The following is a 57,671-nucleotide window of genomic DNA, read 5'->3' as shown; positions in this document are numbered from 1 at the left end:
CCAATGTTTATCTACACGGGCAAACTGTCTAATAAATGGCAGCAGGGCATAATCGGCTAGACTTTTTTCATCGCCCATTAAGTATTTATGCGTGGTTAGTTTTTCTTCAAATTGCTTAATAAATTCTTCGCAGGCTTTTTGGTAATAAATTTGTGCCATGTCTTTTGTGCGAGCATAAAACTTATACTTTTCAAGCACTGGTTTAAATTTCGTGTCGTTTAGCTTAATTAACTCAAGCATGCGCTCAAGTGCTAATGGGTCTTGAGTATGCAGTAAATTATGCGGATCGTTTTGCTTTAAAGCCCAGAGCATAATATCGAGGCTTTCATCTATAACTTGATTATTCGGCAACAATAAAACTGGCACCGTGCCTTTTGGCGATATTTGCAAAAGATGCTGCGGCTTATTTTTAGTTTTTATAGCGCGTAGAAGCACTTGTTGCTCTGCCATTAAAATACCCATTCGTGCGCGCATTGCATATGGGCAGTGTTGTAATGAATATAATAATGGCAGTGTCATTTTAATACTTACCTTAACTGTTTAAGCCTTCAACATATTGCTGACGTGTTTTTACTTTTACCATATGATTTAACTGATCAGCAGCGTGTGTTTGCCCGCTAATTAAATCTTGAAAATGCGCAAGTAACACGGCTTTATCTAGTTTTTCTTTATCGCCTGAGCCAATGTCAGTTAAATCAATCATGAACTCGTCAAACTTATCGGCGTAATCGGTCACAATATCCATATTTAAAAATTGCTCATGATTATAAATGCTCGGATAGCCGCCTTTTTGTTTATCAATGGCAAAGCTAATGCCTTTAACATTGGTAACGGTTGTTTCCTTTTTACAGCTCAGCATACAGCTGGCATCAATACGTGGTTTTTTACAGCCAACGGTTTGCTGGAAAAAACACTGACGGCTGGTCATCATTAGTATTGGATGATAAATGCTGTACATCATTTTAAAGTTGTTAGGGCGTTTAATACTGCGCATTTGCTGTTTGTTAATCTCGTTTGAAATAAACGCGCCTTTAGCATTTAAATCCTCTTGTAGCGTTAATAATGCATAAGAGTTTGTGGTGTTTAATAACGGGCCTGCAATCCAGTCAATACCCATTTGCACTGCTTTGTATGCTACGCCTGTGTTATTACTAATAATAAGTTTAGGTTTCGCCACTTCTAGTAAACGTACGGCTTCGTCAAAGTCTTTACCAATTAACACGGCTGGAAACCACGGAATTAACTGTGGGTGCTCTAAAAATACATTTATGTATTTATCGTTATCGGTTCTAAAGCTTTCAGGCAATTTAAAGTAAACGTCGCCGTTTGTTAAATTACATAAGTTAGCGTCTTTTATGTCCGATATTAAAACAGAGAGCGTCGTTTTATTTTCGGCTTTTTCGTGATTCACTAGTTTAGGTAATTCAACAGGGGCGAGTACGTCTTTGCCTTCGTTTAATAAAAATGCTACCTGCTTTTTAATACGCGCTAGCTCTTTAAACGGAATGCTTAAGTTGTCGCCGAGGTTTGAGTAATCCATATTTTTAATTTCAAAATTGGCATTACTAAACGTTTTAAAGCGCTTATCAATGGCAGCAATATCAACAACCGATTTATCGGCGGTTTGCATAGGCATTTGCGATTGAACTTCAAAGCGTAGAGGCTCTTTTTCGTTTTTATTCGAAAGCGTAATATCGTTTTTATCTTCAATAATTATGTTTACAGTGAATGGCTGATTTAATTGCCCTGAAAATTCTAATGTAAGCTCGCGCTTTGAAATATCTAAAAATTCAATTTTCTTTTTAACTAACGAATCAATTTCACTTTTTTGAGTAGAAAGCTCTTGCTGTGCATCGTAAATTTGCACGACCGAAATTGCGTTGTTTTTTTCATTTGCGTGATCAAAGCTATGGTCGCGCGGGTTATCGGTAAACATGTTTTTGGTCATGTCGCCGGTTAAAAACTTATTAGTAAAGTTACGGTTAAATACTTTGTATAAGCTTGAATCGTCTTCAATTAGGTTACCGGTTTGCACAAACGTGTCTATTTGTTTGCGCCAGCTATCAATAACCGTATGTACGTAGTTAGCGCCTTTAATACGACCTTCTACCTTTAACGAATCAACACCTGCGGCTACTAGCTCTGGCAGGTCGAAATAAGCTGAGTTATCTTTTAAGTTTAACGGATGCTTGTTACCCATCGCAGTTGGCTCGTATTCATCACGACACGCTTGCGAGCAGCGACCACGATTACCCGAGTTACCCACACTTACTGAGCTTGAATAACATTGCCCTGAAAACGCAATACATAATGCGCCGTGCACAAATACTTCGGTTAATACGTCGCATTTATGCGCTACGTCGGTCAGTATTTTAATTTCAGTTAAGTTAAGCTCGCGCGATAAATTTACACGTGTAGCGCCAATGCGCGCTAAAAACTCAACCTGTGATTCGTTATGCGTGGTTAACTGAGTTGATGCGTGAATATGCAACGTAGGAAAGTGCTTTTTAACTATATTGAACAACCCTAAATCTTGCACAATAATGCCATCGAGCGTGGTATTTACTAGCTGATTTAATAGCTTAAATAGCGCACCCATTTCGTGCTCTAATATAACTACATTTAGCGTTAAAAAAATCTCACAGCCGTATTCATGGGCTAGGCGAAGTGCGCCGTTAAGCTCATCAAACGAAAGATTAGACGCTCGGTTACGTGCATTAAAGGTATCTAACCCACAATAAACCGCATTAGCACCGGCTACAATGGCGGCTTTTACCGCGTTTACATCACCGCCTGGGGCTAATAGTTCAATCTTTCTACTCATGACAACTTCACTTTGCTCATATTTAATTGCCGCGAATTTTATCTGGTTAAGCACGTTAATGCTATTTATTGAGGGATATAATAAAGACTAAAATAAAAGAGTGTATAAAATTACAATTAAGCTGGCTGATTTATTACGTAAACATGTAATAAAATGATAGTTTATAAGCAAGCTAGTCTTTCAACTTTACTTAGGCGATACCCATCAGTAATCAAAATATTAAACAGTTAAATACAGATTTAAACGCTCAAGAAGCTGTAATTACCAACACTCACCTAAAAATAGCCACATTTAATCTGTTTAACTATCTTGAGCCACCCAATGCATACTATGAGTTTGAGAAAATTTATACCGCGCAGCAGTGGGCTAAAAAGCAGCGTTGGATTGTTGATTACTTAACAGAACATGCGCCTGATGTGATTGGTTTTCAGGAAGTGTTTAGCATTGATTCGTTAAAAGAGTTAATGAGTGAGCAAGGTTATAATTACTTTGCAGTAGTTGATGAGCCTGAGGTGATTGACGACTTTATTTATAAACGCCCCGTAGTGGCAATCGCCTCTAAATACCCGATAGTTGAAGTGGCGTCGGTTGAGCACGATAGCGAGCTTGCAAGTGCACTTGGCCTTAATAGTGAGTTTACTTTTAGTCGCAAGGTATTAAGAGCGACCGTTACTTTGCCGCACATAGGCAATACTGATTGCTATGTGGTGCATTTTAAATCTAAGCGCCCAATGATTAATGTTGATGAGCACAATAAAGAGCTTACAGCCGAGCAAAACATAATTGAGATTTTAAAAGCGAATGTAGCGGGCGGTTGGGGCTCAACTATTCAGCGTGGTAGTGAAGCTACATTGCTAATGATACAAATGATTACTCGCCGCGAAGCTACGCAGCAACCCATGATGCTAATGGGCGATTTTAATAACGACCTAGCTGATGGTGTGCTCAGTCATTTACTTACTAATACGCTACGTTTTGCCCCTGCGTTTGACGCTAAAACCTACTTAGCTAAATATTGTCTAAATGATTCATGGGATTTGTTTGTTAAGTCGCAGCTAAGTAATGATGAGGTTTTTAGCGATGAAGCAATAACAAACGATGAACAAAGTGATTGTGATCGCAATAACAGCGAGATTGTTGATTCAGCGGATAAAAGCCAAGTAAAAAATATAAATATAACAAAGACAGCACCGTTAAGGCCGCCAACACATTATTATGGCGCGAGCAGCTCTGTGCTTGATTACATTTTATTGTCGTGTGAGTTTGACGCTAGTTACGATGACAGCTTTTTTGAAGTAAGCGCGTATAACACTTACGACAGGCACTTAATAAACCCCGAGTATGAGCGTGATGATTTAACTACCGACCACGGTGTTGTATTGGTTACCCTTAAACTAAGAAGCTAGGTTTTCTCATTTAATAACTTACAGCGTACGATTAAGCTAAAAAAGAATTAAGCTGCAATATGCATAATTATGCTAAAATCATAAATTAACAATTACCCATATTGCAGCGAAACTTGACCTGCAGTCTTTATGTGTATATTTTATCGCCAGAATTTTTGCATTAAATTAATAACAAATCACTAAAATGGTAAATATGGAATTTTACACTTACTCGTATCACACGCGAAAGATGGAGTTAACTTCGCAAGTACACACTTTCTTCGTAAATCGAATTTATAATTCTAAATTGTTAGTGAAAGCTTTGCTTTTTGCTTTGTTTATTAGTTTAAGTAGCGCTTACGCGCAAGAAACCACCTCATACAGTTTAATCAATGAATCTAATACAGGGCTGCTAAAAAGAGCCGAATTACTTATGGATACTGACGTTATAACAAGTATCGAACTAAGTAAGGCGTTGTTGTTACAAGCGCAAAGTGCTGATGACACGTTACTCAGCGCAAAATTACATAACTTATTAGGTAAAGCGAATAAAAAAAATAACAATATTAATGAATCGCTTCATCACTTTTCACAATCCTCGGCTTATTACAGTAAATTAAATGATTCACGCAACCAAATAAAGGCGTCTATTAATTATATAAAAATATTATTAGATGAAAAACGTTATGACGAACTTGCTAACCGCATTGAAACTTTATTACCAACAACGCTTGTGTATGGCGATGAGTTTTTTATAGCACAAGTACTCCTAACAAAGGGGGATTCGTTTTATGAACAAAAAAAATACAATGACGCGATAACGCAATATTCATCTGCTTTAAAATACCTTGTAAATAAAGACGAACAAATACAAAAACAGTTAGGTGAAACGTATAAAAAATTAGCTCAGTCGTATAAGCGCCTTGAAAATAGAGAGCAAACGGCTCATTTTTATACCAAAGCTTTAGAGATATATACTAATTTAGATGATTTAAAGTTGATGGCGCGTACATTAAATACACTAGCAGAAGCGCAGCGCTATTTAGACAACTTAGTTTTAGCCCTTGATTACTCCACTCGTGCATTAGAAATACATAAAGAAATTGACGATCCTGTTGGCTTGGCTAAAGCATTATTAGGTGCTGGTATTATTTATCGACATATCAACCTTTATGAAAAATCACTTAAGCATATAAATGAGGCATATTTATATTATAAAAAAGTAAATAACGTGCTTGGGATTGCTAAAACATCCAATCAAATGGGGCTGCTATACACACGATTAAAGCAGTTTGATCAGGCCGAGATTTTCTATCAAATAACCATTGATTTACCAAAAGGTGTGGTCGAGGAAAAAACGCTCGCGTCGGCCTTAAGAGAAATGGCTGTTATTAACTATGAGTCTGGCGACTTAGAATCAGCGATGAGATTTGCTCAGAAAGCTTACGTAACTTATAAAACCAAAAATCTTACATCCTACATTTCTATAACGGCGCGTATTATTGCTAATATTTATCGTGCCCAAGGAAATAAAAACAAGGCTATAGAGTATTACAAAGAGTCGTTGTCGTTCGCCAGAGAAACGGGCAGTAAGCTTTATGAGATAAAGTCGCTAACAGCGCTTGCGGCGATTTTAATTGGTATTGATACAAATGAGGCGATTTCTTTACTAAAAAGGTCACTCGCTTTATCAACCGAAATAGATGATAAGTTACATATGCTATACGCTTATCGTGAAATTCGAATAGCAGAAAAACAGCGTGGACGAATAAATGAATCACTACGTTACGCAGAAGAAGAAATTGCCCTGACCGGAATCATTCAATACGAAAGAGACGAAAGTAAGCTTGCTCTTGAAAAAGCACATTTGCATTCTCACAAAATGGAAATAGAGCTGGAAACGTTAAGAGAAAAAGAAAAACTCCATCAACTTGAGCTTGAAAAGAAAAACAATGAAATTGAAATATCAGGCCAAGCTAGGGTTATATCAGAGCTAGAGCTTGCAAAAAACAAATACGCGAGTATTGCGCTCGCATTTTTATTAGCCGCTTGTTTAGCTATTGTTTTATTGGTTTATCGAAGCTTTATTGCCTCTAAAAAACGTAATGAAGAGTTAGACTATTTGGCCGCGAGAGACCCTTTAACCAATTGTTATAACCGCCGCATTTTATTTGAGATTATGAATCGCGACTTTTTGGATTTACCTCAGATTGAAGAATATTGTATTTTAATGGTCGATATTGACCATTTTAAAAGTGTTAACGATACTTATGGGCACAGCATTGGCGACACCGTACTTTGTGGCGTTGCCAGTCTTTTACAAGCCAATATACGTACGAGCGATAGCGTTGCCCGTTTTGGTGGCGAGGAATTTTGTATTATTTTACCCAACACGACTCAAGAGCAAGCAATACGTATTGCTGAAGCTATTCGTATTAAAGTAGAAAAAGCGATATTTGATGATATTCCTGTTACGTGTAGTTTTGGGGTTACGTCTATTAAATTTAAAGCCAGAACACCTTCTGAGTTAATTGAACAGGCCGATTTAGCACTTTATGAGGCTAAGTCTTTGGGTCGTAATCAAGTTGTGTTGTGGGATTGTGCGTTTGAAGAGTTTAAGCTTTTTAGATCGGAGTAAATCCAGCAGTATACAGCTCAGTTTTGATGTTATTTTTAAAATCATAACAAGTAAATTTTATACAACGCCGTGAGTTACTTACATATGTAATTAGGCTTATTAAATTAACCCTTTAAATATCAGTGTATTAACTTAGGCCTTAAAATTGCACTCTAAACTAAGTTAAAAAACAAAATAAAGGATTTAGTAATGACTGAAGTTGCACTTTCGGCCTATTTGGCATTTTACCTCTATTTAATTATGTTGCTTGTACAGTGGGCTGTGGCTACGTTTAGCAAAGCTAAAGAGCCAAATGCTGTACCAGGTAAAATTGACGAGGATTTATCGCACGATAGCTTTATATTTAGAGCGCATCGTACGTTTCATAATACGCTTGAAAACAGCGCATTATTTATAGGTACGGTGTTATTTGCGTTTGTAATTAATTATCAAAGCCCGATTTTTGCTATGTGTATTTGGGTGTACTTAATTGCGCGCTTAATTCACATGGCGCTGTACTACGCTATAGCAACGGAGAACAACCCAAGTCCACGTAGTTACTTCTTTTTAATTGGTGTGCTTGCTAATGTGGTTATGCTGATAATGATAGGGTTAAGACTAATCTCTTAATTTATAAAAAAGTTATAAGCTCTATTTATAACTTTAAACAAAAAAGCGAAGAGCCTTTAAGGCATCTTCGCTTTTTTGTTTAGGTAGCAGCAGAATATAAACCACGTCTACAGTAAGGTAATATTAATGGCTAATCGACGCCTATAAACCCACCTGTTTGGTGTGTCCACAGGGCTGCGTAAATCCCGCCCTTAGCGATTAGTTCTTCATGAGTGCCTTGCTCAACTACGCCGCCGTCATCAAGTACAATTAATCTGTCCATTTGTGCAATGGTTGAGAGCCTATGCGCTATGGCGATTACTGTTTTGCCTGTCATTAAGTCATCAAGACTTGCCTGAATTGCCGCTTCTACTTCTGAGTCGAGTGCACTGGTGGCTTCGTCGAGTATAAGTATGGGTGCATTTTTAAGTAGCACACGTGCAATAGCAATACGTTGGCGTTGACCGCCTGAAAGAGTAACACCGCGTTCGCCCACTTGTGCATCAAAGCCTTTGTTACCTTTGCTATCTACCAAGTCGTTTATAAACTCAAGTGCCTTAGCTTGTTTGGTCGCGTTGATCATTTCGTCTTGTGTTGCATCAGGGCGACCATACAAAATGTTGTCTTTTACTGAGCGATGAAGCAGGGAAGTGTCTTGCGTAACCATCGCTATGTAGCGGCGTAGACTTTCTTGGCTTACGTCTGTGATGTTTTGCCCATCAATTTTTATTGTTCCTGAGTCAGTATCGTAAAAACGCAGTAACAAGTTAACAAGTGTTGATTTACCTGCACCAGAGCGACCGACTAAGCCAATTTTTTCGCCAGGTTTAATGTTTAAGTTTAAACCATTCATTACTGGGCTGCGATTAGTCTCGTTTGCAGCTTTGCCGTAGTTAAAATGTACGTTGTTAAACTCAATAGCACCTTGGCTTACGTTAAGTGTATCGGCATTTGGTTTATCGGCAACTTCAATAGGGTTAGACAGTGTTTTCATACCATCGGCTACGGTGCCAATGTTTTCGAACAAGCTGCTTATTTCCCACATGATCCATTGCGCCATACCGTTTAATCTAAGCGCTAAACTAACAGCAACTGCAATGGCACCTGCGCTAATTGCACTAAGCGACCATAAATAAAGTGATACTGCGGTAACCGAAAATACTAATAAATAATTTAAGCTTTGAATAACAAAGTTTAGGCTGGTTACCAAGCGCATTTGTTTGTACACAGGCTGCAAAAATACATCCATGCTTTGTTTTGCGTATTGCTCTTCACGCTGGGTATACGAAAACAATTTAATAGTAGAAATATTTGTGTAGCTATCAACAATTCGACCGGTCATTTCTGAGCGCGCATCAGCTTGTGAGCTGGCAATTTTTTTAAGGCGAGGTACAAAATAAAGCTGTACGCAAATGTATAAAACTAACCAAACCAGTAAAGGGATCATTAAGCGCCAATCAGCTTCGGCAACTAAAAATACCATTGAGCCAAAATAAACCACTATGTACATTAATACATCGAGTAGTTTGGTCACTGTTTCGCGAACGGCTAAAGAGGTTTGTAATACTTTGGTGGCTATTCTTCCTGCAAACTCATTTTGATAAAAGCTCACACTTTGGCGCAGTAAATAACGATGCGCTAACCAGCGAATCGACATAGGGTAATTGCCCAGTAATGCTTGGTGCAAAATAGCAGAATGAAAAAATACGACTACGGGCAATACCAGTAAGAGCATGACAGCCATTTTGATAAGTTCTGATTTTTGCTCTACAAACAAGGTTTCGGGTGTGTAGGCCGTTAACCAATCAACAAGCTGCCCCATATAGCTAAATAAAGAAACCTCTAAAATAGCGAGCATGGCGGCGCTGATTGACATTAGCACCAACGACAATTCCATTCCTTTGGTGTAGTGACGACAAAAAGCAAATAAAGTCGAAGGCGGCTGAGTAGGTTGATCCTCAGGAAATGCTTTTGTCATTTTTTCAAATAATCGATACATTTTAAAAACTTAAATGGCAAATAATGGTGGCTATTATACCATTTAAGTATTTTTAAATGCAGGTTTGTAAGGTATTAATTGTGAATATGCTAGAGCGTTATTAATATAAACTTATGTATAAAAGAACACCTAAAAACACTTCACTTACTTTATAGCATTGGGTTATTTAGGTTTGTACCTTTGCTCATGTATAAATCGTCATATCTGAGACCACCATTTCCGTAAGGCTTTTTAATTGGGCCTGTATTACAGTTTGCTAAAAAATATATAAGAGGTTGTTCGCGCTTCATTCTAAATTGTGCATTTTTATACACCAGTGTTTGCTTGCTAAATTCACCACCTTTTACGTAAACATCATATTGCTGACCTTGCTCTGAGGCTGCTGCGTTATTAACAACGTACCATACGTCGTACCAGGTATTTGTTTGCAGTGGCTTGGCCGATTGTTTGGTAGTGTAGTTTTGAATGTTGCTATACCCGCTGTCGGTTTTAACCATTAAAGCGCCATCGTTTACAAACCCGTTTGATTCTGTTTTATCGGTTACGCGAAGTGTAGGCTCAAACGCATCGTACGCATGTTTATTAATTAGCTCTGGCGTAAGGTTGCTTAATCCAAAAGCATGGTTATTAGGAAAAGCAGCTACGTTTATACGCATATAAAATGTGTAGGTTTGACCAACTTCAACCGCTTGTGGAAGTTTTGTATAAGAAAGCGCTTTACGATTTCCTACAATGCCCTCAGCTGCAGGTTTTTTTAGTAAATAATGATTTGTTGATGAGTTTGCTTGTTCTGGTTGTATAACTGTTATTTGTGGGTTTTTAACCTGTGGTTTAGTTTCATTTTGGGTATCGACACTTTGCCACTTGCTAAGTGAATTTTCAAAGTTATCAATAAGTAGCCAATCGCTCGATGTACTTTTTTGAATGGTTGAACATGCTGATAGCGTGCTAAACAAACATAGAATTAAAATGTGTTTGGAAGACATAATTGGCTCTCGTAATATTATTGATATTTGGTTAACCAATTTAAATTTTGGCTATAGTTTTTATTGAGAGTTATGTAACCAATTTAATGTTTTTATGTCAACCATTAAAGCAATAGGTAATGGCGTGGGAACTGCGAAGATACAAAAATTATTATTCCATTCAAAAAATTAACCAGTAAACTTATCCATTAAATCAACTCAGCAAATTTCAGCTGAGTTTAAAATAATTTAATAGTTAGGATGTTATATGTATACGGGTTCGTGTTTGTGCGGTGAGGTAAGGGTTGAAGTGTCGGGTAGTATAACCAGCATTATTCATTGTCATTGTTCACTGTGCAGAAAAAACAGCGGGACTGCATTTGCAACCAATGGCTTTGTAAATACAGATGACTTCACAATAACCAAAGGAAAAGCATTACTTAGTGAATTTAGTTTTAAACCAGGGCGCACTCGTTACTTTTGTAAGTGGTGTGGCTCGCCGGTTTACAGTAGCAATAATGATGACAAAAGCAGAATACGAATTCGTTTAGGAATATTTGATAGCGATATTACTGAGCAGGTTTTATCGCATAATTTTGTTACGTCTAAAGCTAACTGGGAGAAGTTAGAAACAAGCTTACCGTGCTATGAAAAACATGAACCTGGACGGTAACGCGTTTTATTCAATGTGGTAAATGCTGTTAATACTTTTATAAAGGTTTGGTGCAAAATTTATAAACACAGGTGAGTTTTGTATTTCATCAACGTTTATGTGCATTAATGTTTGCTGGCTTAGTATGATCACTATATTTTTGTATTCGTTAAACTCTATTATCCCTAAGCACTTAAAATGTTGCCTTAAAAGTACTAAAAGCATTTGCAGCTCTTGGCCAGTTTGTGGGTTTAAATTAATGATTACTTGCGTATTTTGCTCACTGCAGCTATTTATATTTTGCCAAAAGCTATCGCTGGTTAAAAAAGGCTGGTGATATTCACCACTAAAAATATCGATAGTGATTACGTTAAAGTGATCAGTGCATTGGGTAATATATTGCTCGGCGCATTGTAAATAGGTGCTGTGCTTAATTGGTAACTTAAAGTGCTGGGCAGCAATTAAGGCAATGCTTGGGTTTATTTCTACCGTGTTAAATGTATTGATGGTGTTTATGTAAGGCGTATTACTTTGTAAGTGATACATAATTCGCTCAAACCCTGCAGTGCCCAAGCCTAAATTTAATATATTTAGTGTATCTACCGGTTTAAGTAAAAATAACATCATACACTGGTTTACAGGTACTATTACTTGCTCAGGGTGTATAAGGTTCATAACGCCCTGAATTGTAATGTCTTCATTGGTTTTTTGTGCAAGCGTTAACCACCGGTATTCTTTATTTTGATACACGCATACGGGGCCGTATGCACTTTGCTGCGACTCAATAAGGTTACTTTTAACTGTATCTTCTTTTAGCTGACGCATAACTTAAACTATTAATATATAAACAATGACAGTGTGCCACGAAAAACATATTTTTTAATAGATTATTGTGTAACAAGGTTTGTAATTTAACCTCAAAATATAATATTGTATTAGCAATTAATTAGTTAGACGTTATTCAAGGATTGAAAATGAGAACATTTATTTGCGCTGTTCATTTTGTGTGTGCTCAGTGGATGAAAAAATTAGACTCAAGAAATAAAAATACGGCCATAAATGCTGCAGCATTGTTAGCTATGATATCTACTGTATATAGTTTTCTTTTAGCTATGACGTTTGACATTCACTACTTAGATAAAATAATCAGTACTTTTAAGCAAAACCCTTTACTTATTGGTGCTCTATTTTACGCAATCGTAATTGGAATTGTGTTTTTAATTTTGGGTGATTTTAACGGTTATAGAAGTAGAGTTAGATCTTGTATAAATAAAGGGAGCTTTAAAAAATATATTTTAGGAATAAAGCTGTGGATGTTTGGGTTAATTCCTATGACCGGTATTATGTTGATTGTACGACTCAATTAACTCTCTAAGTATTACTATAACTGCGCTTTAGCGTGCTCCTTTCTACATCTACCTCAAATGTATTGCCATAAAATCTTAGTTAAGTAATGGTTACACCATAATAATTAGGAGCTAATAGATGCTTAAAACACCTTTAAAAATCACAACAACGTTACTCAAATTTACTGCAATTGCAGGCGCTTGCTCACTTGCATTATCAGCACATGGTGAAACGCAATTACAATATACCGACCAACAAAAGTTACACGATATAGCAAGTGAAGTGTCGGCTACCCGTATCGGTAGTGACATTCAAACGCTGGTGGATTTTGGTACTCGCCATACGCTTTCAGAGACTAAATCGGATACGCGAGGTATTGGTGCGGCTAGGCGTTGGATAAAAAAAGAATTTGAAAAAATATCTGTGCAGTGTGGTGGTTGTCTGGAAATTATTGAAGTAAAGGACACTATATCGGGCGAAAAACGCATTCCTAATCCTGTTGAAGTGGTTAACATAGTGGCTATTCAACGTGGGTCGAGCGAGCCGAATCGCATGGTGATGATGTCGGGTGATATAGATTCACGTGTAAGTGATGTTATGGACTTTACGAGTGATTCACCGGGTGCTAACGATAATGCATCGGGCGTGGCAGGAGTAATAGAAGCAGCTCGTGTTTTAAGTAAATACAAATTTAATGGTTCGGTAGTTTACGCGGCGCTTTCGGGCGAAGAGCAAGGTTTGTTTGGCGGTAAAATATTAACGGCTTATGCACAAAAGCATAACTGGCAAGTTCATGGCGTTTTAAACAACGATATGATTGGCAATATTACCGGTATTAATGGGGTAACTAATAACACGACTGCACGTATATTTTCAGAAGGTACCCGTGTTGTAGAAACAAAAGAGCAAGCTAATACTCGGCGCTTTACAGGTGGTGAAGTTGATTCTGCGAGTCGTAATTTAGCTCGCTACATAGATACTATTGCTGACAGATACATTCCTAATTTAGATACAATGCTTGTATATCGATTAGATAGATTTGGTCGTGGTGGGCATCATCGCCCATTTAATGATGCAGGTTTTGCAGCAGTGCGTATTATGGAAACTAACGAGCACTACGATCGTCAGCATCAAGATTTACGCACTGAAAATGGTGTTGAGTATGGTGATACCATTGAAGGTGTTGATTTTGATTATACGGCTAAGTTAACTTCACTTAATGCGGTAACGATGGCGTCTATGGCGTGGGCACCCGCACCGCCAAAAGAAGTTAAAATAAAGGGCGCTGTTACAGCTGATACGTCGTTTTCATGGCAACAAAGCAGTGATGAAAATATTGCTGGCTATAAAATTTATTGGCGTTACACGAGCGAGCCGCAATGGCAGTTTAGTAAATACGTTGGTAAGGTTTCACAGTACACACTTAAAAACGTAGTGATTGATAATTATTACTTTGGTGTAGCCTCTGTTAGTAAAGACGGTATTGAGTCTCCAGTAGTTTTTCCGGGTGATGTAGGTTCGTTTGATCACAATATAAAATAATAGTTTGGCTAAAAACACAGCAAACAGAGCGCTTTAAGGTGCAAACGACCTTTTTATACTTGCACCTTATTTACTAAGCCCTTAGAGTGTTAAAAAAGAAGTAAAAGGTTATTAAAAATGCAACAACAAGAAAAAAAGCCGTTAACAGCAAAAGAGCAAGTTATAACTGATGAGCAAAGAATGCAGTGGCAACGCGAATGTTTTCAAGCAGCGCAAAAACATTTAGCCGAAAAGGGCATTATGCCAAAATCAGTAGTTGATAAAGACAGCCGATTTTTAGCACCACTTTGTGCAATGTGGAAATTTAAAGCCCAAAACGGTAAAACATATTGGGTAGTAACAGGGCGCTTACCTACAGATCATGCTGAAGTAAGTGCAGCTACAGATGCTCGCGATGCAATGCGTTATTTTTCTTTGCAGTGGCAATTAAAAGCGGATCAAATTATGAGTACAGGCGCGCGTGATAAAACGCAGGTAGATTTTGCTAACTTACTTATAAATAGAGCACATGGCTTGTACGAAATGTATGATAATGAACCGCTGTGGGCAAATGAACCAAAGTAACTACAGTTTGGGTTAAGTAACAATGTAGAGGGTGATAGCTTATTTATAGCCCTTTTCTTTATCTAATGGACAAGTGTGAAGGGGGTTGTATTAAACGCCGAAACAGAGCATTGCATACGTTGCCTAGGAATTCCCGCCTCCATAAAAACATTTCCTTGCTGAATAAAGCCATTTCGCTTAAAACGCTCTACCTCATTTAAAATACAATTAATGCTTACTTCTTCTATACCTTGGTTGGAAGCTAATTCAACAATAAAGTTAAGAAGCGATTTATATACTTTGCGATTACGGTGCTCGGGTAATACCGCTATTCTGCCGATTAAGCCATCTGTACACAGCCGACCTGTTGCAATAGGGCAGTTTGCATCGTCTGTAACAAGTACATGTAATGCAATTTTATCTAGGCTATCAAATTCGATGTGCTTGGGGATATGTAACTCGTAAACAAAAACTCGCTCTCGAATTTTTTGTAGCATATCTTTTTTTATATCCCATTCAACCTTATCAACCAGATAGCCCATTGCAAACTCCTATTGATAGCCAATTAAAATGAGTAAGCAATCACAGCAAAATTATTTAAGCCAATATCAGGTGAAAATTAAAATTTTTAACTAACCTGTATACATAATATTTTACGCTGCAAAATGCTCACCATTATTAATAAAATTGGTATTATTACTCTTGGTCTATATTAAACCAAAGCCCCTCATTAACAAGTGTAGTAAAAGTTTGAGTAAAAACTAAACTTGGGTTTGTTAAATTTAATGCTGAACTTTCAAATTCAGTATTATCGGTAAGTAGTTTTACCGCCGCTAAGTCAGTTAATGGCATAGCGTAATTTTCACCGTTTACACTTAATAACACTTCGGTATCGAGCTGCTGATAAATAGCACGCGTGCCACCTAAACGCTCAAACACAGTTTCTTCATCACTTAAATCATCGCTTATTTGCTCAGGTGTAAATGGAGGTTCTACTGGTGCTAAATCCATTTCATGTTTGGGCTGACTAAGCGTTGAGCCTAACCATTGTTTAAATAAATCGTCATTTTCTAAAAGTGCCGCCATCAGTGTTTTAACTTTATCAACTTCAAGGTTTGTAAGTTCACCTTTTGATTTTCTTAGTGTGATGTTGTGATCGGTATAACGTTTTTGTCCGCTTTCGGTATCAATAATATGATCGGCAAAGCTCGACAATAAATCTTGTTGATTTGGCGCTCTAAAACCAACTGAATAATTTAGTGCGTTTTCTACAGCGTAACCTTCGTGAGGGCACCCTGGTGGAATATACAAAATATCGCCAGGTTCTAATATGCAATCAATTACGGCTTCAAAAGGTTCAACTTGCAGTAACTTTTTATTTTGAGCAAACTGTTTAAGTGTTGGATCGGGCAGGCCTACACGCCAATGACGTTTACCTTCGCCTTGAATAATAAATACGTCATATTGGTCTAAATGTGGGCCAACACCACCATTAGGCGTTGAATAGCTGATCATTAAATCATCTATGCGCCAGTTTGGAATAAACCTAAATGGCTCTAGTAGTTGTGCAGCTTCGCTATGCCAGTGATCAACTGCTTGCACGAGCAATGTAGAATGATCGTCTGTTAACTGCTCAAAGTCTTCAAATGGACCTTGGTGCGTTTGCCAGTCATTTTTATGATTGGTGATAATACGTGACTCTATGCTTTCTTCCATTGCTAGGCCGGCAAGTTCATTAGCATCAAGCGGGTCTTGAAAATTAGCAAAACCCTGTTTGATTAAAAGCGGCTTTTTTTGCCAAAAATGGCTTAAAAACTCTTGCTCAGACAAATTATTTATTTTTAATTGATACATACATTATGCCTACTAGTTAGTGCAATGGGGTTAAAACAAAAAAAGCGAAAGGATGATCCTTTCGCTTTTTAAAAGAGCAATTTAGTTTTTAAACTAAATCATCAATAAACTCAACAGCACGACCAATGTAATTAGCAGGTGTTAGTTTTTTCATTTCTACTTTAGCGTGCTCTGGAAGGTCTAAACCATCGATGAAGTCAGCCATTATTTCTTTGTTTACACGTTTACCGCGTGTTAAATCTTTAAGTTTTTCGTATGGCTTTTCAATACCATATTTACGCATAACTGTTTGAATCGGCTCGGCTAGCAATTCCCAGTTTTGATCAAGCTCGTCAGCTAAACGTTGCTCGTTTACTTCAAGCTTGCTTACACCTTTAAGTGTTGATTGGTATGCAATAATTGCATAACCCATACCTACACCTAGGTTACGTAATACCGTTGAATCGGTAAGGTCACGCTGCCAGCGAGAAACGGGTAATTTTTGTGCAAGATGAGCAAAAATAGCATTTGCTAAGCCTAAGTTGCCTTCTGAGTTTTCAAAATCAATTGGGTTAACTTTATGTGGCATTGTTGATGAGCCAATTTCGCCAGCAATTGTTTTTTGCTTAAAGTGATTAAGGGCAATGTAACCCCACATGTCACGGTCGAAATCTAACAATATAGTGTTAAAACGTGCAATTGCGTCAAATAATTCTGCAATATAGTCATGCGGTTCAATTTGTGTAGTAAATGGGTTTAGTGTTAAGCCTAAACTTGATACAAATTTATCTGCATGTGTATGCCAGTCGTAATCTGGGTATGCGCTAAGGTGAGCGTTGTAGTTACCAACAGCACCATTAACTTTACCTAGCATCTCTACTTGTGCAATTTGCCCGCGTTGACGCTTTAAGCGCATATATACGTTAGCAAACTCTTTACCCATAGTTGATGGTGTAGCAGGTTGTCCGTGCGTACGAGTCATCATTGGGATTGTTTTGTATTCAATTGCTTTAGCTTTAATTGCGCTTAAAAGTTCATCGCAATAAGGAAGTAAAACATTTTTACGCGCTTCGCTTAGCATTAAACCATGAGATAGATTGTTAATATCTTCTGAAGTACAAGCAAAGTGAATAAATTCGTTTATTGCATGAAGCTCACTGTTATCGGCGACTTTTTCTTTTAGTAGGTATTCAACCGCTTTAACATCGTGATTTGTAGTGCGTTCTATATCTTTAACGCGTTGTGCATCAGCTTCACTGAAGTTATCTACAATGGCGTTTAGAAGTGCATTAGCTTCTTCGCTAAATGCAGGTACTTCTTTAATATCGCTTGCTGCAGCTAACGCTTGCAACCAACGCACTTCAACAATTACGCGGTATTTGATTAAGCCAAATTCGCTGAAAATACTGCGTAGTTCAGTGGTTTTGCTGCCGTAGCGACCATCCACTGGAGAGATAGCCGTTAACGCTGAAAGCTCCATAATAACTCCTAAATTTTAGTTTGAACGATAGTTAAATTTTTGTTTTAGCAATGGCGAGTATTTTTCTTTTTGCAAAGAAAAAGTGACGGCGTTTGCCGCCCATTTGACGCCATAACACTGCACTTCTAATGCCGGCTAATAATAATGCACGGATTTTATTTTGAGTGAGCTGCTGTTTTAGTAACTCGGGTTTACCATAAACCTGTATTCGGTGCCCAAGGGGGCTCAGCACCGACGAGTATATATCTGCTAAACCGGCGACAACGCTCTCGTCGGTAATAGCAAAATGATCTAAACGACGATGAATATCATCTATTCGTTTACCTAATTCGTTTAAGCTTTTGTCGTTTGCGCTCAGTGCGCGCTCAAGTTGCATTAAACCACCTACGTATTTAACTATTTCAACATCTTTTTGAGCGCCAGCAGTAAGCTGTGCCATTAATGTTTTATAGCCATCACGTAAGTTGTCAGTGCCTTGATAAACATCTTCTGGCGATGCCGGAGATGTTTGGATAATACTCGAAAGTAAGATTTCTAAATCATGTTCGTTATTGTTACCGTATTGGGCAATTTTTTGAACTTGTTTAGCAGCTTGGCACATGGCGGCAAGCGCCATGACTTGGTGTTCATTCATTACTTAATCACCGAATCGATAATACCGCCACCTAAACAGATATCTTCTGCGTAAAATACGGCAGATTGACCAGGCGTCACTGCTTTTTGTGGCTCGTCGAACAATACGCGGGCCATGCCGTCTTCACCTACAAGTAAAGTACAGCTTAAGTCTTCTTGGCGGTAACGTGTTTTTACTGTGCAGCGAGTTGTGCCTTTAGGACCAATTCGGTCTACCCAATGCAGTTGATTAGCGTTAAGACCGTTGCTGTATAGACGAGGGTGATCTTTACCTTGGCCTACAATAAGTACGTTACGTTCTAAGTCTTTATCAACAACATACCATGGCTCACCAGAGCCTTCTTTCATACCGCCAATTAACAAGCCTTTGCGTTGTCCAAGCGTATGGTACATTAAGCCTTCGTGCTCACCTACGTTGTTACCGTCAGTGTCTTCGATAACACCTAGCTGTGCTGGTAAGAACTTTTGTAAAAAGTCTTTAAATTTACGCTCACCGATAAAGCAAATGCCAGTGCTATCTTTTTTATCGTGAGTGATTAGGTCTTGCTCTTCTGCTATGCGGCGTACTTCAGGTTTTTCGATATCACCTACAGGGAATAAAGTTTGGCTGAGGTGCTCGTGGCTTAGCGTATATAAAAAGTAGCTTTGGTCTTTATTGTTATCAAGCCCGCGACACATTACGTATTTGTCATCGCGAAGCTCACGGCGAACATAGTGGCCCGTTGCAATAAAGTCTGCGCCTAGCGCTTGAGCTGCAAATTCTAAAAAAGCTTTAAATTTAATTTCTTTGTTACACATTATATCTGGGTTAGGTGTACGGCCTGCTTTGTACTCTGCTAAAAAGTACTCAAATACGTTGTCCCAGTATTCTGCTGCAAAGTTAACAGTGTGAAGCTCAATGCCTAATTTGTCGCACACTGCTTGCGCATCTTTTAAGTCATCAGCTGCAGCACAGTATTCATCATTGTCATCTTCTTCCCAGTTCTTCATAAACAGGCCTTCTACTTGGTAGCCCTGTTGTTGTAATAAATACGCAGATACAGAAGAATCAACACCGCCGGACATGCCAACAATGACTTTAATGTGACTATTTTCGCTCATGAATAATTTCGCTTATACAGATTGCTGTTAACTTGGAAAGGCCGCGATTATAGCATGTATTTTGTTTGTGCTTAAAGAGACTAAGGGCGCAAAGAGGGGAATTAGTCAGTATTTTATTTATATAACAAATAGCAAACTAGACTTAAGCGCGTTATCAGGCTGTAACTTTAGTAATATTAAAGTGATCTTTACTAATAAATTAAAACTGTAGAATAATTCATGTAGTTATTGAGTTTTATTAATAGTATTTTCTTTTAAAACTACTAGAGTAAATATACACTTAATAAAATAAAAATAGTGGTGAGTATATGAATGTAAACCACTTTAAGTCGCTTGATATATAGTCAATGGAATGAATATATGAATTACGTCTATCAAATAAATAAGATAAATTCTTTAGTTGAACACTACACAAACGAATCTGATTTTGTGGATAGTGAATTACTCTCCAGTAAAACGACAGAGTTTAAAAAGTCAGCCTATCACCTTTTTTATGAGTTAATAAAACTCAAAAACCCTCACATTTTCCAAGAACCAAATCATGTACATGAGTTATTTAGCTTAATTAAGGGCTCAACCGCTAAAAAGAACATTGAGCTAAAGGTGCTTGAGCACGTAGAACACTGGTGGCTTGAATGGTATTTTGCTTTAGAAATGGACGAAAAGCTTAGTATTGAAAAAAGTGATATGCCAATGAGTTACTTACCTCAAAGTACACTCAACCCTATGCGCAAACATGAGATAAGTCATTACGCTAGGTTATTTACCGTTTTGCCAATGCCGGTATGTAATGTGTGTGCCAAAACGGGCGATATTTTAAAAGTTAATCAACGCTTTGTAGATGTTTTTGGTTATACAGTAGAGGATGTACCTAATCTTAAATCGTGGTGGGAAAAAGCGTATCCAGATCCGCAGTACAGAGCACTTGTAAAAGATCTGTGGCAAGACTCGCTTGAAAAGGCGCTGAATAATAATAATGATATACCCGCAAATAACTATCGAGTGTCTTGTCGTGATGGCACACAAGTGATGATGGAAATTTCAGGGATTGATATAGGTGAAGAGTTTTTAGCTGTTTTTAATGATGCTACAGAGCGTTTAGAAGCAGAGGATATACTTAGGGATATGGCCTTTTTGGATGCATTAACCAAAATTGCAAATAGGCGTCGGTTTGATGAAAAACTAACGCATGAGTACGAACGAGCAAAAGAATGCAAAGGCATGCTATCGATGATTATTATCGATATTGACCATTTTAAACAATTTAATGACCGGTATGGGCATGTAGCGGGCGATAGGTGCTTATATGATGTGGCCCAAACAATTGCTTCAACGGTTAGTCGCCCAGAAGATTTTGTTGCTCGCTATGGGGGAGAGGAATTTGTTGTTTTATTACCTCAAACCGATAGGCAAGGGGCATTGTTTATAGCTGAGCAAATACAAAAATCTGTAGAGAACTTAGCTATTGCACACCAGGATAGCTTTACAGGGTTTTTATCTATAAGTATGGGTATTAATACAATAAACGACTATACAACGGACGATAAAGTCAGCTTTGTGAAAGCAGCCGACAGTGCCCTGTATTATGCTAAAAAACAAGGGCGGAATTGCATAGCGTTAAGTTCGGTTTAATTATTTACAGTTATGTTTATCGCATAAATTAAAACAAGCTTTGATAGCGACTAGTTGTAAATAGTTTCAAGGCTCAACATTGGGCGCATTAGACTGTCGTTAATGCATTTTATTACCAGGGGACTTCTAAGCGGTAATGACTTGATTTGCTCAAACGTATACCAATTGGCGCTGATTATATCGGTATCTATTGGCACTGGAGTTTGTATGTTATCGAGCGCTTCAAATAAAAAGCAGAACCGTAAATAGTGTACTCCATTTTCGGCATGCAAATTATACACACCTAAAAAGCCGACTGGCTCAAGCGCTAAGCCTGTTTCTTCAAGTAATTCTCTGCTTGCGGCTTGTGCAAGAGTTTCGTTTTGTTCTAAATGACCAGCAGGTTGATTGTAGCAAACCTGCTGTGTAAATTTATCGCGCTCTTTGACGAGCAAAAACTCATTTTGCTTTTTTACTATTGCCGCAACTGTTACATGCGGTTTATGCATCAACTACGCCCTTAATTACTTTGTATTCACCACAATTAATATCATCCAACGTATAGTTGCCAATGCTATAGCGAATAAGGCGAAGTGTAGGGTGGCCAATATGTGCGGTCATTCGACGAACTTGTCTATTTTTACCTTCGTTAATGGTGATACTTAGCCACGTAGTTGGGATTGCTTTTCGCTCGCGTACAGGGGGATTACGCGCCCAAATTGTAGGCTCATCTATTATTTTAACGTTAGCAGGGAGTGTTAGCCCGTCTTTAAGTTTTACGCCATTGCATAAATCGTTAATTGATTCACTTGTTGGTTCACCTTCAACTTGTGCCCAGTAGGTTTTATTGGTTTTTTTATCAGGTGCAGTTAAGGTGTTTTGTAATTTACCGCAGTTTGTTAAAAGCAATAAACCTTCACTGTCTCTGTCTAATCTTCCTGCTGCGTAAACTTCTTTAATAGGGATAAACTCCGCAAGCGTTTGTCTGTCGGCGTCATCTGTAAATTGGCATAGCACATCAAATGGTTTGTTGAATAATACAATTTTTCTGTCTTTAGATGCTATTTGTGGCTTTATTTCTCTTTTACCAGAAGGTGTTTTGTTAAGTGCACTGCGTGAATAAGTGCGCCCTGTACTTCTTTTTGGCTTGGATTCAGTTACTTGATTATTGCCTGATTTAGATCTCATTATATGCACCTAGCTGGTTTTGGTAATCCGGCGATTTTTGTTGCTTGCTTAGCAGGGCCTTTAGGAAATAATTTATACAAATAAAGGCTGTTTCCTTTGTCTTCACCGAGTGCTTTAGCCATTGCTTTTACAAGCATTCTAATGGCTGGGCTGGTGTTATACTCAATGTAAAAATCACGAACAAAGTTAATGACTTCCCAGTGTTGTTCACTAAGTGTAATGTTTTCTTGGATAGCAATTACAGGTGCAAGCTCCTTTGACCACAAAGTATGATCAAGCAAGTAGCCTTGTTTGTCGGTTTCAATCTGTTGGTTGTTAAATTCAAGCATGAGTTACCACGTAATTGATTGATTAGTTGATAAAGTAAGTGCTACAAAGTCTTCATAGCTAATGGCTTTATCGTTATCTGTTAATTTTATTGCACGTACTTGCGCGTCTTGTTCAAGTATTAACAGTGTATCTGCAAATTGCCTAAATTGTTTTTTTGCAAAGCAGGCATCACCAACAAGTAGCACGTTATCGTCTGATAAAATTAAGTTCTCTAGCTGATTTGCCGAATAATAGTTAAGCGGCTTAGAAAAAATATGTAATGTACTCATAAATTCACCACATGTTGCTGCGCTTTAATTAATGTTTGTTGTTGGCTAAAGTTGAGTGCTTTTGCCTCTATGAGCAAATCATGTTTATTTAAACCATAATCAAGCAATGACTTTTCACACACGTAGATGTTTTCAACATCATAAATTTCGAGTGTTTTAATGTTTTTAAAAAAATCTTTTAATCCAATATTGTTTGGTTGTTGATGCTTTTTTAAAGCCAAAACGGCGGGGCCGCTAAACAACCAACTCACATTTTGGTCAACGGCAGCAAATATCAATGTCATATCAAGTGCATCACGAATATTTAAATCGTCAAATGGACTGCACTGACTCATTACTAATACGTTTATCATTTAAATTGCACCCATTTATCAGCGTCGCTTGCAAGCATTGCAAATTCAGCTAGCCCTGCGACTGCAAATACACCTGTGTTTTTAATATCTAACCCGCGTTTTTCAGCGGCGGTAACACACAGCATTAAATTTAGTTTTTGATCAGCGAGTTGCTGCCAAAGTGCTGAAATTTGTAGTTCGTCTGAGGATAAATCAAAGTGGGTAGATGCATGATAAATACCTTGCTGGTATAAAAAAATAGCATCAATGGTGTGCCCTTGGGCTAAACATGCATTCGCAAACTTAACTAATCTTTGCGTGGTATCGTGATCGGATGGTGGTGTATGTAATGAAAGAACAAAACGTGACAAAACAATTCCAATAAAAAAGCCCCAATTAAGGGGCTATTTTAACAGAACTATTTAATTAGTCATCACTTGCGCCAAGTAGAGCAAGTAAAGACGTAAATAAGTTATATACGCTTAGGTATAAAGACACTGTTGCGCGAATGTAGTTGGTTTCGCCGCCATTAATGATTCGGCTTGTATCGAATAAAATCAAACCAGACATGATCAATACAACTGCCGCATTAAGCACCATAAACATCAGCGAACTGCCAACAAAAATATTAACAATACTAGCTACAATCACAACTATTAAGCCAACCGTTAAAAAGCCACCCATGAATGAGAAGTCTTTTTTAGTGTTCAGTGCATAAGCAGATAAACCAAAAAAGATAAGCGCCGTAGAACCTAACGCTTGCATAATAAGCATTGGGCCATTAGGCATTGCAGCATAATGGTTAAGCAATGGACCTAAGCCTGCCCCCATTAAACCTGTGAAAGCAAACACCCAAAATACACCAGATGCTGTATCTGCTTTTTTATTTACAACAAATAATAAACCGAACGAAACAAGTGTAAATACAATTCCCATAAAGTAAGGCAATTGTAGTGCCATTGAAATACCGGCTGTCACTGCACTGAATGCAAGTGTCATAGCTAGTAAAAAGTAGGTGTTTTTAAGTACCTTGTTTGTTTCAATGGTAGACATTACCGGTTTCGCGGTATTGTACGATTGATTAAACGCCATTGTAGAGCTCCTTTAAGTGAAACGTGTGTGTTTCGATAATTTAACTAAAATTAGATTACCAACTCTTATATGTTTGGGCAAACCTTTGTAGATCAATAGAGTTAAATATTTAAATAAAAGAGTATTGACGGCTAAATTAAAAACACTTTGTTCTAACTTTAGACAAATTAATTGTTTTTTAAGCACTTAAACAATTAATTAAAAAAAAAGCTTCACAAAAGGGATGGGTTTCCCTATTATGCAGGCCGTGCGGAGAGATGGCAGAGTGGTCGAATGCACCGGTCTTGAAAACCGGCATGGGTTTATAGCCCATCTAGGGTTCAAATCCCTATCTCTCCACCACTTATTTAATAAGTGTGTGGTAATTAAAGTATCATTCATTTAAATAGTTAATTAGTACACTCTTACTTTTAACTTAGCAGTATCGGAGAGATGGCAGAGTGGTCGAATGCACCGGTCTTGAAAACCGGCATGGGTTTATAGCCCATCTAGGGTTCAAATCCCTATCTCTCCACCATATAACAAAATAGCCCGCTAATTTAGCGGGCTTTTTTGTGTTTGGAACAAAATCAGTGCACTTATACCAATCCGCAATAATACTTAATCATTTTGCGGGGCTAAACGTGTCGCTCCCTGCGTTAAAAAACTCTCATTTAGAACAACTAAATAGCGAATTTTTTGCCTAGCTATCAACACGTTTTTCCGCCCTCAAAATAGACCACCTAATTAAGCGAATTGGTATTACATGTTTTATCTCTCATTAGTAAAATCTTAAAAGCAGATAGAATTGCTCACACACCACCTTCTGCTGTTAAATAACGTTGATGTTCTCTTCCTTTTTTTGTTTTTAATAAAAATACCATCACAAAAAATTTTAAATGAGTTGGAATGCACATATTAATGTGTGCTATTTTTAAATATTGGTGGATTAAAGGTATGCAAAGTAGGATGTTGTGGCTCAAAGATGATCTAGATTCGAGAAAGTTAGTTGTATATCGTGCCGTCATGTTTTCGTTTATAGCGCTTTTTGTACTTTTTGTATTTCAACCTTTTGGCACTTCAAGCGATACCGAGTCTTACAAGTTTCTGCGGCTTTTTGGCTATGGGTTAGTAACCTTTTGTGCTTTGCTATTGTCAGGTTTCATAGAAATAGTGTTACTTAAGTTTAAGCTAAGTAAATTAAGCCGTTTAATTATTATTCCTATCACATATATTTTAATTACTGCGTTATTCAATCATGGGTATTTTGTGGTTGCTGTACTTGGGTCTTGGCATTGGCAGAATCAATTACTTTTTGTAGGGTATATTTTTTGTATTGGTGTATTTCCTCTTATTTTTTTACTCGTGGTAAATAGGCATGTAATAGATTTAACTAAGCCAAGTACAGTTAGCGTCGATCAAGAGCAGTTGAGAGAAGTTGAATTAAAGACAATTACTCTTAAAGGCGATAATAAAAACGACGAAATTAGCACGGCTCATCACCATATTTTATTTATTAAATCTTCAGACAACTATTGTGAAATAACAATACAGGAAGGAGCTTCAACTTCACGTAAACTATTACGTGTATCTCTTAGCGGTTTATTAAAGCAGCTTCCAGAAAATACAATTATATTACGATGCCACCGTTCTTATGCGGTCAACCTGCAAAACATTCAGCACTACAGTGGTAATGCTGGAGGGTTGCAATTATCGCTGCATACAATTGATATTAAAATACCGGTGTCTCGTTCTTATGTAAAAGTAATAAAAGATGCTTTGTCATTAATCCCAAAAACATGTTAATCCCCCCTAAAACATGGGCTTTATACCTCGTCTTGTAATTGAGACCTAATAAGTCGCTTTGTATTTTTACTATTGCCAAGATTAAGTTGAAATTTACAACTTAACGAGGAAAGTAGATATGAAACACGCTATCAAGGCACTTGTAATAATTTCTATATTTGTATTTTGCCACTATGTAATGAGGCAGTTTTGGGGAGAAGGTTGGTCTAGCTGGTTGTCTGAACTTGATAATCTAACTGGCATTTTATTTACCCCCGCTAAATATACTTTTTTATATGGACCGTTAGTTATTGCGGCTATTATTTTGTTTAAACAAAGTGAGCCTTTTGAATCTATAGGGCTTAATTCTTCTGGTTTTATTAACTATGCACTCGCAGCAATTATTTGTTGTGCTCCTATGGCAATAGGTTATGGATTTTTGAGTGATGAACTTAACCTATCAATACCAGCAATAATCACCGGCTCAGTTTATGCGGGTTTTTTTGAAGAGCTAATTTTTAGGGCTGCATTGTTTGGTGTTTTATTTAAATATTGTAGATGGGGCTTTGTGCCTGCGGCATTAATTAGTTCAGTAATATTTGGCCTGGGTCATATTTATCAAGGTAATGATGCGATTTCTGCATTGATGGCGGTTGCGATCACTACTGTAGCAGGTACATGGTTTGCGTGGCTATATTGTGAATGTGGTTATCGTATTTGGTTTCCTATGTGGATGCATATTTTTATGAATGCAGCTTACGGAATATTTGGTATGTCGGGTGGCGCAGTAGGTGATCTACAAGGTAACTTGTTTAAAGCAACAGCCATTGTGTTAAGTATTGTGTATGTTGAGATGCTAATTCGACGAGGAAAGCAGCGCGAAGTTACATTATCAAAATTATTTCAATGCACTAAAAGTGGCCTTTATACGCAACAAGCTAACTTAAATTGATTGGGAAACGACCATGCTAGAACTATTTATTGTAATAACTATATTTAGCTCACCCTTTGTGATTCTTACTATTACTAAACGTTATTTCACCTATAAAACTACAATAATGGCAGCGCAAGCAAAATTTAAAGGACTGAGTAATAATAAGATAACAAAATTAGAGGAACAAACAGCGATGTTGAACAAAAGATTGGCAGTGCTAGAGGAAATAGTAACATCTCGCCACTTTGAGTTATCAAATAAAATAGCTCAGTTATAAGCACTTTGATAAGTATGAGCCTATTAATTTATTAATAGGCTCATACTGCAATAAGGTTTATTTTTAATCATAAATTACGACCATAGTCTCTATTTCTAAGCTTTAGATCTTGGTGCATGCTTAATACATTAAAATTTATACTCTGTATTAAGGATTATTAGATGAAACATCAACTCGCAAAAAGTGTCGCGCTTTCATTATTGTCCCCGGTAATTATTGGTAGCTTGTTAGGATTGTATTATGCACTAACGCTACAGGGTGATTTCTTATCCGTATTTTTTCAACTATTGATGACTGCTATCTCAAATGCACATATTGTAGGCTTAACGATGGCGGCCTTTGTTGTGCCAGGGTATTTACTAATGTTTAAGTATTCTAAAGTTAATTATTCAGGTGTATTAACGCTTGGTTTGTTAGGTGGCGCTATATTTAGTTACTTATTAAGTGCCTCAACTGGCGAGATATTTTTGATTAATAGTGTTATGTCAGCATTTGCAGCCGGACTGTTTTTATTTGGTCTTCGCAAATCGGTAAAAAAATAATCGTAGCATTATTAACCAAGCACGCTGATAAACGGTGTGATTTCCTTTTTTTTACCTCCAAAAGGTTCCAATTTTTCACGACAAAGAGTACCTTTAGCTACTGTATGTTTAATAAGAAGTAGTTTGGTATGCAAAAGCACGATTTTTACCAGTCATTAGTTAAGCAAACTGAATCGCTGATAGCTGGTGAATCTAATGTAATTGCCAATTTGGCAAACATAAGCGCGCTGTTATTTACCTCTTTAGAAGATGTAAATTGGGCGGGCTTTTACTTTATGGATTCTCCTACTGAATTAGTACTTGGTCCGTTTCAAGGTAATCCTGCATGCATCCGTATTCCCGTTGGGAAAGGGGTATGTGGAACAGCTGCGGCAACCGCTGAAACACAATTAATTGAAGATGTTCACGCTTTTGACGGGCATATAGCCTGCGATGCAGCGTCTAACTCTGAAGTGGTTGTACCTATCATGAAACATGGTAAAGTATTCGCAGTACTAGACATTGATAGTCCAAGTATTGGCCGATTTGATGCTGATGATAAAGCTGGCCTTGAAGCATTAGTGAAATGCTTAGAGGCGAGCCTGTAATGAAAGATTTGCTAAATGTTCAAGACTACCTATTTGCTGTGCAAGATGTTGGCGACTGGGAAGGCGAAGAAGAGCATGTAGCGGAAACGCTCAATGATTTAATTCATATTGCATGGGATCGTCTTCCAGATGATTCAGAATGTGAATTTATTGATGAAACAATTAATGGTATTTGGGAACACCTTCGGGGTGATATGGCTGTAATAGAAGCCGATTTCGAAGAGTTGGTCGACTGGGTAACACACTACGTCGATTCGTCCCTTGATGAAAAGATGTGAAAAATAGGTTCTAAAATGGAAACCACAAACAAGCTAAAAGATATTAATGAAGTGTTGGAATTTTTATATCAAGAATTCCCACAATGTTTTAAACAAAAAGATGGCATCAAGCCGCTTAAAGTAGGTATTTTTAAAGATATTGCTGAGCGTATTGAAGGGTCTGAAAAAGTAAGTAAGACTCAAGTTCGTCAAGCGCTTAGAAAATACACGTCTAATTGGCGTTATTTAGAAGCTGTGACAAAGTCAGAGTTTCGTATTGATCTTGATGGTAATCAAGGTGAAAAAGTTGAGCAAGAGCATATCGACCATGCACAAAAAGCATTGGAAGAAAGCCGTGCTAAAATGGCAAAACGCAAAAAACAACAGCGTCCTCGCCAAGATTCTGATTCTAAATCTTTCAAGAAAAAACCAGCTCATGCTAGCAAAGCAGGCGATAAAAACGCACCTGCAGCTAACAAACCTGCTAAAGCAGCGCCAGTTAAACGTTCAGGAAAAATTGAACCTTTACCAGCAACTGAGGTCAAGGTTAATAATAAGGTTAAGGTTAAACTTGGCCAAGCACTTGTAAATGCAGTAATCACTGAAGTGAACAAAGATGACGTTCATGTTGAATTAGTGACTGGTATGCAAGTTAAAACCAAAGCTGACAGCTTATACATCGTTTAAGTTGTAAATAAATTAAGGAGTTGTGTATGAGTAAAAAGTTTACGCTCATTCCGTTAGTTGCTGCCCTGTTTTCAGGTTCATTATTTGCTGCTGTAGAAGCCGTTACAATTGACGATTTACCCCAGCTTAAGCAAGAGAGTCAACATGGTACTGCTAGCAAACGAGTGGCTAGCTTATTTGCTCGTTCACACTATACACCGGTTCGATTTAACGATGAGCTTTCTAGTAAAGTGTACGATCGTTATATCGAATCCCTTGATTTTAATAAAAGCGTTTTCTTAGCCAGCGATATTGCTTCTTTTGAGCAATATCGTGATGACTTTGATAACGCTATTACTACCGGTAAATTAGACTTTACGTTTGATATTTTTAACTTAAGTCTTAAACGCCGTTTTGAACGTTACGAGTATTCACTTACTTTACTTGAAAAAGAAATGACGTTTGATAAAGAAGATGAATACTTTTTTGACCGTGAAGATTCAGCATGGCCTTTGTCACAAGCTGAGCTTGATGAAATTTGGCGTGAGCGTGTAAAGTACGACGCACTGCGTTTAAAAATGACGGGTAAAGATTGGGAAGGCATTAAAGAAGTGCTGACCAAACGCTATAAAAATGCAGAAAAACGTTTAGTACAATCTAATTCAGAAGATGCTTTTCAAATTGTTATGAATTCGCTAGCACGTAGTATTGAGGCGCATACGTCTTATTTATCGCCACGTCGTGCAGAGCAATTCAAAATGGATATGGACTTAGAGCTTGAGGGCATTGGTGCCGTACTAAGCCCAGATGAAGACTACACTGTTATTCGCAGCTTAGTGCCGGGAGGCCCTGCAGATAAAACAGATCAAATTAAAGCTGATGACCGCATTATTGGTGTTGCCCAAGATGGCGAAGAATTTGTAGACGTAATTGGCTGGCGTTTAGATGACGTAGTTGATTTAATTAAAGGTCCTAAAGGGACTAAAGTACGTCTACAGTATTTAAAAGGTGTTGACGCTCACGGCGCACCTAAAGTTGTTGAAATCACGCGTGATAAAATTCGACTTGAAGATAGAGCGGCTAAATCAGAAGTATTTGAAGCAAAATACTCTGATTTAACAAGTAAAGTTGGCGTGATTGAAATTCCAGGCTTTTACAATAATCTTTCGAAAGATGTAAAAGTTGAGCTGGCTAAGCTTAAAGAAGAAAAAGTTGATGGTATTATTATCGACTTACGCCAAAATGGTGGTGGTTCTTTATATGAAGCAACACAACTGTCTGGTTTGTTTTTTGACCAAGGTCCAGTTGTTCAAATTCATACCTTAAATAACCGTATTGAAGAGCAAAAAGATCGCGATGGTATAACTTATTACGATGGTCCTTTAACTGTTTTAGTTGACCGTTACAGTGCCTCTGCTTCTGAAATATTTGCAGCAGCTATGCAAGATTACGGCCGTGCGGTTATTATTGGCGAGCAGACTTTTGGTAAAGGTACTGTACAGCAGCACAAAGGCTTAGGCCGCGCTTACGATTTATACGATAATGCGCTGGGTAGCGTACAGTATACGATTGCTAAGTTTTATCGTATTAACGGTGGTAGTACGCAACATAAAGGTGTGATCCCTGATATTTCGTTTCCATCAGCAATTGATCCTGCAGAGTGGGGCGAAAGTAAGCAAGATAATGCACTTCCTTGGGACAGCATTGTTAAAGCGAAATACAAAAAATTAGGTAATTTAACACCTATTATTACGTATCTTGAGAAACAACACGAAGTACGAATTAAATCAGAACCAGAATTTGGTTATGTATTTAATGACATTACCTTATACAACGAAGAGAAAGACCGTAAAACTATCTCTTTAGTTGAAGCAGACCGTATTAAAGAAAAAGATGAAGGTGAAGCACGTGCACTTGTACGTACTAACGAGCGTCTTAAGCGTTTAGGTAAAGATCCGGTAGAAAACTTAGACGATTTACCTGAAGTAATTGAAGAGCTTGACCCATTTTTGGAAGAAGCTGCATTAATTACTCAAGATTATATTAATTATGGTCGTATAGCTAAGAAGTAACAACTGGTTTTACCTCTATAAAAAAGGCGCATTAGCGCCTTTTTTACTACCTAAAATTTACTAAATTGTTATAATATTTGATTACATAAAGTTGAGCTAGAACAATCATGCTCAATTAATGCGCTTTACGTGCTAAAAATAATAATTAAACACACAGTAAGTGTGTCTAGGAGTCTCTACTTTGAAGCTATTGGATGACAAACCAATCAAGCCCGCCTCGTTTTTTGATGCATTAATTCCTATCTCTGTATTAATTTGTTTACTTGGTGCTGCCGTTTACTTATTTGGTGATAACTCTTCATCAGGCCCTAACCAAATTGCACTTTTATTTGCTACTTTTGCAGCGGCTTTAATTGGGCTTAAAAACGGTTATACATGGAAAAAATTAGAACAAGCTATGATCGAAGGTATAACGCTTTCACTTGGCGCTATCCTAATTTTACTTATGGTAGGTGCGTTAATTGGCACTTGGCTACTTTCTGGAACTGTACCAACTTTAATTTATTATGGCTTGCAAGTTATAAACCCAAGTTGGTTTTATGCAGCGAGTTGTTTAATTTGTGGCATTGTAGCTATGAGTATAGGTAGTTCTTGGACTACTGCCGCTACGATAGGTGTTGCTTTATTAGGCGTTGCAACGGGTCTTGGACTTGAACAAACAGTTACAGCAGGCGCTGTTATATCTGGCGCGTACTTTGGTGATAAGTTAAGCCCGCTGTCTGAAACAACCAATTTAGCGCCAGCAGTTGTAGGCGCTGATTTATTTGAGCATATTCAACATATGCTGTGGACGACAGTACCAAGTTTTGTAATTGCGCTGATTATATTTATATTCATGGGCTTTAACGCAACTGCTTCAAGCGAAGCGGGGCGCATTGATGAAATAACGGCTATTTTACAGCAAAACTTTAATATTGGTTTTGAAATGCTAATCCCGCTAATTGTACTTTTAGTTTTAGCGATTAAAAAAATGCCAGCCTTTCCTGCTATCTCTATCGGTGCTGTTGTGGGCGCTGTTTGGGCCATGTTGTTTCAATCTGATTTAATTGCTAGTCAAATTGATGTTTCTCAAGGGCAGTTAGTTGGCTATTTTAAGCTTGTTTGGACGACGTTTTTTGATGGTTTTAGCATAAGTACAGGCGATGACAAAATGGACTCCCTACTCAGTGGTGGCGGTATGTCTGGAATGCTTACAACCACATGGCTTATTATGACTGCACTGATGTTTGGTGCCATTATGGAAAAAACAGGCCTTTTGGATATTTTTGTTAAAAGCATACTTAAAATAGCTAAAAGTACGGGATCGTTAATTGCGGCAACAATAGCAACGTGTATTGGTACTAACGTGATAGCGGCCGATCAATATATTGCAATTGTTGTACCTGGTCGTATGTTTAAAGATGAATATGAAAAACGTGGTTTGAAGCCTGTTAACTTATCTCGTACATTGGAAGATGGCGGTACAATTACCAGCCCACTAATTCCATGGAACACGTGTGGCGCATATATGCAAAGCGTTTTACTAATAAATCCTTTTGATTATGCACTCTACGCTTTCTTTAACTTAATTAACCCTGTTTTAGCGGTGGTTTATGCCTACTTGGGCATTAAAATTTTACGTATTAAGCCAAAACAATCCGCCTAATTTTAAACAGCTCCTTTTAACTTAAAAGGAGCTGTTTTGGAGTATCTATGACTGAATCAAGTAAACCTCAAGCACAATATCTTAAAGACTATAAAGCTCCTGATTTTTTAATTGACCACACAGAGCTAACCTTTGACTTACAGCCATTATCAACCAAAGTAAGCTCTTTGCTAACGCTTACGCGTGTTGGTGATAAAAAAGCACCTTTAGTGCTTGATGGTATTGATTTACGCTTACTGTCTTTATCTATTGATACGGTTGATATAACTGATTATGAAATTATTGGCGAGCAGCTAATAATTAATAACCTACCGGATAGTTGTCAATTAAGTATTGTGACCGAGATATCGCCTGAGACGAATACTTCTTTAGAGGGTTTGTATTTATCTGGCGGTGCGTATTGTACACAGTGTGAAGCGCAGGGTTTTAGAAAGATCACCTATTACATGGATCGCCCTGATGTACTTGCCACGTTTGATGTAACTATTATTGCCGATAAAAAGTATCTACAACTTCTTTCTAATGGTAATCAAGTAGACAGTGGTGAAACACAAGATGGTCGTCATTTTGTTAAATGGCAAGACCCATTTAAAAAGCCGAGCTATTTATTTGCACTTGTAGCTGGCGATTTTGATGTTTTAAAAGATACGTACACGACTAAAAGCGGCAAAGATGTAGAATTAGCATTGTTTGTTGATAAAGGTAATTTATCTAAAACACCCCATGCTATTGCCTCACTCAAAAAGGCAATGCAGTGGGATGAAGAACGCTTTAATTTAGAGTATGACCTTGATATTTATATGATTGTAGCCGTCGATTTTTTCAACATGGGCGCGATGGAAAATAAAGGGCTAAACGTTTTTAACAGTAAATGCGTATTAGCTAATCAAGAAACAGCCACAGATAAAGACTACCATACGATTGAATCCATTGTAGGGCATGAGTACTTTCATAACTGGACAGGTAACCGAGTTACTTGTAGAGATTGGTTTCAGTTATCGCTAAAAGAAGGGTTAACTGTATTTAGAGACCAAGAGTTCAGTAGTGATTTAGGCTCTCGTGCACTTAACCGAATTGATGCGGTCAAAGTTATGCGTACGCATCAGTTTAGCGAAGATGCAGGCCCTATGGCTCACCCAATTCGCCCTGAGAAAGTTATTGAAATGAATAACTTTTATACAGTAACTGTATACGATAAAGGTGCTGAAGTTATCCGTATGATGCACACATTACTGGGTGAAACTAATTTTCAAAAAGGGATGACGCTTTACTTTGAGCGCCACGATGGGCAAGCAGTTACATGTGATGACTTTGTAAGTGCGATGAGCGATGCATCAGGTGTTGATTTAGAGCAATTTAAACAATGGTACAGCCAATCAGGTACACCGCGTTTAAATGCAATTCAAGAATTTGATAGCAGCTCAAATACATACACTTTGACAATCGAGCAAACAGCGCCAGCTAATCAGCCAGAGAATAAAAAGCTTCATATACCTTTTGCTATTGAACTACTTGATGCCAATGGACAAAGTATTGCTCTGCAATATAAAGGTAAAAAGCTAGATCATGTACTCGATGTAACTAATGCGACTCAAATATTTAGCTTTGATAATATTTTAGAAAAGCCTGTTGCGGTTTTGCTAGAAGACTTTTCTGCACCTTGTATTTTAAACCAGCAAACAACAGAGCCCGAACTATTGCATATTATGCGTTTTGCGCGCAGTGATTTTTCACGTTGGGATGCACAACAGCAGCTATTCATTAAGGCGATTAAATCTCAAATCACCGATGCAACGAATAGCGTATTAAGCAGCGAAATTATAAATGCGCTACGTGTACTTATAAACACCAAAGAGGGCGATTTAGCTTTAATTGCAGAGCTGTTTAAATTGCCGAGTTTTGACACGTTAGCTGCTGAATTTGATGTAATACCTGTAGATGACATTATTGAAATAACAGAAAAGTTTGAGCAACAAATTGCTGATGAACTTGCTGATGAGCTTCTTAGTTGTTACGAATCTCTTGAAGATGATGGCAGTATAAGTGCAAGCGCTGTTGCGAATCGTGCTTTAAAGCAAATATGTCTGCACTACCTTGCTAAAACACAAAGTCCAGAAGCTGTAACCTTTATTAAAGAAGCTGCAAGCTCGACTAATATGACTAATGTACTTGGTGCCCTTAGCGCTGTGGTAAAAGCTTCACACCCTGTTAGAGATGAGCTTTTGAGTCATTTTGATAGTCAGTGGCGTCATGATGTTTTAGTCATGGATAAGTGGTTTGCACTGCAAGCTATGCAATCAGGCAGTACTGCTATAGATGATATTAAGGCACTTTACGAACACCCGTGTTTTGATTTTTCAAATCCTAACCGTGTACGTGCACTTGTAGGAAGTTTTAGCCACTTTAATACAGCACAATTTCATCGAGCAGATGCTCAAGGCTATGCGTTATTAGGTGATTTATTAATAAAACTTAATGCAATTAATCCACAAAATGCATCGCGTATGCTAACACCGTTTATGTCGTGGAAGCGTTACGATGATGTACGCTCACAAGCAATGAAACTGCAATTACAGCGCTTAGCCAATTTAGATGGCCTAAGTGCTGACTTGTATGAAAAGGTTGAAAAAGCGCTCGCATAAATGATTGAGTATTATTTTACCTTAAGATTGAGCTATAACGAGTGCATGGATTACTACCATGGCCGTTTTAGCTCTTTACAAGTTGTAGAGGATGGCGGTAAAACAATTCGTTTTGCTGCTACGCATTTGAGGCCCTTCATTTCGAGCTTGGGTGTACGTGGCCGTTTTAGACTCTTATTAACCCCCGAAAACAAGTTCATCCGCCTAGAGCGAGTGGCCTGACACTCGGTTTTTATGTTATATATACATAAAAATATTGTATTTTTGTTAATTTCAATTTGTCCTATTGTTAAATTACGTGTATAAATTATCTGGTACGACGTCTTACCAATACGTAAGCGTTAACCAGAATAAGAAGTATATGACAGATTAGAGCGAGTATTTGTAATTTTACTGATTCGCTTCTATCGTTATGATTACACTAAAAACAATAACTTGATCACACAAAATGACCCGCGACAGGGGGGAACCAAAATGATAAGAAGATCGCTTTTTGTTAAAAATAGAATCGCTATAGGTTTAGCAGCCGCTAGTTTAGGTTTATCTGCAGCAAGTACTCAAGCTGTAACATTTGAAGCTGGAGGTTTTGATATTACCTTCGATTCAACCTTTTCATATGGGCAAAGTGTTCGTGCAGAAGACAGAGACTTTAACCTAATTGGCAAAAGTAATAACCCAGCATTTGATTGGACAGGATACAACCCAGCGCTAAGTAATACTATTTACTCATCACAAGATGTATGGGCACAACCGGGCTCTTACTCAAACAATGGTGATGCGGGTAATTTAAATTTTGATAGTGGTGACTCCTTCTCAAAACTATTGAAGGGCACACACGACCTTTCAATAAATAAAGATAACTACGGTTTGTTCACTCGCTTCATGTATTTTTATGACTTTGCGTTGATGGATGGCAATCATGCATATTCAAATCCTACATCAGGGCAGGGTGTTGATCCATGTGACGATAAAGACACCAAAGCACAAAGTTGTGCCGACATACGTTTATTAGACGCGTTTGTATGGGCCGATTTTGATTTAAATGATGGTAATAACCCTTTATCTGTCCGTTTAGGCCAGCAAGTAGTTAACTGGGGTGAAAGTACGCTTATATCTCATGGTATTAACGTAAACCCAGTTGATATAGATCGATTAAAAGCACCTGGCGCTGAGCTAAAAGAAGCATTTATACCAATCGGTATGCTTTGGGCATCGCTCGGAATTACTGAGAATATTACGCTTGAAGGTTTCTACCAATATCAATGGCAAGAAACACGTTTACCAGCAGCAGGTACATACTTTTCTACTAATGACTTTGCAGCAGAAAATGGTTATCAGCAGAATGTTCAATTAGGCTTTACGTCTAATCCTGATATTGATGTTGCTTTTTTAACGGATAGTTTAAATAACCTAACATCTGATTTTGCATTAGCAGCAGCTGCTCAAGGTATTGATCCTTCAAGTGCTGAAGGAAGCGCTTTATTAGCCCAAATGTATCTTGCTTACCCAACTAAGGTTGCTTTAAAAGGCAAAGGGGATAATGGTAAAACAGAACCTGAAGATGGCGGCCAGTACGGTTTACGTTTAGGTATATTTTTACCTGAATTTAATGATACTGAAATTGCGTTATACCACGTGAACTACCACAGTCGTCGTCCGCTTATATCTGGTCGTGTATCAAACTTTTCGCAGGCAGCAATTGCTCAAGATTTAGCGATGATCATGACAACAGAAATTACGTCAGATAATGTTGCTGATTTAACCGCTTTTTCTAAAGCTGAAAACGACTACCCAGAAGATATTAAACTATATGGTTTAAGTTTTAACACAACTATTGGTGAAACAGCCTTTGCGGGTGAGTTTGCGTTTCGTCAAGATGAACCACTGCAAATTGATGACGTAGAGTTACTTTATACAGCTATGCCTGAGCAGTTAGCTCTTGCAGGTCTTCGTCCTGATTTTGCAGGTATTTCGCAAATGAGTTTTGGCGATGATATTAGTTCTGTTGGTGCGGGTGAAGTTGCTCAAGGCTATATTGAACGTGATACATCACAAATTCAATTCACGGCTACTCACTTATTTGGACCTTCATTAGGTGCTGATAGTTGGGCTGTAGTTGGTGAAGTGGGTGCAGTAAAAATTCATAACATGCCAGAATATGACGAAATGCGTTTAAATGTATCCGGTACTGGCCGTAGTGGCACAATTACAGGCCCAGGTACTACTGATTATTCAACATTGCAACTTGGTTTATCAAATGGCGCTGAAGAAAAATCATTCGCCACAGCATCTTCTTGGGGTTACCGCTTAATTGCTAAAGGTGATTATTTTAACCTTTACAAAGGTATTAACTTCTCTCCACGTTTTGTATTTTCTCATGACGTAAATGGTAATACACCAGACCCTATGTTCTTATTTATCGAAGACCGTAAATCTTTGGGTGCAACCATGAACTTTAACTACCAAAATGCGTGGTCACTTGATGTGAGCTATAACTCGTTTTGGGGCGGCGGCGATATTAATACTTTCTCAGATCGCGATTACGTTTCTTTTAACTTAAAATATTCTATTTAGGGGTAACATTATTATGATTAAAAAACCTACCCTCATCGCTACAGCTTTTTGTAGCTTGTTTGCAAGCAGCGCAGCTTTAGCTAAATTAAACGCTGATGAAGTTGCTCAATTAGGTCAAAACTTAACGCCAATGGGCGCAGAAAAAGCAGCTAATGCTGATGGCTCTATTCCAGCATGGAATAATGGCATTACTTCTGCACCAGCAGGTTATGAAGCTGGTATGCATCACCTTGACCCATTTACAGCTGATAAAGTGCTTTTCACTATTGATAAAAGTAATATTGAAAAGTACAAAGCCAATTTAAGTCCGGGTCAAATTGCTTTATTTGAAGCATACCCAGACACATTTAAAATGCCTGTGTATGAAACTCACCGTTCTGCGTCTTACCCTCAGTTTGTGTATGATGCGACTAAAAAGTTTGCACCGACTGCTGAATTAATTGAAGGCGGTAACGGTATTAAAAATACGGCGATTGGTATTCCTTTCCCTATTCCTAAAACGGGTTTAGAGGCAATTTGGAATCATTTATTACGTTACCGTGGCCAGTCTATTGAGCGTTTTGGTGGTCAAGCTGCACCAACTGCATCTGGTTCTTATAACTATGTTGGCTTTGATGAGCAGTTATTAGTTAAGTACTCAGACCCTAGTGCAACACCAGCAGAGCTACAAGACTCAAATATTTTGTTTAAGTTTAAACAAAGCGTTACAGAACCAGCTCGTTTAGCGGGTACTGCATTATTAGTTCATGAAACAATGGATCAAATATTAACGCCGCGCCAAGCATGGACTTATAACTCGGGGCAACGTCGTGTTCGTCGTGCACCTAATGTTGCATATGATGCACCAGGCACAGCTGCAGATAGCCTGCGTACTACCGATGATTTTGATATGTTTAATGGCTCGCCAAATCGTTACAACTGGACACTAAAAGGCAAGCAAGAGTTATATATACCTTACAACAGCTATAAACTTCATAGTGATAAGCTAGAGTACGATGATATTTTAATGCCTGGCCATATTAACCCAGAACATACACGTTACGAAAAACACCGTGTTTGGGTTGTTGAAGCTAACTTAAAAGATGATACACGTCATATCTATAAAAAACGTGTGTTTTACATCGATGAAGATAGCTGGCAAGTACAGGTTACTGATATTTATGATAACCGCGACCAACTTTATCGTGTAGCAATGGCTTATGGCCTTAACTACTACGAAGTACCTACACAGTGGAGTACGCTTGAGGTTTATCATGATTTGAATTCTCGTCGTTATTTAGCAATTGGTTTAGATAACCAAGAAAAAATGTACGATTTTTCACAGTCATTTAACGATAACGAATTTACTTCAAGCGCTTTACGTCGCGCAGGTAGATAGTATTAAACTAGGCATTTAACAATTTGTTAAGTGCCTTTTCCTTTCTCATCGCGTTTGTCTTACAGCGCGCAACGCTTTCCCCAGTAAAAAGACAAACAACTCTCTCGTACAAGGCGATTAAAATTTATGAAGTATTTGGTATATGCCAGCCTGATAATAAGCGGTGCGAGTGTTGCACAAGAAGCCCCTAGCAATGCAATCAGTGCAACAAATGCAGCTAAAACCTTACTCACCGACATAACCAACACAGGCAATGGTCTAATTGCAGTAGGTAAACACGGTACTGTTATTAAAAGTATCTCGGGTGATAAATGGCAACAAGCTGAGCTAGTCCCAACTCAAGTGCTATTAACTGCCGTTGATTTTAGTAATGAAAATAATGGATGGGCGTGTGGCCACGATGCAACAATAATAAATACTACTGACGGTGGTGTTAATTGGCAACTACAACAAGTACAACCAAAATTAGACAAACCATGTTTAGATATTCTATTTGAAGATGATTTAAAAGGTTTTGCAGTGGGCGCATATGGCATGTTTTATCAAACCACCGATGGTGGTAAACATTGGCAAAAACGCTTTTTAGATTCGCTATTATTTAGTGATGATCGTGATTACTTGAACGATTTAAAAGAAAATGACCCCGAAGGATACGAAGCCGAAACTGCTTCAATTTTACCGCACTTTAATCGAATCGAAAAAACAGATAATGGTTTAATGCTGGTTGGTGAGATGGGCTTGATGGCCAGAAGCATTGATGATGGTCAAACTTGGCAAAGGATAGAAGAAATTTATCCTGGTTCATTCTTTGCAGTTGCATCAGATAGCACACAAGAAATTGTGGCAGGGCTTCGAGGTAATGTTTTTGCAAAGCAAAATGGTGAACAGCAGTGGCAGCATTTCGAAAATGTTAAAACAGCGACGATCAACAACATCATTAATTATAATAACAAACAATGGCTTATGCTTGCCAACAGTGGCGTTATTTTTCATCTTCAAGATGGGTTACTCACCCATGAGCAGCTTGCTGACGGTAAAGCGATTCTTGATGGTGTAATATTAGATAACAGGCTGATTATGGCTACAGAAGATGGCATTAAAGTGAAGGAGTTAACCCCTTAATGCATAAACTACTCGATTTTATTGAAAAGGCGATTTTTAGACATCGCTTAATTATGCTTATAAGTTTTGCACTTATAAGCTGTTTACTTGTATTCAAAGCGACTCAAATTCAATTAGATGCATCGTTTAATAAAAATATTCCGTTAAACCACGATTATATGAAAGTGTATACCAAGCATGAAAAGCAGTTTGGTGGTGCAAACAGTATTTTGATTTCAGTGTGTGATGACAGTGGTGATATATTTAATCCAGAGTTCTTTACTCAATTAAAAGCGGTTCACGATCAGCTTTATTTCATTCCTGGCGTAAATCGTCCATTAGTTAACTCAATATTTTCACCCAGTGCTCGTTTTGTTGAAGTAGTGGAGGATGGCTTTGCCGGTGGCCCAATTATTCCTGCTAACTTTAAAGCAGATAAGCGTGGTTTAGGTGTAGTAAAGGAAAACATTGAAAAAGCAAAAGTTGTAGGACGTATGATTGCCAGCGATTATTCGTGTGCAATGGTAACTGCTCAACTTTTAGAAACTGATCCTCAAACACAACAAAAATTAGACACATTAGCTTTTGCACAAAAGCTAGAAAGTGATTTAAGAGAGCCTTTAAGTACGGACAAAGTAAGTATTCATATTATTGGCTTTGCAAAAATGGCTGGTGATATAGCGGAAGGTGCAAAAGGGGTGGTTGTATTTTTTGCCATTGCTATCGCTTTTACCTTTATTATGGTCTGGCTATTTTGTGGCAGTTTAAAGCTGACTATTTTGCCTATCGCATGTTCCATTATTGCTGTTATTTGGCAATTAGGCCTGCTTTCAAGTTTAGGTTTTGGCCTTGATCCTATGTCTATTTTGGTACCGTTTTTAGTATTTGCTATTGGTGTAAGCCATGGTGTGCAGATGATAAATGCGATTGGTAAAAAAGTAGGTGAAGGTAAAACAACACGTATTTGTTGTCAGTCAAGTTTTAGGGCTTTATTAGTGCCAGGCGGTATTGCACTGCTTTCAGACACCGTAGGCTTCTTAACATTACTTACCATCGATATTGGTATTATCCGTGAACTTGCCATTACAGCGAGTTTAGGTGTAGCAGTAATTATATTTACTAATTTAATCTTATTGCCAGTTTGGGCTTCGTACATGAACTTTGAAAACAGTGTACATATTCAATCTGGTGATGCAGCAAAACCAAACATGCTTGATAAAATCCGCGACTTACTTGTTAAAGCGACTGATCCTAAAGTAGCTAAAATGATTATTGGTTTTACCCTTGTTCTATTTGCTTTAGGTTACTGGCAAGCAGATAAAATGCGTATAGGTGACTTACATGCAGGCGCGCCATCACTGCATCAAGATGCTCGTTATAATCAAGACACGTTTTTAATATCAGACAAGTACACTATCTCGTCTGATATCTTAAAGGTAATTGTAGAAGCGTATCCTGCAGCATGTACTGAGCATGATGTGATGGAGCGTATAAGCCGTTTTCAATACAAAGTAGAGAATGTAGCAGGTGTGCAGTCTGCTGTAAGTTTGAGCTCTGTAGCTCAATCGGTTAACGCAGGCTACAACGAAGGCAATTTGAAATGGCAAAGCTTGCCACGAAATTCAGCAAGTTTAGTGCAGTCAACGTCTCGAGTTGAAACTAGTACAGGTTTACTTAACGGTGATTGTTCAGTTATGCCAGTGATTATATTTTTAGATGATCATAAAGCACAAACTATAGATACTGTAATTAAGAGTGTTAAGCAATTTGCGCAAGAAGAGGGCACTGATAAATTAGCATTTAAATTAGCTTCAGGACCTGTTGGTGTAATGGCAGCGACTAATGAGTCAGTTGCAGAAGCGCAAATACCAATGATGCTTTATGTTTATGGTGCCGTTATCATTTTATGTTTAATGAGCTTTAGAAGCGTAAAAGCAACGATTGCTGTGGTATTGCCGCTTTATATCGTATCAACACTTGCACAAGCACTTATGGTGCAATTAGAAATAGGCTTAACCGTTTCTACTTTGCCAGTTATTGCTCTAGGAGTAGGTATTGGGGTCGATTACGGTATTTATATACTGTCGTCGATGATGGGGCAGCTTAAGCAAAATGTACCATTAAGTGTTGCTTATCGAAATGCGCTTGTTGAACGTGGCAGTGCGGTTCTATTTACCGGTATTACACTTGCGATTGGTGTGAGTACGTGGATATTCTCAGATCTTAAATTCCAAGTTGATATGGGTATACTGTTAACCTTCATGTTTTTAGTGAATATGTTAGGTGCAGTGTTGTTATTACCCGCTATTGGTAGCCTTCTCTGGACTGACCAGAAAAAATAATGTGAATAATTTTGCTCCTAAATGGCCTGTAAAGGCCATTTATATCTACAATTTGTGAATAGATGACCAAATAGCTGAAATGCTTAAAATGTTTTCATCGAAAGGGCTGTTTATTAACTGTAAAAGGGTTAGAATTTGATTGACTCCACGCTAATGAATAGCTGTACAAATTCCTGCTCCTGAGCAGTAATAGATTAAGGAACATACAATGACACGAAATGAAGGCCAAGCCTCGGTTATCCTAGATAATGTCTGTAAGCTGATCCAGAAAAAAGTTCGCGCTGATAATGTGTTACTCGTTGAGAAATTCGCCAAAGCCTTGTACAGCAATATGTCTAAAGAGGATTTGGCAAACCGCAACGATAGTGACCTATATGGCGCAGCATTAAGCCTTTGGAACTCGCTAGAAAAAAATACTACCGACGACGCAGTTATCCGCGTTTTCAACCCTGAAGTGGCAAAAGATGGCTGGCAGTCATCACATACAATCGTAGAGATTATTACTAAAGACATGCCGTTTTTAGTTGATTCTGTTCGTATGGCCATGACTCGTGAAAATATCGCCTCTCACTTATTACTTCACTGCCCATTAAAAATTAAGCGCGATGAAAACGCTAAAATTTCTGGATTATCAAATTTAAAAGCAGAGCAAGAATCCTCATCTACTAAAACAGTATTTTTTATTGAAATTGACCGTCAAACAGATTCTTCTGTGATTGAGTCTTTCAAGAAAGAGTTAGAGTCGGTTCTTGTTGATGTATCAGTTGCTGTTGATGATTGGCAGCCAATTCGTAAAAAATTGATTGCAGTAACCAAAGAGTTACCTAAACGTCATCATAATAAAACGACAGAAGAAGTTTCAGAAACAACTGAGTTTTTAGATTGGTTAGCGAAAGATAACTTTACCCTAATGGGTTACCGTGAATATGAGCTAAGCCCAGTTCAAGGTGATTACCAATTAAAAGGTAAAATGGAATCAAGCCTTGGCTTGATGAAAAACTCTACTGAAGAGCACACACGATTATTATCAGAATTACCAGAAGTTGCCCGCCAAGAAGCACGCAGCAGCAACCTACTGATCCTAACAAAAACTAACTCTGTTTCTCGCGTTCACCGTCCAGCTTACATCGATTACGTAGGTATTAAGCGTTTTGACGATGAAGGCAATGTAATTGGTGAAGACCGCTTTATTGGTTTGTTCTCATCAAGCTTTTACAATAACAGTGCTACTGATGTGCCTGTTTTAAAGAGTAAAATTAACCGCATTATGGAAATGTGTGATTTTGCTAAAGGTACACACGCTTACAAAGCTGTTTTAAATATTTTAGAAACCTACCCACGTGACGAGCTAGTTCAAGCGCGCGAAAGTGAGCTACTTGAAGTTGCTATGGGTGTTTTACAAGTACAAGAGCGCGATATGTGTCGCTTGTTTGTACGTAAAGATGCGTATGGTCGCTTTTTATCTTGCATGGTTTATGTTCCTCGCGAACGCTATAACACGGCTCTTCGTCGTGAAACGCAAGATATATTAGCTAATGCATTTAATTCTGACGATAAAGTCGAATTTACTACTTATTTCTCTGAGTCAACACTGGCGCGTACTCATTACACCGTTCGTGTGACCGACAACAAGATCGAATATAACGTGAAAGACATCGAAAACAATTTAGTAGAAGCTGCACGTACGTGGGAAGATAAACTTCAATCTGCACTTTTAGAGTCTGCGGGTGAAGCACGTGGTAACGATTTAAATCGTAAATACTGTAATGCATTTGCACGCTCATACAAAGACGAAGTGCTTCCAAGTGCTGCGGTTGTTGATATTGAAAAGTTAGAACTACTTAGCGATGAAAACAAGCTAGAAATGCTGTTTTACCGTCCTCAAGAAGAAGCAAACAGTAATATTGTACGATTAAGCTTATTCCATAAAGATGAGCCAATTCACTTATCTGATGTTATGCCAATGCTTGAAAACTTTGGTCTGCGCGTTGTTGGTGAAACACCATATTCAGTTAAAACTAGCGATGGTCGTATTAACTGGATCATGGACTTCTCGATGCTTATTGACAGCAAAGGGATGGCAGACTTTGATAAAATTTCAGCACGTTTTCGCGCTGCATTAACAAATGTGTGGGGCAACCGCCTTGAAAATGATGGTTTTAACCGTTTAGTATTAATGGGTGGCCTAACTGGCCGCGAAGCCTCTATTTTACGTGCTTACGCTAAGTACATGCGTCAAATTGGTGTAACGTTCTCACAAAGTTACATTGAAAGCACATTTGCAAATTATCCAAACATTGCAGCGCAAATTGTTAATTTATTTGCTAAAAAGTTCTCAGTTAAGAGCCCAGCAAGTGCTAAAACACTTGAAAAGTTAAGTACGCAAATTTACTTAGAACTTGAAAATGTAGCAAACCTTGATGATGACCGCATTATACGTTTATACGTAGATATGATTGTTGCGACACTACGTACCAACTATTTCCAAAAAGATGATGCAGGTCAGTTTAAATCTTATGTTTCGTTTAAAATACAGCCTAGCTTAATTCCTGATGTACCACTTCCACTTCCTGCGTTTGAGATCTTTGTTTATTCTCCGCGCGTTGAAGGTGTGCATTTACGTTACGGTAAAGTAGCGCGTGGTGGTCTGCGTTGGTCTGACCGTCGTGAAGACTTCCGTACTGAAGTACTTGGCTTAGTTAAAGCGCAACAAGTTAAAAATACAGTAATTGTACCTGTTGGCTCTAAAGGTGGTTTTGTATGTAAACAATTACCTAGTGAGCGCGAAGCGTTTATAAAAGAAGGCCAAGAGTGTTACAAAATCTTTATCCGTGGTCTTCTAGATATTACAGATAACATAGAGCGCGGTGAAGTAGTGCCAGCTCGTGATGTTGTTCGCCACGATGAAGATGATGCATACCTAGTGGTTGCAGCCGACAAAGGTACAGCTACTTTCTCTGATATCGCAAACGGCATAGCTAATGAATACAATTTCTGGCTAGGCGATGCATTCGCATCAGGTGGCTCGGTTGGTTACGATCATAAGAAAATGGGTATTACAGCTAAAGGCGCATGGGAGTCAGTTAAACGACATTTCCGTGAAATGGATATCGATTGTCAAACGACTGACTTTACAGTGGTAGCCATAGGCGATATGGCTGGTGATGTATTTGGTAATGGTATGTTGTTATCTAAGCATATTCGTTTACAAGTTGCCTTTAACCATATGCACATTTTTGTTGATCCGAACCCAGATGCTGCTACTTCTTACCCAGAGCGCGAACGTTTATTTAATATGCCGCGTTCATCGTGGGAAGATTACAATAAAGAGTTAATTTCTGCCGGTGGTGGTGTTTTCTCTCGTGCTGCTAAATCAATTACGCTTAGCCCAGAAATGAAAAAAATGTTGGGCACTAAAAAAGCAAGTATGACCCCAAATGAGTTAATGAAAGCTTCATTGATGATGGAGTTCGATTTACTGTGGAATGGCGGCATTGGTACATACATTAAAAACTCTAAAGAAACTGATGCAGATGTAGGGGATCGTGCAAACGATGCACTACGTATCAATGGTAGAGATTTAGGCGCTAAAATAATTGGTGAGGGTGGTAACTTAGGTGCAACTCAATTAGGTCGTGTTGAATTTGCAGCTAAGGGTGGTCGTGTTAATACTGACTTTATTGATAACGTAGGGGGCGTTGCCTGTTCAGATAACGAAGTTAACATTAAGATTTTACTTAATGGCTTGGTTGCTGAAGGCGACTTAACACGTAAACAACGTGATGAGCTACTTTATTCTATGACAGATGAAGTATCTGAATTAGTATTAAAAGACTGTTACCGTCAAACACATACTATTTCAATTACGCAGTCTAAAGGTACTTCAACGCTTAAAGAAAAGATTCGCTTTATTCATGCACTTGAAAAAGATGGTAAGTTAAACCGTGCTATTGAGTTCATTCCAAGTGATGAAGAATTGGCAGAACGTGCAGCCGCAGGTAAAGACTTAACTCGCCCTGAGCTTTCAGTGCTAGTGTCTTACGCAAAAATGGTATTAAAAGAGTCTTTAGTAAGTGATGAAATTACTGAAAACCCTTACTATCGCCAATTGCTTGTGAAGTCATTCCCACGTCCTCTACGTGAGAAGTTTAACGATGCGATGAACAACCATCCACTTCGTAAAGAAATTATTGCAACTAAACTTGCTAACAGTATCGTTAATGATATGGGTTTAAACTTCATGGTACGTATGCATGAAGAAACCGGTGCCAACGAAGCTGAAATTGCAATGTGTTACTCAATTGCTAGCGAAATATTTGAAATGCGTGATACATGGTCTTCTATCAGCGCACTGGATAATAAAATACCAGCAGCGGTACAAACTGAAATGCTTTACCAACTTCGTCGTACTGTTCGCCGTACTACGCGCTGGTTCTTACGTCATCGTAATAAGTCACAAACGATTGAACAAGGAATTGAATTCTTTGCGCCAACGTTTAAAGATTTAAGCGATAATTTAAATACATACATGATTGAAAAAGAAAATGACCGTATTGTAATTGAAGCTAATAAGTTAATTGATGCCGGCGTTCCTGCAGATATAGCTAAGCGTATTGTTTCGTTATCAAGCTTATTCTCTGTGATGGATTTAGCTGAGGTTGCTAATAATTCAGGTAAGAGTATTTCGATGGTATCGAATACTTACTTTAAACTAGGCGCGAGAATGGGTCTGCATTGGTTCTTAGAGCAAATAACTAAGCAACCAGTAGCAAATCATTGGCAAGCACTTGCTCGTTCATCTTACCGTGAAGAGCTTGATTGGCAGCAACGTACGTTATCTGAAGTGGTGCTAAATAGCTTTGAAGGTGACGAGAGCGATGTTGATAGTCAAATAGATGAGTGGATGGATAGCCAAGATTTATTACTTCAGCGTTGGAAACAAATGTTGGCTGAGTTTAAAACATCACAAAGCCACGACTTTGCTAAGTTCTCAGTTGCACTTCGTGAACTTATGTTATTAAGTCACAACTGTGATACATCAGGAAAATAATTTAGCTTTAATCAGTTATTTGTTTAGTAAATAAATAACTGATTGTTAAAATTGTTATACAATACCTCAGCCTTGTCTGAGGTATTTTTTTGTCTGAAATTTAAAAAGAGGATTATATTGATGTTTTATGATTTAGCTCGCCGTTTTATGTTTACCCGTGATGCGGAGTGGGCGCATGAGTTTGCACTTAATAATCTTCGTCGTTTTGCTAATACGCCTCTAAATATAGCTTGGTCACAAAGTGTTTCAGATAAACCCGTAAACTTTTTAGGTCTTGAATTTAAAAATCCAGTAGGGCTTGCCGCTGGCCTGGATAAAAATGCAGAATGTATAGATGCATTTAGCCAAATGGGATTTGGTTTTATTGAAGTTGGAACGGTTACACCGCGTCCTCAAGTTGGTAATGACAAGCCACGTATTTTTAGACTTCCAGAGTCAAACGCAATTATTAACCGTATGGGTTTTAATAATAAAGGTGTTGATAATTTAGTCGAAAATGTAAAAGCAGCAAAGTACAGTGGCATACTCGGTATCAATATTGGTAAAAATAAAGATACACCTAACGAGCAAGGTAAAGATGACTACATTCATTGTATGCGTAAAGTATTTGAGCATGCCTCATATATTACGGTAAATATTTCATCACCAAATACCCCAGGGCTTCGTGATTTACAATATGGTGCTGCACTTGATGATTTATTGCAAAGTCTTAAAAATGAACAGTTAGATTTAATTGCAAAGCATAATAAGCAAGTTCCTATGCTTGTAAAAATTGCACCGGATCTCGATCAAATACAAATAGAGCAAGTAAGTGAGTCACTTTTAAATAATAAAATTGATGGTGTAATTGCCACAAACACAACGCTTGAGCGAGCCGCAGTCATGGGGCAGCAATATGCACAAGAGGCGGGCGGTTTATCAGGTCACCCTGTTAGAATGCGCTCTACAGAGGTAGTAAGTGAGCTAAAACGCTTAACACAAGGTAAGCTACCAATCATCGGAGTCGGCGGTATTGATGATGCTACATCTGCAAAAGAAAAGTTAGATGCAGGCGCAAATTTAGTTCAGGTTTATACTGGGTTCATCTACAAAGGTCCACAATTGGTAAAGTCGATCGTTAACGGCTTATAAGGATCAGTTATCTAAGCTTTTGATCGTTAGCTAAATGTTCTAAGCAAACATTTTAAAAGTGGTCAAAAGCGGTTATACTCTGAGCAATAATTATTCAACATACCCAAGGAGGAGTAAATGTTACAAGCATCAAAGCAATGGCAGTGGATTACTTGTCCTGATAAAAATCGTTTGTTACTTGATTTAAATGACGACATGCAATTATGCACGCCTTATAAATTAAGACAGCTCACCGATTCTGTTTTTAAAAATCCACGTTTTAGTCTCGAAGATGCTGCATTTTACGAACAAGTTTATAATTATCTGGATGGATTTGAATTGTGGTCTGCGGCTCAAATTTGTCAAATATCATTAAATGCTACTGCTGTTAAGTATCACTTAAAACCCGTTTTAGCAAAAAGTTGGTTTTTTGAAGAATATACCGGGACAGAGCCAAGCGTAGAGGCAATAGTAAAATTAACATCTAAAGCGCAGTCAGGTGATTTTTTAATTGTAGAGCATTGTCCTGATGCATCTATTTGTTTGAATTTAAGTGAAACCTTTAAATTAGACGAAAACTTATCTTTAGCGCAATTTGAAGTAATCCGTATTTTGAATAATCGAGTACACCCCATCCTAAATCAGCAATATCAAAGTCAAACCGCGTAGGGTCTGTTGATCTTTGCGGATTAAAATTTGTTCAAACTAGGGGCTATTTAATCGCAGCGCGAGATTTGTAACCTAGTGGGCTAAGTAAAAACCGAGCAACAAAGAGTAAATAGCCCCTAGGAAGAGCCCTTTGGGCAGCGCCTGTTTGGCATTAATGCTACGTTCTCGCCCATTTATGGGGAATAACCACACTGCATAGGCTCTGCCTTGCCTAAATACCAAACAGACTGCTGCAAATTTAACCTTGAAAGTTCAACAGACCCTTATCAAATTTAAGCCTTAAGCGTGTCTTTATGGCGTGTTTGTCGCCCAACCTATGTTATAATCCTGCGCAATTAGCTATTAAGGGTTATTACTTTGCAATTTATCGCACTTACTTCTATCGGAATCGAAAATTTATTGGTTGATGAACTAACAGAACTTGGCGCAACCGTATCTAAGCAAACTGTTGGTTCTGTTCGTTTTGAGGCTGACTCATTACTTGCGCAAAAGGTTTGTTTATCAACTCGTTTTGCAACGCGTGTGCTTATGCTTATTGAAGAAAAAGAAGGCGTAGATGACAAAAATAGCCTGTATAATTTTGCGCGCTCGCAACCTTGGCAAGAATGGTTTGGACCTACGCAAACATTCGCTGTCGACTTCAACGGTACCAATGACTCATTAAAAAACACGCAATTTTCGGGTCTTGTAATCAAAGATGCGATTGTTGACTATTTTAATGATTTATACGAGCAACGTCCTAACGTTGATAAGCAAGATGCTAACGTGCGCGTAGTTGCACGATTAAATCGTTACGGCGTATCGATGTATATTGACTATTCAGGTCCTCGTTTGTCAGAACGTGGTTACCGCCAAGGCCAAGGTAAAGCGCCAATTAAAGAGCACTTAGCTGCTGCATTAATTAAGCGAAGTGGCTGGCTTGAAAATGTAAAACAGCCTTTATTCGATCCATGTTGTGGTGCGGGTACTATTTTGATAGAAGCTGCCGGTATGGCGCGAAACGAAGCGCCAGGATTATTCCGTGAAGGTTTTGCTTTTGAGCGTTTACCCAGTTTTAGAGCCGCTAAGTTTAAAGAGCTTAAAGAAGAGTTACTCGCTAATATTACTGATCCTAAATTGTGGTTAATTGGCCACGATTACGATGAGCAAGTATTAAGTAAAGCAATTGATAATGCTAAACGAGCCGAGCTTGACGACGTGATTAAGTTTAAGCAAAGTGATGCAACTAAACTTACAGCTGTTGCAAAATTACCGGGTGTTGTAATTTCAAACTTACCTTATGGTGAGCGTATTGGCTCTATGGCTGAGCTTGTTGATTTACACCGTAATTTAGGCGTTGGCTTTAAAAAGCACTTCAATCACTGGAAACTTGCCTTATTGGGTATGGACGAGAGCTTATTTAAACTTTTAAAACTTGTGCGCCTTAAGCGTTATAAATTTAAAAATGGCCCGCTTGATGTAGAACTTAACTTATATCAATTAGATGATAAGCAAGTAAGTTTGACTACAGATGACAAAAAAGCACTCAATTTTGAAGGCTCAACGTCATTTGCAAATAGATTGAAAAAAAATAAGCAAGGCTTAAAAAACTGGCTTAAACAAAATCAAATAGATGCTTATCGCGTCTATGAAGCGGATATCCCTGAATACAATGTTGCTGTAGATATTTATGGTGACTCTGCTGTAATTTTTGAATATGCAGCGCCTAAAGAAATTGATGAAAAAACATCAGAAAAACGCCTGCAAGATGTAATAAGTTTAACGGCTCAACAGCTTGAGATTTCACCTGAAAACATTGCTGTAAAAGTACGTAAAAAGCAGAAGGGCGAAGATCAATACACCGCTATGTCTAAACAAAACCGTACTATGGTTGTTGAAGAGTTTGGTGCTAAGTTCAAAGTTAATTTATTTGACTACTTAGACACAGGCTTGTTTTTAGACCACCGTTTAATGCGCCGTTATATTCAAGAAAATGCTAAAGATAAACGTTTCTTAAACCTTTTTGCATACACAGGTACAGCTTCTGTACATGCTGCTCTTGGTGGTGCTAAAGCCATTACTACAGTCGATTTATCAAAGACCTACTTAAAATGGGGCCAAGATAACTTTGATTTAAATGGTATTAGTAATACACGATACCGCTTTGAACAAGCAGATTGTTTAAAATGGTTAGAGCACGCAACGGCGCAATATGATCTGATATTTTTAGATCCTCCAACGTTTTCAAACTCAAAACGTATGAAAGACGCGTTTGATGTGCAGAGCGATCACATTAAATTATTAACGTGGGTTAAAAAGATTTTGAGCCCATCGGGTACTTTGATTTTCTCTAATAACAAACGTGGCTTTGTAATAGATGAAGTTGGCCTGATTGGTCTAGGTTTAAAAGCCATTAATATTTCAGATAAAACGTTATCACCAGACTTTAAACGTAATAAAAAAATCCATAATAGCTGGTTAATCACACATGGCTAAATGGGTTTTATATCACACTGATGGTTGCCACTTGTGCGAGCAAGCTGAGCAACTTATCACTGAGGTACTTAGTAATACGAGTGAGTTATTACTAATCGATATTATGACTGATGAGCAGCTTATAGCTGAGTATCAAATTACTATTCCTGTATTAAAAAGTGAAAAAGGCGAGCAATTATTTTGGCCTTTTACTTTACACACTGTGCGCGAATTTTTAGCACAAGCAGAATAAGAGCAAATAAGAACTATGGATTTAATTAGAATTTTAAAAGCACAACTTGCTTTTGGTACGCATGCTTTGCTTAACAAAGCAGATGCCGTTATAGAAAGTGGCGAAAGAGTGTGTGTTGTTGGTCGAAATGGCGCGGGTAAGTCAACTCTATTAAAAGTGCTTGATGGCGAAGTTGTATTAGATGATGGTGAAATAAATCAGCTAGGCGGGATTAGAATTTCTCGTTTAGAACAAGATCCACCAAAAGGCGCAAATGGCACAGTATTTGATTATGTTGCGCAAGGTATGCCTGAGATTGCAAACTTACTAATTGATTTTCATCATGTAAGTAATGAGTTGCAAACAGTGTGTACTGATAAGTTATTAAACAAGCTTGAACGTTTATCAAATCAACTAGAAGCGGCTGATGGCTGGCGCTTTGATAGCCGAATTCAATTAGTGCTAACACAATTAGAATTAACGCCAGAAGCTAAACTTGAGTCTCTTTCTGGTGGTTGGTTACGTAAAGTAGCACTTGCACGTGCACTTGTCAGTGAGCCTGATTTATTATTACTTGATGAGCCAACAAACCATTTAGACATGGCAAGCGTCATGTGGCTTGAGCAATTTTTAAAAGAGTTTAAAGGCGGAATCGTATTTATATCGCATGACCGTGCGTTTATTCGCGCTGTTGCTACGCGTATTTTAGATTTAGACCGTGGTAAGCTTATTTCGTACCCTGGTGATTACGCTACGTACTTAGAGCAAAAAGCCCATGATTTAAAAGTTGAAGAAAGCCAAAATGCATTGTTCGATAAGCGTTTAGCCGAAGAAGAAACATGGATCCGCCAAGGTGTTAAAGCGCGTAGAACGCGTAACGAAGGACGTGTTAGAGAGTTAAAACAGCTTCGTACAGAGCGTAAGCAACGTGTTGACCAAGTTGGTAAAACTGATTTCAATATTGAAACAGCAGATCGCTCTGGTAAGTTAGTATTTGAAGCTCAACATCTTTGTCATGCATTTAAAGACAAAGTTATTGCTGATGATTTTTCTACACTGGTAATGCGCGGTGACAGAATCGGTCTAGTAGGCCCAAATGGTATTGGTAAAACAACACTATTAAAGCTAATGTTTGGTGATTTAGAACCAGATAGCGGCATAACTAAGCAAGGTGTTAATTTAGAATTTGCTTACTTTGACCAATATCGTGAAAAGCTTGATGAAGAAGCAACAGTTCAAGATAACGTTGCCGAAGGTAAACAAGAAGTGATGATGGGCGGACGCTCACGTCATGTTTTAGGTTACCTGCAAGACTTTTTATTCCCTCCAGCACGCGCTCGAACCCCTGTTAAAGCACTCTCTGGTGGTGAAAAAAATAGACTACTATTAGCTAAACTGTTTTTAAAACCGTCTAATATCCTTGTTCTCGATGAGCCAACGAATGACTTAGACATTGAAACGTTAGAGTTACTAGAGGACATCATTAATCAATACCAAGGTACAGTGCTGATTGTAAGCCATGACCGTGAATTTATTGATAATACATGTTCAAGTGTATGGGCGTTTGAAGGTAACGGTAAAGTTACAGATATTGTAGGTGGCTATAGCGACTATGAGGCTTACGTTAACTATTTAGCTGAACAAGAAAAAAAAACGCAGCAGCAACCAGTAAAAAAAGTTGAAAAAGTAGTCGCTCCAGTTGCTAAACCTGCAGCTAAAACAAATAAACTCTCTTACAAATTAAAACTTGAATTAGAGCAACTACCGAATAAAATGGAAAAACTAGAAGCTGAAATTGAAGCTCAACAAGCTGTAGTTAGTGACTCAGACTTTTTTAAACAAGAGAGTGATGTAACAACTAAAGCATTGAACCATTTGGCACAACTTGAGTCTGACCTTGAAGCTGCGCTTGAGCGCTGGGAAGAACTTGAAGAATTACAGAATCAGTAGTAAGGACTAAAATGAAATATAAATTACTCGCTGCCAGTATTTTAGCGACATTAAGCACTTCAGCAACAAGTGCTACGTACCAGTTAAGTGAATTAGGGACTCTTGAAGACGCTAAATATTCTTATGTAACAGATGTAAGCGAAAGCGGGCATATTATTGGTTTCGCAAATGGTTTATACAATTTACCTATTGATATCAGCTATATAGATTTTACTGAAAATATTATTGAAAATAGCTACGATAATACAGAGGCTGCATTTGATTTAAGTGATAAAGAGATTACCTTTACACTTGATGACATTGAAAATAATGATGCAGTACTTACTAATTCTGATGCACATACTTTCATGGTTAGTTTTTTATCTTCAATTTCTACAAATTTTGAATATCAAAAATTAAGCTCATTAGTTGGCATAAAGTACAATGACACACAAGTAACAGAGCAACCGTTATTTGATGTTGCATCTGTTGATTATGATGGCTTAACGCGTTCAACTATTAACCTTTTTAATGCTGTAAGTGAAGACGGCGTTACTGTTGGTTGGGGCGGTGCTCCTTACGATAAAGTGTCTTTTACACCTGATGGTGAAGATGATGCAGAAACGTGGTTCACACATGAGTTTATAGAACGTGGGATTGTAATAAGTGCTGATGGCAGTATAAGTGTTGAGTTAGAGCCTGAGTTTAATGAATACGGCGGCACAAGCCGCGCTAACGATATAGTCAAAACAAATAGTGGTTACACTGTTGTAGGTAATATCTCTACAAGTATTCCTGATGACAGACAAGATAATATTGATGATAACTGTGATAATGAAGACGAACCAACGTCAGTGTGTATCAACTTATTAAATTCTAATATTTCACGAGGCTTATTTAATAAGCGTGCTGTTAAATGGGAACTTGATGAATCGTTAAATATTATTTCTGTTGAAGAGCTTGGTATGGCACTTACACCTGATGAAGGTGAAACGGAAGATGACGCATTTACGAGTACTGCTTTAGCAGTGAACAACAACGGTACAATTGTAGGTTCATCAAATACGCGTTATTACAAAAATGATGATACGATTCTTACAATGCCAGTCTATTTTAAAGACGGTGCAGTCACTGACTTTATTAATCAAGAAGACGATTGGCAGGCTGGTAAATCAATCGCTATTAATGATAATGATGTAATTACAGGTTATGCGACAAAGCGTATTGAAGGCACTCTTCGTAATAAATTCTTCTATCATGACATCGAAACAGGTAATACAGTTTTTCCAACTGATTATTTTTCAAGTTCAAGTTCTTATGGCAACGATATAAATAATCAAGGATATATTGTAGGCGAAGGGGAAGTGGGTGTATCTGATAGTTCACGACTCAAAGAAGCCTTTATTTACAAAATTGGTGAAGATAAAATCACTAATTTGAATGATTTACTGCCTTGTTATGACACTGATGGCGAAACTGACTACGCTTACTCAATGGTTGAAGCAACAGCTATCAATGAAAATAATGAAATATTTGGTACTGCGACTAAGACAGTTGAAAAACTTGATTCTTTAGGCGGTGTTGTAACTGATATCAATGGTGAAATTGAATACGAAAGTATTGCAGTTGCAGTTAAGTTAACGCCAATTGCAAATGGTGAAGTAGAAAACTGTGCTCCAGTAGAAGCAGAAGTGTATGAGCGTAACTCTGCTAGCTTTCCTTGGTATACATTATTGCTATTACCATTAGTTGGCTTAAGACGTATATTTCGCTTTTAAAGTTTACTAATATTGATTATAAAAAAAACCAACTTAATAAAGTTGGTTTTTTTTCGTCTATAATATTTTATAAGATTAGAATTGCCATGAATCTTATAATTATTATTTAGCTTTAACGCTACTAATTATTTCGCGATAACCATGCCTTTTTAACAGAACGACGCCAAATAATATCAATACCAAAATAGCCGATAATTGATGCAATAGAAGCACATACTAACGAACCTAGTAAAAATGCAGGACCAATAGTTTCTATGCTCTCTAGAAACCAAGACCAACTAGCTTCAAATACAAAGTGTTGCTCAGGCTGATTAAGTATTAATGTACCCACTAAGTATGAGCCATAAAAAATAGGTGGCATAGTTAGAGGGTTTGTAAGCCATACTAGTGCTACTGAGATAGGTAAATTAACTCTAAATAATATAGCGCCGGCTGCTGCTAAAACCATTTGAAAAGGAACAGGGATGAAAGCAAAAAATAACCCGACTGCAAATGCACCTCGAGCAGAACGTCTATTTAAATGCCAAAGATTTGCATCTTGTAAAAGGCGTCCAAATATTCTTAGTGATTTATGATGTCTAATTTTATTTGGATCAGGTAAAAATCTTTGGATCGTTTTTTTAGCCATTTAAAGCAACCATTTACATCAGTGTGGATAAGTCTTGGGTTTGTAATTGGCTGTATAGCAACCGTATTTTATTATCAAACTCTCGAATTTACAGTATTCACAATTTTCATTGTAATAATGAGCGCTTATTTTAAGCCGTTTTCAAACGTATTGTTAGGCTTTATTTGCGCAATTTGCTTTGTCGGACTGCATTTTTACCTATTTTATAGTTTTGAAATACCAAAACCGGATGAAAAGTATGCACTTGATTCTACATTAATTGTTGAAGAGGTTATTTCTGACAAAAAACCTCAATATATTAAAGTTAAAATAGTGGCATTAGAAGGGAGTAATTTCTCGGATTTTAGAGCACCCAAAGCAATGCTCAGTGTTAATTCTGCACAGTCTTTAATAGTAGGTGATGAATTTTCTGCTTTAATTCATTTAAAACATTTTCGTAGTAATAAAAATTTTAATGTATTTGATAATGAACGTTATGCTTTTATAAGTAGAATATTATTTAAAGGTAAAGTACTTAATAAAAATCTTAATATTATAAATAGCGACAAACAAAGCATAATTTTAGATTATCAACACTTCCTTAAAAACACTTATACGGATACAAAACTACAGTGGCTCTATTATGCATTGCTTAGCGGTGAAAAATCTTTGATGAGCTACGCTGATAAACAATTAATGCAATCTCTTG

The 57,671-nt window shown here is 37.8% G+C and carries 49 protein-coding genes and 2 tRNA genes (2 of these 51 running past the window's edge); 33 read left to right on the top strand and 18 right to left on the bottom strand.

Features of this window, described 5'->3' with window-relative positions; genetic code table 11:
* Both I6F45_RS01055 and I6F45_RS01050 read right to left on the bottom strand, forming a co-directional pair.
* Nucleotides 1–519: the 5' portion of a glutathione S-transferase gene (locus tag I6F45_RS01055; protein WP_197159449.1), read on the bottom strand. Its footprint begins 141 nt before the window's first position; only the first 519 of its 660 coding nucleotides appear in the window; its start codon is at nt 517–519; its stop codon lies off the left edge, out of view.
* A gap of 13 nt (nt 520–532) precedes the next feature.
* Nucleotides 533–2,824, bottom strand: a complete 2,292-nt coding sequence (locus I6F45_RS01050) for a peptidase U32 family protein (RefSeq protein WP_197159448.1) — start codon at nt 2,822–2,824, stop codon at nt 533–535.
* Between the two features lie 296 nt (nt 2,825–3,120).
* On the opposite strand from I6F45_RS01050, the gene I6F45_RS01045 reads away from it, so the two are divergent.
* From I6F45_RS01045 to I6F45_RS01035, 3 genes are all read left to right on the top strand, one after another.
* Nucleotides 3,121–4,230: an endonuclease/exonuclease/phosphatase family protein gene (locus I6F45_RS01045; RefSeq protein WP_197159536.1), complete on the top strand. Its 1,110-nt coding sequence runs from the start codon at nt 3,121–3,123 to the stop codon at nt 4,228–4,230.
* Between the two features lie 412 nt (nt 4,231–4,642).
* Nucleotides 4,643–6,847, top strand: coding sequence for a tetratricopeptide repeat-containing diguanylate cyclase (locus tag I6F45_RS01040; RefSeq protein WP_231609582.1), 2,205 nt, complete (start codon nt 4,643–4,645; stop codon nt 6,845–6,847).
* 189 nt (nt 6,848–7,036) lie between these two features.
* A complete protein-coding gene (locus I6F45_RS01035) occupies nt 7,037–7,456 on the top strand; it encodes an MAPEG family protein (RefSeq protein WP_166376823.1) in 420 nt (139 codons plus the stop codon).
* 130 nt (nt 7,457–7,586) lie between these two features.
* Here the strand turns inward: I6F45_RS01035 and I6F45_RS01030 are convergent, their stop codons facing one another.
* Nucleotides 7,587–9,434, bottom strand: coding sequence for an ABC transporter ATP-binding protein (locus I6F45_RS01030; RefSeq protein ID WP_165727854.1), 1,848 nt, complete (start codon nt 9,432–9,434; stop codon nt 7,587–7,589).
* A gap of 149 nt (nt 9,435–9,583) precedes the next feature.
* On the bottom strand, nt 9,584–10,420 hold the full coding sequence (locus tag I6F45_RS01025; RefSeq protein ID WP_165727855.1) for a hypothetical protein: 837 nt from the start codon (nt 10,418–10,420) through the stop codon (nt 9,584–9,586).
* Between the two features lie 247 nt (nt 10,421–10,667).
* On the opposite strand from I6F45_RS01025, the gene I6F45_RS01020 reads away from it, so the two are divergent.
* Nucleotides 10,668–11,072, top strand: coding sequence for a GFA family protein (locus I6F45_RS01020; RefSeq protein ID WP_165727856.1), 405 nt, complete (start codon nt 10,668–10,670; stop codon nt 11,070–11,072).
* 6 nt (nt 11,073–11,078) lie between these two features.
* Here the strand turns inward: I6F45_RS01020 and I6F45_RS01015 are convergent, their stop codons facing one another.
* Nucleotides 11,079–11,876: a hypothetical protein gene (locus I6F45_RS01015; RefSeq protein WP_165727857.1), complete on the bottom strand. Its 798-nt coding sequence runs from the start codon at nt 11,874–11,876 to the stop codon at nt 11,079–11,081.
* Nucleotides 11,877–12,025: 149 nt separating this feature from the next.
* Here I6F45_RS01015 and I6F45_RS01010 point away from each other — a divergent pair, with 149 nt between their 5' ends.
* The 3 genes from I6F45_RS01010 (at nt 12,026) to I6F45_RS01000 (ending at nt 14,504) form a co-directional block, all read left to right on the top strand.
* On the top strand, nt 12,026–12,418 hold the full coding sequence (locus tag I6F45_RS01010) for a hypothetical protein (protein WP_024589167.1): 393 nt from the start codon (nt 12,026–12,028) through the stop codon (nt 12,416–12,418).
* A gap of 118 nt (nt 12,419–12,536) precedes the next feature.
* The gene (locus I6F45_RS01005) at nt 12,537–13,940 is read left to right on the top strand and encodes a M28 family peptidase (protein WP_197119325.1); all 1,404 of its coding nucleotides are present in this window, start codon (nt 12,537–12,539) and stop codon (nt 13,938–13,940) included.
* Between the two features lie 117 nt (nt 13,941–14,057).
* Nucleotides 14,058–14,504 (top strand): DUF4826 family protein, encoded by a 447-nt coding sequence (locus I6F45_RS01000; RefSeq protein ID WP_007580192.1) that lies wholly within the window; start codon nt 14,058–14,060, stop codon nt 14,502–14,504.
* 62 nt (nt 14,505–14,566) lie between these two features.
* On the opposite strand, the gene I6F45_RS00995 is transcribed toward I6F45_RS01000, so the two are convergent.
* The 5 genes from I6F45_RS00995 to mnmA form a co-directional block, all read right to left on the bottom strand.
* Nucleotides 14,567–15,025: a GNAT family N-acetyltransferase gene (locus tag I6F45_RS00995; protein ID WP_010552647.1), complete on the bottom strand. Its 459-nt coding sequence runs from the start codon at nt 15,023–15,025 to the stop codon at nt 14,567–14,569.
* Nucleotides 15,026–15,179: 154 nt separating this feature from the next.
* On the bottom strand, nt 15,180–16,337 hold the full coding sequence (locus I6F45_RS00990) for a ribosomal protein uL16 3-hydroxylase (protein ID WP_197159446.1): 1,158 nt from the start codon (nt 16,335–16,337) through the stop codon (nt 15,180–15,182).
* Nucleotides 16,338–16,425: 88 nt separating this feature from the next.
* Entirely contained in the window at nt 16,426–17,796 is a 1,371-nt protein-coding gene (gene purB, locus I6F45_RS00985; RefSeq protein WP_024589170.1) for an adenylosuccinate lyase, read from the bottom strand.
* Between the two features lie 31 nt (nt 17,797–17,827).
* A complete protein-coding gene (hflD, locus tag I6F45_RS00980; protein WP_024589171.1) occupies nt 17,828–18,430 on the bottom strand; it encodes a high frequency lysogenization protein HflD in 603 nt (200 codons plus the stop codon).
* Complete coding sequence (mnmA, locus tag I6F45_RS00975) at nt 18,430–19,530, bottom strand: tRNA 2-thiouridine(34) synthase MnmA (RefSeq protein WP_197159445.1); 1,101 nt, start codon at nt 19,528–19,530, stop codon at nt 18,430–18,432. The genes hflD and mnmA overlap by 1 nt, the downstream gene beginning before the upstream one ends.
* Before the next feature lie 360 nt (nt 19,531–19,890).
* Between mnmA and I6F45_RS00970 the strand changes: the two genes are divergently transcribed.
* Nucleotides 19,891–21,162 carry a sensor domain-containing diguanylate cyclase gene (locus I6F45_RS00970; RefSeq protein WP_197159444.1) on the top strand — a complete coding sequence of 424 codons (1,272 nt, stop codon included), beginning with the start codon at nt 19,891–19,893 and terminating at the stop codon, nt 21,160–21,162.
* 50 nt (nt 21,163–21,212) lie between these two features.
* On the opposite strand, the gene I6F45_RS00965 is transcribed toward I6F45_RS00970, so the two are convergent.
* From I6F45_RS00965 to I6F45_RS00935, 7 genes are read right to left on the bottom strand one after another with little or no spacing between them, the layout of a single operon-like run.
* Nucleotides 21,213–21,650: an NUDIX domain-containing protein gene (locus tag I6F45_RS00965; RefSeq protein ID WP_165727862.1), complete on the bottom strand. Its 438-nt coding sequence runs from the start codon at nt 21,648–21,650 to the stop codon at nt 21,213–21,215.
* Nucleotides 21,643–22,329 carry a pseudouridine synthase gene (locus I6F45_RS00960; protein ID WP_165727863.1) on the bottom strand — a complete coding sequence of 229 codons (687 nt, stop codon included), beginning with the start codon at nt 22,327–22,329 and terminating at the stop codon, nt 21,643–21,645. Before I6F45_RS00960 ends, I6F45_RS00965 begins: the two co-directional genes overlap by 8 nt.
* Nucleotides 22,329–22,658 (bottom strand): TusE/DsrC/DsvC family sulfur relay protein, encoded by a 330-nt coding sequence (locus I6F45_RS00955; protein ID WP_165727864.1) that lies wholly within the window; start codon nt 22,656–22,658, stop codon nt 22,329–22,331. The genes I6F45_RS00960 and I6F45_RS00955 overlap by 1 nt, the downstream gene beginning before the upstream one ends.
* A 3-nt stretch (nt 22,659–22,661) precedes the next feature.
* Nucleotides 22,662–22,928: a DsrH/TusB family sulfur metabolism protein gene (locus tag I6F45_RS00950; RefSeq protein WP_007580209.1), complete on the bottom strand. Its 267-nt coding sequence runs from the start codon at nt 22,926–22,928 to the stop codon at nt 22,662–22,664.
* The gene (gene tusC / locus I6F45_RS00945) at nt 22,925–23,281 is read right to left on the bottom strand and encodes a sulfurtransferase complex subunit TusC (protein ID WP_007580210.1); all 357 of its coding nucleotides are present in this window, start codon (nt 23,279–23,281) and stop codon (nt 22,925–22,927) included. Before tusC ends, I6F45_RS00950 begins: the two co-directional genes overlap by 4 nt.
* A complete protein-coding gene (tusD, locus tag I6F45_RS00940) occupies nt 23,278–23,631 on the bottom strand; it encodes a sulfurtransferase complex subunit TusD (RefSeq protein WP_165727865.1) in 354 nt (117 codons plus the stop codon). The genes tusC and tusD overlap by 4 nt, the downstream gene beginning before the upstream one ends.
* Before the next feature lie 55 nt (nt 23,632–23,686).
* Nucleotides 23,687–24,352 carry a Bax inhibitor-1/YccA family protein gene (locus I6F45_RS00935; RefSeq protein ID WP_007580214.1) on the bottom strand — a complete coding sequence of 222 codons (666 nt, stop codon included), beginning with the start codon at nt 24,350–24,352 and terminating at the stop codon, nt 23,687–23,689.
* A 251-nt stretch (nt 24,353–24,603) separates the two neighbouring features.
* On the opposite strand from I6F45_RS00935, the gene I6F45_RS00930 reads away from it, so the two are divergent.
* The 24 genes from I6F45_RS00930 (at nt 24,604) to I6F45_RS00815 (ending at nt 56,355) form a co-directional block, all read left to right on the top strand.
* Nucleotides 24,604–24,694, top strand: a tRNA-Ser gene (locus I6F45_RS00930).
* An 84-nt stretch (nt 24,695–24,778) separates the two neighbouring features.
* Nucleotides 24,779–24,869 (top strand) — tRNA-Ser (locus I6F45_RS00925).
* 371 nt (nt 24,870–25,240) lie between these two features.
* The gene (locus tag I6F45_RS00920; protein WP_231609581.1) at nt 25,241–26,137 is read left to right on the top strand and encodes a LytR/AlgR family response regulator transcription factor; all 897 of its coding nucleotides are present in this window, start codon (nt 25,241–25,243) and stop codon (nt 26,135–26,137) included.
* 118 nt (nt 26,138–26,255) lie between these two features.
* Complete coding sequence (locus I6F45_RS00915) at nt 26,256–27,068, top strand: CPBP family intramembrane glutamic endopeptidase (RefSeq protein WP_197159443.1); 813 nt, start codon at nt 26,256–26,258, stop codon at nt 27,066–27,068.
* 13 nt (nt 27,069–27,081) lie between these two features.
* Nucleotides 27,082–27,327 carry a hypothetical protein gene (locus tag I6F45_RS00910; RefSeq protein WP_165727867.1) on the top strand — a complete coding sequence of 82 codons (246 nt, stop codon included), beginning with the start codon at nt 27,082–27,084 and terminating at the stop codon, nt 27,325–27,327.
* 161 nt (nt 27,328–27,488) lie between these two features.
* Nucleotides 27,489–27,869 carry a hypothetical protein gene (locus tag I6F45_RS00905; RefSeq protein WP_007586920.1) on the top strand — a complete coding sequence of 127 codons (381 nt, stop codon included), beginning with the start codon at nt 27,489–27,491 and terminating at the stop codon, nt 27,867–27,869.
* Nucleotides 27,870–27,997: 128 nt separating this feature from the next.
* A complete protein-coding gene (locus I6F45_RS00900) occupies nt 27,998–28,456 on the top strand; it encodes a GAF domain-containing protein (RefSeq protein WP_007586917.1) in 459 nt (152 codons plus the stop codon).
* A complete protein-coding gene (locus I6F45_RS00895) occupies nt 28,456–28,734 on the top strand; it encodes a hypothetical protein (protein WP_002961910.1) in 279 nt (92 codons plus the stop codon). The genes I6F45_RS00900 and I6F45_RS00895 overlap by 1 nt, the downstream gene beginning before the upstream one ends.
* Nucleotides 28,735–28,749: 15 nt before the next feature.
* The gene (gene proQ, locus I6F45_RS00890; protein ID WP_007586916.1) at nt 28,750–29,400 is read left to right on the top strand and encodes an RNA chaperone ProQ; all 651 of its coding nucleotides are present in this window, start codon (nt 28,750–28,752) and stop codon (nt 29,398–29,400) included.
* A 26-nt stretch (nt 29,401–29,426) separates the two neighbouring features.
* Entirely contained in the window at nt 29,427–31,451 is a 2,025-nt protein-coding gene (gene prc, locus I6F45_RS00885) for a carboxy terminal-processing peptidase (protein WP_197140571.1), read from the top strand.
* A gap of 181 nt (nt 31,452–31,632) precedes the next feature.
* Complete coding sequence (gene nhaC, locus I6F45_RS00880) at nt 31,633–33,096, top strand: Na+/H+ antiporter NhaC (RefSeq protein WP_007586912.1); 1,464 nt, start codon at nt 31,633–31,635, stop codon at nt 33,094–33,096.
* 47 nt (nt 33,097–33,143) lie between these two features.
* Entirely contained in the window at nt 33,144–35,738 is a 2,595-nt protein-coding gene (gene pepN / locus I6F45_RS00875) for an aminopeptidase N (RefSeq protein WP_197159442.1), read from the top strand.
* Nucleotides 35,739–35,960 carry a DUF2835 family protein gene (locus tag I6F45_RS00870; protein WP_010552655.1) on the top strand — a complete coding sequence of 74 codons (222 nt, stop codon included), beginning with the start codon at nt 35,739–35,741 and terminating at the stop codon, nt 35,958–35,960.
* 252 nt (nt 35,961–36,212) lie between these two features.
* Nucleotides 36,213–38,312: a DUF1302 domain-containing protein gene (locus I6F45_RS00865; RefSeq protein ID WP_197159441.1), complete on the top strand. Its 2,100-nt coding sequence runs from the start codon at nt 36,213–36,215 to the stop codon at nt 38,310–38,312.
* A 13-nt stretch (nt 38,313–38,325) separates the two neighbouring features.
* Nucleotides 38,326–39,690, top strand: coding sequence for a DUF1329 domain-containing protein (locus I6F45_RS00860; RefSeq protein WP_165727871.1), 1,365 nt, complete (start codon nt 38,326–38,328; stop codon nt 39,688–39,690).
* 126 nt (nt 39,691–39,816) lie between these two features.
* Complete coding sequence (locus I6F45_RS00855) at nt 39,817–40,812, top strand: WD40/YVTN/BNR-like repeat-containing protein (RefSeq protein WP_197140575.1); 996 nt, start codon at nt 39,817–39,819, stop codon at nt 40,810–40,812.
* The gene (locus tag I6F45_RS00850) at nt 40,812–43,133 is read left to right on the top strand and encodes an efflux RND transporter permease subunit (RefSeq protein WP_197140577.1); all 2,322 of its coding nucleotides are present in this window, start codon (nt 40,812–40,814) and stop codon (nt 43,131–43,133) included. Before I6F45_RS00855 ends, I6F45_RS00850 begins: the two co-directional genes overlap by 1 nt.
* 208 nt (nt 43,134–43,341) lie before the next feature.
* Complete coding sequence (locus tag I6F45_RS00845; protein ID WP_033027177.1) at nt 43,342–48,183, top strand: NAD-glutamate dehydrogenase; 4,842 nt, start codon at nt 43,342–43,344, stop codon at nt 48,181–48,183.
* A gap of 120 nt (nt 48,184–48,303) precedes the next feature.
* Nucleotides 48,304–49,314, top strand: a complete 1,011-nt coding sequence (gene pyrD, locus I6F45_RS00840; protein ID WP_010552659.1) for a quinone-dependent dihydroorotate dehydrogenase — start codon at nt 48,304–48,306, stop codon at nt 49,312–49,314.
* Between the two features lie 117 nt (nt 49,315–49,431).
* Nucleotides 49,432–49,962, top strand: a complete 531-nt coding sequence (locus I6F45_RS00835; RefSeq protein ID WP_007586900.1) for a cell division protein ZapC — start codon at nt 49,432–49,434, stop codon at nt 49,960–49,962.
* A 357-nt stretch (nt 49,963–50,319) separates the two neighbouring features.
* Nucleotides 50,320–52,437 (top strand): bifunctional 23S rRNA (guanine(2069)-N(7))-methyltransferase RlmK/23S rRNA (guanine(2445)-N(2))-methyltransferase RlmL, encoded by a 2,118-nt coding sequence (gene rlmKL, locus I6F45_RS00830; RefSeq protein ID WP_197140587.1) that lies wholly within the window; start codon nt 50,320–50,322, stop codon nt 52,435–52,437.
* Complete coding sequence (locus I6F45_RS00825; protein WP_007586898.1) at nt 52,430–52,669, top strand: glutaredoxin family protein; 240 nt, start codon at nt 52,430–52,432, stop codon at nt 52,667–52,669. Before rlmKL ends, I6F45_RS00825 begins: the two co-directional genes overlap by 8 nt.
* 15 nt (nt 52,670–52,684) lie before the next feature.
* Nucleotides 52,685–54,598, top strand: coding sequence for an ATP-binding cassette ATPase Uup (uup, locus tag I6F45_RS00820; RefSeq protein WP_010552661.1), 1,914 nt, complete (start codon nt 52,685–52,687; stop codon nt 54,596–54,598).
* 11 nt (nt 54,599–54,609) lie between these two features.
* Nucleotides 54,610–56,355: a DUF3466 family protein gene (locus tag I6F45_RS00815; protein ID WP_024589193.1), complete on the top strand. Its 1,746-nt coding sequence runs from the start codon at nt 54,610–54,612 to the stop codon at nt 56,353–56,355.
* Between the two features lie 121 nt (nt 56,356–56,476).
* Here the strand turns inward: I6F45_RS00815 and I6F45_RS00810 are convergent, their stop codons facing one another.
* Nucleotides 56,477–56,983: a DUF2062 domain-containing protein gene (locus tag I6F45_RS00810; protein WP_007586895.1), complete on the bottom strand. Its 507-nt coding sequence runs from the start codon at nt 56,981–56,983 to the stop codon at nt 56,477–56,479.
* Between I6F45_RS00810 and I6F45_RS00805 the strand changes: the two genes are divergently transcribed.
* On the top strand, nt 56,963–57,671 hold the beginning of the coding sequence (locus I6F45_RS00805) for a DNA internalization-related competence protein ComEC/Rec2 (protein ID WP_197159440.1). 1,559 nt of this gene lie beyond the right edge of the window; only the first 709 of its 2,268 coding nucleotides appear in the window; the start codon lies at nt 56,963–56,965; its stop codon lies off the right edge, out of view. The two genes, I6F45_RS00810 and I6F45_RS00805, sit on opposite strands and share 21 nt — an antisense overlap.

It is taken from the genome of Pseudoalteromonas sp. SWYJZ19 (genome assembly GCF_015864375.1).
Taxonomy (GTDB): domain Bacteria; phylum Pseudomonadota; class Gammaproteobacteria; order Enterobacterales; family Alteromonadaceae; genus Pseudoalteromonas; species Pseudoalteromonas arctica.
Note: the sequence above shows the minus strand (reverse complement) of the source record. Positions and strands in the feature narration are given on the sequence as shown.

What these genes read in the sequence shown, in the direction of transcription:
- I6F45_RS01050 (WP_197159448.1), bottom strand. Translation starts at nt 2,824, where the DNA reads ATGAGTAGAAAGATTGAACTATTAGCCCCAGGCGGTGATGTAAACGCG.
- I6F45_RS01040 (WP_231609582.1), top strand. Translation starts at nt 4,643, where the DNA reads ATGGATACTGACGTTATAACAAGTATCGAACTAAGTAAGGCGTTGTTG.
- I6F45_RS01035 (WP_166376823.1), top strand. Translation starts at nt 7,037, where the DNA reads ATGACTGAAGTTGCACTTTCGGCCTATTTGGCATTTTACCTCTATTTA.
- I6F45_RS01030 (WP_165727854.1), bottom strand. Translation starts at nt 9,434, where the DNA reads ATGTATCGATTATTTGAAAAAATGACAAAAGCATTTCCTGAGGATCAA.
- I6F45_RS01025 (WP_165727855.1), bottom strand. Translation starts at nt 10,420, where the DNA reads ATGTCTTCCAAACACATTTTAATTCTATGTTTGTTTAGCACGCTATCA.
- I6F45_RS01020 (WP_165727856.1), top strand. Translation starts at nt 10,668, where the DNA reads ATGTATACGGGTTCGTGTTTGTGCGGTGAGGTAAGGGTTGAAGTGTCG.
- I6F45_RS01015 (WP_165727857.1), bottom strand. Translation starts at nt 11,876, where the DNA reads ATGCGTCAGCTAAAAGAAGATACAGTTAAAAGTAACCTTATTGAGTCG.
- I6F45_RS01010 (WP_024589167.1), top strand. Translation starts at nt 12,026, where the DNA reads ATGAGAACATTTATTTGCGCTGTTCATTTTGTGTGTGCTCAGTGGATG.
- I6F45_RS01005 (WP_197119325.1), top strand. Translation starts at nt 12,537, where the DNA reads ATGCTTAAAACACCTTTAAAAATCACAACAACGTTACTCAAATTTACT.
- I6F45_RS01000 (WP_007580192.1), top strand. Translation starts at nt 14,058, where the DNA reads ATGCAACAACAAGAAAAAAAGCCGTTAACAGCAAAAGAGCAAGTTATA.
- I6F45_RS00995 (WP_010552647.1), bottom strand. Translation starts at nt 15,025, where the DNA reads ATGGGCTATCTGGTTGATAAGGTTGAATGGGATATAAAAAAAGATATG.
- I6F45_RS00990 (WP_197159446.1), bottom strand. Translation starts at nt 16,337, where the DNA reads ATGTATCAATTAAAAATAAATAATTTGTCTGAGCAAGAGTTTTTAAGC.
- purB (WP_024589170.1), bottom strand. Translation starts at nt 17,796, where the DNA reads ATGGAGCTTTCAGCGTTAACGGCTATCTCTCCAGTGGATGGTCGCTAC.
- hflD (WP_024589171.1), bottom strand. Translation starts at nt 18,430, where the DNA reads ATGAATGAACACCAAGTCATGGCGCTTGCCGCCATGTGCCAAGCTGCT.
- mnmA (WP_197159445.1), bottom strand. Translation starts at nt 19,530, where the DNA reads ATGAGCGAAAATAGTCACATTAAAGTCATTGTTGGCATGTCCGGCGGT.
- I6F45_RS00970 (WP_197159444.1), top strand. Translation starts at nt 19,891, where the DNA reads ATGAATTACGTCTATCAAATAAATAAGATAAATTCTTTAGTTGAACAC.
- I6F45_RS00965 (WP_165727862.1), bottom strand. Translation starts at nt 21,650, where the DNA reads ATGCATAAACCGCATGTAACAGTTGCGGCAATAGTAAAAAAGCAAAAT.
- I6F45_RS00960 (WP_165727863.1), bottom strand. Translation starts at nt 22,329, where the DNA reads ATGAGATCTAAATCAGGCAATAATCAAGTAACTGAATCCAAGCCAAAA.
- I6F45_RS00955 (WP_165727864.1), bottom strand. Translation starts at nt 22,658, where the DNA reads ATGCTTGAATTTAACAACCAACAGATTGAAACCGACAAACAAGGCTAC.
- I6F45_RS00950 (WP_007580209.1), bottom strand. Translation starts at nt 22,928, where the DNA reads ATGAGTACATTACATATTTTTTCTAAGCCGCTTAACTATTATTCGGCA.
- tusC (WP_007580210.1), bottom strand. Translation starts at nt 23,281, where the DNA reads ATGATAAACGTATTAGTAATGAGTCAGTGCAGTCCATTTGACGATTTA.
- I6F45_RS00935 (WP_007580214.1), bottom strand. Translation starts at nt 24,352, where the DNA reads ATGGCGTTTAATCAATCGTACAATACCGCGAAACCGGTAATGTCTACC.
- I6F45_RS00920 (WP_231609581.1), top strand. Translation starts at nt 25,241, where the DNA reads ATGCACATATTAATGTGTGCTATTTTTAAATATTGGTGGATTAAAGGT.
- I6F45_RS00915 (WP_197159443.1), top strand. Translation starts at nt 26,256, where the DNA reads ATGAAACACGCTATCAAGGCACTTGTAATAATTTCTATATTTGTATTT.
- I6F45_RS00910 (WP_165727867.1), top strand. Translation starts at nt 27,082, where the DNA reads ATGCTAGAACTATTTATTGTAATAACTATATTTAGCTCACCCTTTGTG.
- I6F45_RS00905 (WP_007586920.1), top strand. Translation starts at nt 27,489, where the DNA reads ATGAAACATCAACTCGCAAAAAGTGTCGCGCTTTCATTATTGTCCCCG.
- I6F45_RS00900 (WP_007586917.1), top strand. Translation starts at nt 27,998, where the DNA reads ATGCAAAAGCACGATTTTTACCAGTCATTAGTTAAGCAAACTGAATCG.
- I6F45_RS00895 (WP_002961910.1), top strand. Translation starts at nt 28,456, where the DNA reads ATGAAAGATTTGCTAAATGTTCAAGACTACCTATTTGCTGTGCAAGAT.
- proQ (WP_007586916.1), top strand. Translation starts at nt 28,750, where the DNA reads ATGGAAACCACAAACAAGCTAAAAGATATTAATGAAGTGTTGGAATTT.
- prc (WP_197140571.1), top strand. Translation starts at nt 29,427, where the DNA reads ATGAGTAAAAAGTTTACGCTCATTCCGTTAGTTGCTGCCCTGTTTTCA.
- pepN (WP_197159442.1), top strand. Translation starts at nt 33,144, where the DNA reads ATGACTGAATCAAGTAAACCTCAAGCACAATATCTTAAAGACTATAAA.
- I6F45_RS00870 (WP_010552655.1), top strand. Translation starts at nt 35,739, where the DNA reads ATGATTGAGTATTATTTTACCTTAAGATTGAGCTATAACGAGTGCATG.
- I6F45_RS00865 (WP_197159441.1), top strand. Translation starts at nt 36,213, where the DNA reads ATGATAAGAAGATCGCTTTTTGTTAAAAATAGAATCGCTATAGGTTTA.
- I6F45_RS00860 (WP_165727871.1), top strand. Translation starts at nt 38,326, where the DNA reads ATGATTAAAAAACCTACCCTCATCGCTACAGCTTTTTGTAGCTTGTTT.
- I6F45_RS00855 (WP_197140575.1), top strand. Translation starts at nt 39,817, where the DNA reads ATGAAGTATTTGGTATATGCCAGCCTGATAATAAGCGGTGCGAGTGTT.
- I6F45_RS00850 (WP_197140577.1), top strand. Translation starts at nt 40,812, where the DNA reads ATGCATAAACTACTCGATTTTATTGAAAAGGCGATTTTTAGACATCGC.
- I6F45_RS00845 (WP_033027177.1), top strand. Translation starts at nt 43,342, where the DNA reads ATGACACGAAATGAAGGCCAAGCCTCGGTTATCCTAGATAATGTCTGT.
- pyrD (WP_010552659.1), top strand. Translation starts at nt 48,304, where the DNA reads ATGTTTTATGATTTAGCTCGCCGTTTTATGTTTACCCGTGATGCGGAG.
- I6F45_RS00835 (WP_007586900.1), top strand. Translation starts at nt 49,432, where the DNA reads ATGTTACAAGCATCAAAGCAATGGCAGTGGATTACTTGTCCTGATAAA.
- I6F45_RS00825 (WP_007586898.1), top strand. Translation starts at nt 52,430, where the DNA reads ATGGCTAAATGGGTTTTATATCACACTGATGGTTGCCACTTGTGCGAG.
- uup (WP_010552661.1), top strand. Translation starts at nt 52,685, where the DNA reads ATGGATTTAATTAGAATTTTAAAAGCACAACTTGCTTTTGGTACGCAT.
- I6F45_RS00815 (WP_024589193.1), top strand. Translation starts at nt 54,610, where the DNA reads ATGAAATATAAATTACTCGCTGCCAGTATTTTAGCGACATTAAGCACT.
- I6F45_RS00810 (WP_007586895.1), bottom strand. Translation starts at nt 56,983, where the DNA reads ATGGCTAAAAAAACGATCCAAAGATTTTTACCTGATCCAAATAAAATT.